Source organism: Stenotrophomonas sp. GD03654, from assembly GCF_029845105.1.
GTDB lineage: Bacteria > Pseudomonadota > Gammaproteobacteria > Xanthomonadales > Xanthomonadaceae > Stenotrophomonas > Stenotrophomonas africana.
In genome coordinates, this window is sequence record NZ_JAOCLC010000042.1 from 1 (window position 1) to 43,726 (window position 43,726).

Genomic DNA, 43,726 nt, shown 5'->3' on the forward strand with positions numbered 1-43,726 from the left:
GTTCATGTTCAACGAGACACCGACGGTGCGCGGTTCGTTGTAGACCGCGGCCATGTAGTTCTCGATCACACCCTTGAGGTTCTTCTCGTTGGTGATGTTGCGCGCGAACAGCGCCACCTCGTAGGCACCGTAGTTGCCCGAGTAGCCGATCTTCAGGCCACCCTCGAAGTCACCCTTGGAGTTGAACTCCTTGCTGTCGTACAGCACGAAGCTGGTGTAACCCTGCTTGTTCCAGTCGGTGGAGACGAACATGGTGCCGGCGTCGCTGACCGGGAAGTCGTAGCGGGCGGCCAGGTTGACGTTGTACTTCGGCGCGTTCGGCAGCGGGTTGCCGTCGATCTGCGCGAAGGTGTTGGCACCGACCTTGATGGTCGGGTCGCCGACGGTGCAGACCACCTGGCCATTGAGGCCGCAGACCTGCGCGTAGACGCGCTTGTCCTTGATCTCGCTGTGCAGCAAGCTCAGGCCGGCGCTCAGCGTCAGGTTCGGGATCGGGCGCAGCTCCATGTCCGCTTCGAAACCGTAGGCCTTGGCCTTGTCGGCGTTGAACAGCACGCCGTTGCCGTCCGAATCGTTGCCGTTGAGCTGGATGTCGTTGACAGTGTAGGTGAACGCGGTGGCGTTCAGGCGCAGGCGGTTGTCCCACAGGCTGCTCTTCACACCCGCTTCCCAGGACAGGATCGTCTCGGAATCGGCGGTGGTGAAATCGGCATTGAACACCGCCGAACGACCTTGGATGGTCGGGCCACGGAAGCCGCGCGCGACCTTGGCGTAGACGCTCACATCCGGCGTGATCTGATACATCGCGCTCAGATCCCAGCTCGGGGTGGTGTCGGACATCTTGACGTCGGTGCGGCCCTTGTAGGTGACCACGCCGGCGGCAGTGTCAGCCGTCTTCAGCAGGCGGGTGTGCTTCTCGTCCTTGGTCTGGCGCAGGCCGGCGGTGACGGTGAACTTGTCGGTGAAGGCGTAGCTCAGCTGGCCGAATCCGGCCCACGAGGTGTTCTTGTTGCGCAGGCGCACCCAGTTGTTCGGGTTGCGGGCCGCGCCCTGCAGGAACCACGCACGCTGGTAGAAGTCGGTGGTGTCGCTGCCGTTGAAGTAGAACGCACCGGCCTGCCACTGCAGGGCGCTGTCGTCATGGCTGGCCAGGCGGAATTCCTGGGTCCACTGGTCCAGATCACGGATGCGGCCCATCGACTGGCCATAGCCGTTCGGCACGCCGTTGACCGGGAAGTTCACCGCGGCACCGCCGTCGGTGTCGCCGCGGCTGTAGCCGGAGGTGGTTTCGTAGGCGGTGATCGAGGTGAAGTCGATCGCGCCGAAGTCGTAACGCGCCTTCACCGAACCGCCGTAGGTCTTGTAGGCCTGCGGATTGTTGTCAGCTTCGTCGTAGGCGACCTGGTCGCGCGGCACGTCGGTCTTGTTCGAGCCATTGGTCAGCGCGCCGCGCAGGAACAGGGTGGAGGTGCCTTCGTAGTCACGGGCGTGGGCCGAGGCCAGGATCGAGAACTGGTCGCTCGGGGTCAGCAGCAGCTGGGCGCGCACGTTGCGGTCATCGAAGCCGCCCATGGCGTTCTTCTTCGGGCTGACCGTGCCGTCGGCGCTCGGGCCGCGGTAGGTGTTGTCAACGTAGTCGTCGCGGTGCTGGTACAGGGCCGACACGCGGAACGAGGCGATGTCGTTGATCGGGCCGCCGAAGCCGCCGTCGATCGACACGCTGTTGTAGGTCGCATAGCTGGCGCTGACGCGGCCGGTGTAGTCCTGGGTCGGCTTCAACGTGTCGAACTTGATGATGCCGGCGGTGGTGTTGCGGCCGAACAGCGAACCCTGCGGGCCGCGCAGCACTTCCACCTGGTCCACGTCATAGACCGGGTTGGACTTCAGCACCACGTGTTCCAGCACCACGTCGTCCTGGATGATCGACACCGGCTGCGAGGCACCCAGGTAGAAGTCGATGTTGCCCAGGCCACGGATGTAGAAGCGCGGGAAGATGCGGCCGGTGGTGGTTTCCGCATACAGGCTCGGTACGCGGCCGGACAGCGCCAGCAGGGTGTCGTCGCCGCCGGCGGTGAAGTCGCGCATGCGCTCGCCCTGCACCACGCCCACCGAGACCGGCACTTCCTGCAGGTTCTGCTCGCGGTGTTCGGCGGTCACGGTGATCGTGTCCAGCCCGGTCGGGGTCGGCGCGCTGTCCTGCGCGGCGGCACCGAAGCTGCCGACCAGAGCCAGGCCGGCACAGGCCAGGGCCAGCGGATGGCGGCGGAAGGAAACGAAGGAAGACGACATACCCGACAGACGGCGGGAATCGGAATGGGAGGGCATGAAATGCTCTGAGGAGGCGTCCGTGCGGCCTGCGCGAGCCGGGCGGCAAAAGGGAGGAGAACTGCGCAAGCCGCCATTATCCCCCAAATTGTTACGATTTCGTTGCGCGACCTCCAAGCCCGGCGAAACCAGCGGTTTCGGCACAGTCGCCGGGCATTCCGCACGCCCTGAAGGCTTGACTCAGGGCAGCGGCCCCAACGCCACATCGACCATCGCCAGCAGGCGCTCGCGGCTGATGCCGTCGCGGGCCTGCACCGAGATGCCGTGCAGCACCGTGGCGAAGTGATCGCCCAGCGCCTGCACCGCCACATCGTCGGCCAGCTGCCCTTCGGCCTGCGCCTGCTGCAGCCTCGCGATGATCGCGGCCGTGCGCTGGCGACGATGGCTGGCCAACCAGTCCCGCACGCCCTCGCCATCGGGCGAGACGCTGCTGGCCGAGGACACCACCAGGCAGCCGTGCGGCCGCCCACGCCGGGTGTAGGTCAGCACGGCTTCGCGCAGCATGGAGCCGATCGCCTCACGCAGCGTGGCCTGCTCCAGCGCGCGCGGCGCGAAGCCGCCCTCGCCTTCCTCGTACAGCGCGACGGCTTCGCGGAACAACTGCTCCTTGCTGCCGAACGCGGCGTAGATGCGTGCGGAGGCGATGCCCAGTGCTTCGACCAGTGCCGACATCGACGTGCCTTCATAGCCGTGCTGCCAGAACAGCAGCATCGCCTTGCGCAATGCCTGGTCCCTGTCGAATTCGCGCGGTCGCCCTGCCATCTGCCTGCCTGCTCCAGTGAGGCGCGCAGTGTAACGCGGGTGTTGACCATCGCGAGGGTCGCGCCTATTCTTTGTCGATCGACAAATAATTGGAGCAACACATGCAGACCCTCAAGGGCCCCAGCCTGCACCTGGCGCAGTTCGCCGGCGAACAGGCCCCGTTCAACTCACTTGCCGGCATCGCCGAGTGGGCCGCCGGCCACGGTTTCAAGGCACTGCAGATTCCCGCCTGGGATGCACGCCTGTTCGACCTGGCCACTGCCGCCGACAGCCAGGATTACTGCGACGAGATCCGTGGCACGCTCGCCGAACACGGCCTGCAGGTCAGTGAGCTGACAACCCACATCCTTGGCCAGTTGGTGGCCGTACATCCTGCCTACGACGAGCTCTGCAATGGCTTCGCCCCCGAAGCACTGCGCGGCAACCCGAAGGCGCGCAGCGAATGGGCGCAGCAGCAGCTGCACCTGGCCGCCCGCGCGTCACGCCGTCTCGGCCTGCAGGACATGGGCACCTTCTCCGGCTCGTTCGCCTGGCCGTATCTGTTCCCGTTCCCGCAGCGCCCGCCGGGCCTGATCGATGCCGCCTTCGACGAACTGGCACGACGCTGGCGGCCGATCCTCGACACCTGCGAGGACAACGGCATCAATCTCTGCTACGAGATCCATCCCAGCGAAGACCTGCATGACGGCACAAGCTTCGAGCGCTTCTTCGAGCGCGTCGGTCAGCACCAGCGCTGCCGCATCCTGTTCGATCCCAGCCACTTCGTGCTGCAGCAGCTGGACTACCTGGAGTACCTGGACATCTACCACCCGCTGATCCGCATGTTCCACGTCAAGGATGCGGAGTTCCGCCCCAGCGGCCGCCAAGGCATCTATGGCGGGTATGCCGACTGGACCGAACGTGCAGGTCGCTTCCGCTCGCTGGGCGATGGCCAGGTCGACTTCAAGTCGATCTTCTCCAAGCTGGCCCAGTACGACTACCAGGGCTGGGCGACGCTGGAATGGGAGTGCTGCCTGAAGGACCAGGAAGCAGGCGCGCGCGAAGGCGCCGCATTCATCCGCGACCACATCATTCCGGTCACCGACAAGATCTTCGACGACTTCGCCGGTGCACCGATCAGCACCGCGCAGATGCAGCAGATGCTCGGCATTGCCTGAGCCCCAACGGAGCACGCCCCCCATGACCACTTCCCTTTCCGCTGGCGCTGCCGGCGACGCTTCCCTGCGCCACCATTACCTGCGCATCACCTGCGCATCGACGGCCAGCGCGTGCATTGCGTATCCGCCGGCCACGGTGAGCCGGTACTGCTGATTCCCGGTTGGCCGCAGACCTGGTACGCCTGGCGGCACGTGCTGCACGCTCTGGCCCAGGCCGGCTTCGAAGCAATTGCCGTGGATCCGCCGGGCATCGGCGAATCCGATCGCCCCATTCACGGCTACGACACTGGCAGCGCCGCCGCCGTCCTGCACCAGACCATGCAGGCGCTGGGCCACGACCGTTACCAGGTGGTCGGCCATGACATCGGCATGTGGATTGCCTATGCGCTGGCCAGCGACCAGCCGCAGGCCGTGCGCCAGCTGGCCGTCACCGAAGCGGTGATTCCCGGGCTGGCGCCCGAGCCGGGCATCTTCGCCGCACCGGCTGACAACATCTTCCTCTGGCACTTCATGTTCAACCAGGTGGCCGATCTGCCCGAGGCGCTCATCAGCGGTCGCGAGCGCGCCTACCTGGAATTCATGTTCGATCGCTGGTCGTACCGGCGCGATGCAGTGGCCGCCGATACCTACATCGCGGCCTACAGCCGCCCCGGCGCGCTGCGCGCAGGCTTCGCCTGGTACCGCGCGATTCCGGAAACCATCCGCCAGAACAAGCTGCGCGCGCAGCGCCGGCTGCCGATGCCGGTGCTGGCGATCGGCGCCGAACACGCCACCGGCGACGCGCCGATGCTGACCCTGCAGCCACATGCCGATGACGTGCGCGGCAGCATCGTGCCGGGCTGCGGCCACTTCATCATGGAAGAAGCGCCGCAGGCATTTCTTGCACAGCTGCTGCCGTTCCTGCAGGAGGCACACCATGCAGCTTGAACCGGCGCTGCAGCAGTTCGTCGACGTCGTGGCGTCGCAGCCATTGCCCGACGACCTGCGGGAACTGCGTGCGATCAGCGAGGGTGCGCTGCCGACGCTGCAGGGGGCGCCGCAGCCGGTTGCACGCGTGATCGAGCACACGGTGATCGCACGCGACGGGCATGCATTGGAAGTCCGCCTTTACACACCGGAAGGGCTGCCCGATGGACCGGCGCCGGCCCTGCTGTTCGCCCACGGCGGCGGCTGGTTCCAGTGTTCGCTGGCGGTCTACGACGGTCCCTGCCGCGCCTTGGCCAATGCCGGCGGCTGCGTGATTGTCGCCGTGGGCTACCGGCTGGCGCCGGAACACCCGTTCCCGGTTCCACTGCATGACGTAGCCGACGCCTGGCAGTGGCTGCAGGACAACGCCGAGCGCCTTGGCCTGGACCCACAGCGGCTGGCGATCGGTGGCGACAGCGCCGGTGGCAACCTCGCCACCGCCTGCTGCCTGCTGCTGCGCGAACGGGGGCTGCCACAACCATGCCACCAACTGCTGCTGTACCCGGCGCTGGATGCCGGCATGGGCAGCGATTCCTACCGCGAGTACGCCAGTGGCTACTACCTCAGCGCCGAACTGATGCGGCGCTGCTGGAAGGGCTATCTTGGTGATCTGCATCCGCCGCTGGCACTGGCCTCGCCCGCCCACGCAACCGACCTGCGGGGACTGGCGCCGGCCTCCGTGCTCAGCTGTGAGTACGACCCACTGCGTGACGAGGCCGAGCAGTATGCGCGGCGGCTGCAGGCGGCAGGTATCGGCTGCACGCTCGAGCGGTTGCCCGGAATGATCCACGCCTGCATCCATCTGCAGGGAGTGACTGTTTCTACCGGCGTAGCGGTACAGCGCGCGGGGGATCTGCTGCGCCAGGCCCTGACCTGACGCGGCCGGGACGGTGGCAGATCCACGCCAGCCGCCGTCCCGGCCCGGCGCTTGGCAAGGCCGGCAGGCAGCGCTACACTGAAAGCCTGCCGTGGGGCCATAGCTCAGCTGGGAGAGCGCGTCGTTCGCAATGACGAGGTCAGGAGTTCGATCCTCCTTGGCTCCACCACTATCCAGAAGAACCCGTAGATCCCTGCGATCTGCGGGTTTTTCTTTTCAGCGTCCGCAACTCAGGCCGGCTCCTGGTCACCGTCCTTGCGCCGCGGGCTGCGCGAGTGCGCATCGCGCACCTGTTGATCACGCTGCCCGGGCCGCTGCTTGGCCACATCGTCCTGCTTCCTGTCCTGGCGGCTTTCCTGCACGCCTTGCTTCGGGTCCTGATCCTTGTCTCGCTCGTTCATCGAAATCTCCACGCCGGCGGCGGGCCTGCGTTGCCCACCACGCTAGAGGTTGCCGGGTAAGCCGCAGGTCAGTCCCGTGCCAACGCCATGTGCAGGCACTGGCTTGCCGCCGCGGCCCCCGCGCAGCCAGAATCCGAGGCACCACGCCCACCGGTATGCCATGCCCTCTCCTGCCCAGCACGCAGCGCACGCGTTGCCGATGCTCCTCGATGCGACCGACGGCAGCATCCAGCTCGGCAATCTGCCGACGCTGATCGGCCCCACCCTGTCCCGGGATGAAGCGAGCGTCGCCTTCGCCGCGCTGGTGCGAGGGGAGCGCGATGTCGGCACCGGCTATCACTGGCTCAGCCTGCACCGGCTCAGCCTGGGCGGCGCGCCCGCTGGCATCAGCCTGTGCTTCCACAGGCAACAGCTCGACATGGTGGCAATGGGTGTCAGTCTGCCTGGTGCGCCGCTGGAAGACGGCTGGCCGACCCAGGCCGCGATCGATGCCGAAGTCGCTTTCATGCGCCGCATCTTGGCTACGGCACTGGGGCGCAAACTGACCGGCGGCCTCGCCCGCTTCGACTGGGGCGAAGCCTGGGCCCGTTTCGATCCGAAAGGCTTCATGGCCAGCAGCGGCATCCGCTACGCGCCACGCTCGTGAGCCCGCTCAGGTACGGGTGATCGACATCCCGCCCTCCACGCGCATCGCGGTGCCGGTAACGAAACTGCTTTCGTCGCTGGCCAGGAACAGCGCCGCGTTGGCGATCTCCTCTGGCTCGGCCATGCGCTTGAGCGCGTGCAGCGAGCGCACGAAGTCGCGGGCATCGCCGGTCGGTGCCGCCTGCCGGCCCATCTCGGTATCGGTGCCACCAGGCAGCAGCACGTTGCTGCGCACGCCGTGCGCGCCGTATTCGGCAGCGATCACCTGGCTCAGGCCGATCAGCCCGGCCTTGCTTGACGCATAGGCCGCCATGCCCGGGAATCCCACGGTGTGGCCGACGAAGGTGCCGACGAACACCAGCGAGCCGCCACCGCGCGCCAGCAGTGCCGGCAACTGCGCACGTGCGGCATGGAAGGCCGCATCCAGATTGGTCGCCATCACCTCGCGCCAGGCGTCCACCGGGAACTCCGCCGCCGGCACGCCCGGGCCGAGCATGCCGGCATTGTTGAGGGCGATGTCCAGGCCGCCGAATGACCGCTGGGCCAGATCGACCAGCGCCTGCGCCGTGCCCGGATCGGCCACGTCAGCGGCATGCACCACGGCTTCGCCACCGGCGGCGCGAATCCGCTCGGCCAGCGCCTGCAGCGGCTCCGGTCGCCGTGCGTTGAGCACCAGCCTTGCCCCTTCGGCAGCAAAGCGCAGGGCGCTGGCGCGGCCAATGCCAGCGCTGGCACCGGTGATGAGAGCGATCTTGTTGTTCAGGCGCATGGTCGTGGTGCCGGTTGTGAAGTGGCCGCCACGATGCCGCGCCTTCGGCCTGCCAACACTCCGTTTCCGGGCCTGGCCCGTCGGTGCAGGAAACGGAGTTTCCGCAGCACCGGCGCGTGCCAGAATCCGGCCATGGACAGTACCGCCACCACGGCCCTCGATGCACGCGTCGAACGGGTCTGCCGCCACCTGCAGACCAGCCTCGACGAACCCTCACTGCAGGAACTGGCCGACATCGCCGGCTGCAGCCCGACCCGGCTGCACCGCCTGTTCAAACAGGCCACCGGGCTGACCCCGAAGCAATACGCCGCCGCGCTGCGCGCCGACCGCCTGCGCACCGGGCTGGAACAGCAGGAACGCATCACCGACGCCTTCCACGATGCTGGCTTCGGTTCCAGCGGACGCTTCTACGAGAACGCACCGAAGTTGCTGGGCATGACGCCCAAGCAATGGCGTGCAGGTGGTCGCGGCGAAGTCATCCACTTCGCGCTTGCCGAAAGTTCACTGGGCAGCGTGCTGGTGGCCAGCAGCGGGACCGGCGTGGTCGCGATCCTGCTCGGCGACGATCCGGAGACGCTGCTGCAGTCATTGCAGCAACGCTTCCGCCAGGCCGAACTGGTCGGTGCCGACCAGGGCTATGAGCAACTGGTGGCGCAGGTCGTGGGCCTGGTCGAGGATCCTTCGCGGGGCGCCACGCTGCCACTGGACATCCGCGGCACCGCATTCCAGCAACGGGTGTGGCAGGCACTGCAGCAGATTCCGCGCGGGCAGACCGCGTCGTATGCGGATGTCGCCGCGCGTATCGGTGCGCCGCGCTCGAGCCGTGCGGTGGCACGTGCCTGCGCGAGCAATCCGTTGGCGGTAGCAGTCCCCTGCCACCGCGTGGTGCGCCGCGACGGCGACCTGTCCGGCTATGCGTGGGGCGTAGCGCGCAAGCGCGAACTTCTGCGCCGGGAAAAGGCCTCGACTGCCTGAAGTAGGTGCCGACCTTGGTCGGCACGCTCAGCTTCCGGTAGGTGCCGACCTTGGTCGGCGCACCCACCAAGCCCTCAATCCAGCTTCACCACCAGCTTGCCGAAGTTGCGCCCCTGCAACAGCCCGAAGAACGCCTCCGGCGCATTCTCCAGCCCTTCCACCACATCCTCGCGGTACTGGATGCGGCCGTCGCGCAGCCACTGCGGCATCTCGCGCTCGAAGTCCGGCCACAGGTGGATGAAGTCGTGCACGATGAAACCACGCACGGTCAGGCGCTGGCGCAGGATCTGGCTGAACAGTGCGGGCAACCGGTCCGGGCCGGGCTGCTCGACGCCCCGCTCGTTGTAGGTGGCGATGGTGCCGCACACCGGAATGCGGGCGAAGTCGTTGAGCAGCGGCAGCACAGCATCCAGCACATGGCCGCCCACGTTCTCGAAATACACGTCGATACCCGCGGGCACCGCCGCGCGCAGCTGCACGACGAAATCAGCGGCGCGATGATCCAGCGCCACGTCCACCCCCAGTGTCTGCAGATAGGCGCGCTTGGCTTCGCCACCGGCGATGGCGACCACGCGCGCGCCCTGCAGCTTGGCCAGCTGGGCTACGGTCGCGCCCACCGGCCCGGTCGCGGCGGCGACCACCAGCGTCTCGCCCGGCTTCAAACGGGCGATTTCATGCAGGCTGGAATAGGCGGTGAAGCCGGGCATGCCATACACGCCCAGCGCGGTACTCAGCGGCAGTCCGGAGGGGTCCAGGCGGCGCCCCAATGCCTTGGCCGGCAGCACCGCGTGGGTCTGCCAGCCACCCGGCGCCAGCACCAGCTCACCTGCGGCTACGCCCTCGGCGTTGGATTGCAGCACCTCGGCCACGGTCTGCCCTTCCATCACCGCGCCCACCGCCACCGGCGGGGCGTACGACGGGCCCTCGTCCATGCGCCCACGCATGTACGGGTCCAGCGACAGATACCGGTTGCGCAGCAGCACCTCGCCATCGGCCAGTGCCGGCAACGCTGCCTGTTCCAAGCGGAAGTTGGCCGCACTCGGCGCCCCCTGCGGACGCGACGCCAGCACGATACGGGAGGTGGTGGAGGAATCGGACATGGCCAGGTCTCTGCTGTTGCCAGCATCGGGAAAGGACTGCCGACACTACGCTGCGGCGATCCCCGATGGCGGCCACGAAAACAGCGTTCCATTGCCCGGACCCGCGCTTGTCCGGCGCAGCCCTTGCCCCTGCAGCTTTGGCGATTGCGGCGACCTGCTGATTTCCACCGCAGACCATGATCGATTGGCCCCGCCCCACGACGGAGGATCAAGCACTTGCGAGCGCGCAGACGGCAATGTGAAGAAATCTTGGCAAAACGCTTGCCGAAGGCAGCCGACCTCCGTAATATACGCGTCCTTGGCAGCGACCTCGCTGCAACGAAACATGTGGCCGAGTAGCTCAGTTGGTAGAGCAGGGGATTGAAAATCCCCGTGTCGGCGGTTCGATTCCGTCTTCGGCCACCACTTTCGAAGGCCTGCAGAAATGCGGGTCTTTTTTTTCCGGAAACCGGGTTTGATCACGGTTGCCACACAATTTGGCCGAGTAGCTCAGTTGGTAGAGCAGGGGATTGAAAATCCCCGTGTCGGCGGTTCGATTCCGTCTTCGGCCACCATCTTCAGAGACCTGCAGAAATGCAGGTCTTTTTTTGTTCGCGCTCCGCGCAAGCGGCAGCCACACCGCCCGGTTGACGAAACATTTACACCGGCATGCGCGGCGGCACCTACGCTCCAGACTCCTGCCTGGAGCCTGCCGATGCCTCTGCGCCCCGCCCTGCTCGCCTGCCTGCTGCTGGCCGCCCTGCCGGTGATCGCCGCCGAGCCGGTGCGCGCGGTCGATGCGCTGGACATCGATCGCTACGCCGGCCAGTGGCACGAGATCGCGCATCTTCCGGTGTCGTTCCAGAAGCAGTGCGTTGGCGAAATCACCGCCAACTACGGGCTGCGCCGCGATGGCCGCATCAGTGTCACCAACGCCTGCCGCAACGGCGACGGAGAACGTGTGGTTGCTGAAGGCGTAGCACGCCCGGTTGCCGGTCATCCCGGCCAACTGCAGGTGCGCTTCGTGCCGGACTGGCTGAGCTGGGTGCCGCTGGTCTGGGCCGACTACTGGGTGCTGGCACTGGACCCGGACTATCAGTGGGCGTTGATCGGCGAACCCGATCGAAAGTACCTGTGGATTCTTTCGCGCGTGCCGGAAATGGATCGCGCCCGATTCGAACAGCTGAAAGAAAAAGCCGAAGCCATGGGCTACGACCTCAAGCCGTTGCGCCTGATGGCCCCGCTGCGCGACACGCCCGCCAACTGAACCGCCCCGCATCCGGCGCACCACGCGCGCGCCATCCGGCGCCGCGCACGCCCGGCCGCCATCTTCACGCGCTACCCTCTGCGACGGGTCGCCACACGCGATCCAAACGTCCATACGCCGTAGTATGCTTATCCAACGCACCCCTCCAGAGGACCTGCGCCCATGCTCCACCGTTTCCGTATCGCCTTGATCGTCCTGTGCACCCTCGCCCTTGTTGCCTGCAACAACGGCATCGTCAAGCGTGTTTCGGAACCGGCGGCCAGCCTGCAACAGCTGACCGTGCGCGCCGACGGCAACTGGACCGTGGCCCTGCGCCTGCAGAACTTCAGCTCGATGCCGATGACCTTCGATGACGTCGCGCTGGCGCTGACTGTCGGCGACAGCGAAGCCGGCACCCTGCAGGCCAAGCCCGGTATCTCCATCGGCGGCACCTCGGCCGACGTCATCAATGTCGAACTCGTGCCCAGCTCGGCCGCACGCCTGGTGGTGGCCGACGCGCTGGCCGGCAACCGCACCCTGGCCTACGGCCTGAAGGGAACGGTGGCGGCCACGCCGCAGGAAAAGAAGCAGCGCAGCTTCGACATCAGCAGCCGCAGCACCCTCAACCAGGCCCCGGGCCTGCCCGGCGTGCTGCGCTGACCCCTCTTTCCGCGGCGGCGCCCGGCGCCGCTCTCCCCTGCCCTGATCAAATCGAGACGTACCGATGAGCAGCTACACCGCCCCGCTTTCCGACCTCCGTTTCGCCCTGCACGACGTGCTCAAGGTCGAACCCCTGTTCGCCCGCCTGGGCTTCACCGACGCCACCGCCGATGTGGTCGATGCCGTGCTGGAAGAAGCCGGCCGCTTCAGCGCCACCGTGCTGGCCCCGCTCAACAGCGTCGGCGACGAGATCGGCTGCGTGCTCGACCAGGCCACCGGTGAAGTGACCACCCCGCCCGGCTTCAAGCAGGCCTACGACCAGTTCGTCGATGGTGGCTGGACCGGCCTGACCGCCTCGCCAGAGCTGGGCGGCCAGGGCCTGCCGCACACCCTGGGCGTGCCGCTCAACGAAATGATCAACGCCGCCAACCTGGCCTGGGGCAACTTCCCGCTGCTGTCGCACGGCGCCATCGAAGCACTGAAGCAGCACGGCGAGGCCTGGCAGCACGACGCCTTCCTCAAGCCGCTGATCGAAGGCCGCTGGACCGGCACGATGTGCCTGACCGAACCGCACTGCGGCACCGACCTGGGCCTGCTCAAGACCAAGGCCGAGCCGAACGCCGATGGCAGCTACTCGATCACCGGCACCAAGATCTTCATCACCGCCGGCGAGCACGACCTGACCGGCAACATCGTGCACCTGGTGCTGGCCAAGCTGCCCGACGCCCCTGCGGGCGCCAAGGGCATCTCGCTGTTCGTCACCCCCAAGTTCAAGGTCGACCGCGAAGGCAACGTCGGCGAGCGCAACGCACTGCGCTGCGGCTCGATCGAGCACAAGATGGGCATCAAGGGGTCGGTCACCTGCGTGATGAACTTCGATGGCGCGCAGGGTTACCTGGTTGGCCAGCCGCACAAGGGCCTGCAGGCCATGTTCACCATGATGAACACCGCGCGCCTGGGTGTCGGCCTGCAGGGCATTGGCCTCTCCGAGCGTGCCTACCAGAACGCGCTGAAGTACAGCCGTGAGCGCCTGCAGTCGCGCGCCCTCAGCGGCGCCAAGTTCCCGGACAAGCCGGCTGACCCGATTCTGGTCCACCCGGACGTGCGTCGCATGCTGCTGACGGTGAAGTCGCTGGTCGAAGGCAGCCGCCTGCTGGCCCTGCACGCCGCCACCCTGATCGACGTTGCCCATCACGCCGAGGATGCCGCCGAGCGCGAGCGCGCCGACACTCTGGTGAGCTTCCTGACCCCGATCTCCAAGGCCTGCCAGACTGAATGGGGCATCGAGAACACCTACAACGCCCTGCAGTGCTTCGGTGGCCACGGCTATATCCGCGAACACGGCATGGAACAGCTGGCCCGCGACGCGCGCATCACTACGCTGTATGAAGGCACCACCGGCATCCAGGCGCTGGACCTGATCGGCCGCAAGACCGCGTCCAGCCAAGGCGCCGGCCTGAAGCTGATGCTGGCCGAGATCGAAGCCTTCGCCAAGGAACACGAGGGCAACGAAGCGCTGGCCGAGTTCATCGGCCCGCTGCGCGCCAAGGCCGCCGAATGGGGCAAGCTGACCATGGACGTGCTGCAGCGCGCGGCCGGCAATCCGGACGAACTGGGCGCAGCCAGCTACGACTACCTGTTCTATTCGGGCTACGTGGTACTGGCCTACTGGTGGGCCCGCAGCGTGGCCGCCGCCGACGCCAGCGCGCACGGCGCCGCCTTCGCCCAGGGCAAGCGCGAAACCGCTCGCTTCTACTTCGCCCGCGTGCTGCCGCGCACCCTCAGCCATGCCGCCGCCATCCAGGCCGGCGCCGCCCCGCTGATGGCGATGGACGACGAGCGCTTCGGCGCCTGAGCCGGGCTGCCGCCCGGCACCCGCAGAAGCCGAAGCTGGAGCAACAGCAGCAGCAGGCTTCCTGAGGGATGGCAGGGTGGGTCCAATTGCGGGGGACGGCGCAAGTACGTCCCTGTAGCCTCGGTCGCGCCATCCATGGCGCTCACGCCCCCGCAACCGGACCCACCCCGCCCTCGACAGATTTGTGCTGCTGGTAGGTGTCGACCTTGGTCGACACGGCAGATCCACGCCATGCGTGGATGGAAACCCCCGAAATCCCTCTGGAGAAGAGCCCCCTTTTGTTAAAGGGGGCGCGCCGACAGGCGCGGGGATTAGGAGGAATGCGTGGACCTGAATCATTGCGATTTGGCATCGCCCTCGGGGCGATACCCAAATCGCAATGATTCAGGTATAAGCTGTTCTCCCGATGGAGACAGACACTACACGCTTGGGTCTGATCGAAGCCGGAGCTCCGTTTTCTGCTCCGGGCGCCGAAGCATCGCCCAACGCCACGACGCTGCATCGCCCCGGCTCGGTCCGGCTGCTCTCGCTTGATGCCCACGGGCGCGTACTGGACTGGATCACCTGGCAGGACGCGGCGTGCCTCTACGCCCGCGAAGCCGTCGCCTGGACGCTCGGCGATCCCTGCCTGCACATCCACGGCGGCACCAACCGCTTCAGTGGCCTGCAGAGCGGGATGGACCTGCACCCGATCATCGCCGCCCGCGGCCACGCCCGCTCCCGCGCGATCGACCCGACGCCGAACCTGACCAACCCGGCCCTGTTCGCCCGCGACGCCCATCTATGCATGTACTGCGGCCAGCAGTTCAACCGCCCTACGCTCACCCGCGACCACGTCATGCCACTGTCCAAGGGCGGCCTGGACTGCTGGGAAAACGTGGTCACCGCCTGCTTCCACTGCAACTCGCGCAAGAGCGACCGCACCCCGCAGCAGGCCGGAATGCCGCTGCTGGCGGTGCCTTACCGGCCCAGCTGGATCGAACACCTGATCCTGTCCAACCGCAACATTCTGGCCGACCAGATGGCCTTCCTGAAGGCGCAATTGCCGAAGCGTTCAAAACTGAGCACCTGAATCGCTGAAAATGCAACCCTCACCGTCCTGTCACGGGCGGCGGCGTTTGCTTGCCCCACCCCCGTTTGAGGGCGAAAATGGGCGTTCAGAACAAGTGCGAACATGATGATCGACTCTGCCCGCTATCCCCGCCTCGCGCGCATCCAGACACCGGATGACCTGCGCACGTTCGACGAATCCGAATTGAGGGCGGTCGCCGACGAACTGCGCGCCTACCTCATCGAATCGGTGGGCAAGAGCGGCGGCCACTTCGCCGCCGGCCTGGGCGTGATCGAACTCACCGTGGCCCTGCACTACCTGTACCAGACCCCGCAGGACCAGCTGGTCTGGGACGTCGGTCACCAGACCTACCCGCACAAGATCCTGACCGGTCGCCGCGACGAGATCCACACCGTCAAGCAGAAGGACGGCGTAGCGCCGTTCCCGAAGCGTGAAGAGAGCGAGTACGACACCTTCGGCGTCGGCCATTCGTCGACCTCGATCTCGGCCGCACTCGGCATGGCCATCGCCCGCCAGTCCGAAGGCGACAACCGCCAGGTCGTTGCGGTGATCGGTGACGGTGCAATGACCGCCGGCATGGCCTTCGAAGCGCTGATGCACGCCGGCGGCATGGAACCCGAGCCGAACCTGCTGGTGATCCTCAACGACAACAACATGTCGATCTCCGAGGCGGTCGGCGGCCTGACCAAGATGCTCGGCCGTGCCACCGGCAGCCGCACGCTCAATGCACTGCGCGAAGGCGGCAAGAAGATCCTCGGCGACAAGAAGAACAACCCCGCGCGCTTCGTGAAGCGCTGGGAAGAACACTGGAAGGGCATGTTCGTGCCCTCCACCATGTTCGAGGAAATGGGCTTCCACTACACCGGCCCGATCGACGGCCACGACATGCCCGCCCTGCTGTCCACGCTGAAGACGCTGCGCGCCTCCAAGGGCCCGAAGCTGCTGCACGTGATGACCACCAAGGGCAAGGGCTATGAGCCGGCCGAGGGCGACCAGATCGGTTACCACGCCGTCGGTCCGTTCGATCCGGACAAGGGCCTGGTGGCCAAGGCCGGTGCCAAGAAGCCAACCTACACCGATGTGTTCAGCGACTGGCTGTGCGATGCCGCCGCCGCCGAGCCGCGCCTGTACGGCATCACCCCGGCGATGCGCGAAGGCTCCGGCCTGGTGCGTTTCAGCAAGGAATACCCGCAGCGCTATTTCGACGTAGCGATCGCCGAGCAGCACGCGGTCACCCTCGCCGCCGGCATGGCGACCCAGGGTGGCAAGCCAGTGGTGGCGATCTACTCCACCTTCCTGCAGCGCGCGTACGACCAGTTGGTGCACGACGTGGCCATCCAGGACCTGGACGTGCTGTTCGCCATCGACCGCGCCGGTGTGGTCGGCCCGGACGGTGCGACCCACGCCGGCAACCTCGACCTGAGTTTCCTGCGCTGCGTGCCGAACATGGTGGTGATGGCGCCATCCAATGAAGCCGAGTGCCGCCAGATGCTCAGCACCGGCCTGCAGCACCCGGGCCCGGCCGCCGTGCGCTATCCGCGCGGCACCGGCACCGGCGTGGCTGCCGGCACCGATCTGTCCACCCTGCCGATCGGCAAGGGCGAGCTGCGTCTGCAGGGCAGTCGCATCGCCCTGCTCGCCTTCGGCAGCACCGTGGCCGCCGCCGAACAGGTCGGCCGCGAACTGGGCCTGAGCGTGGTCAACATGCGTTTCATCAAGCCGCTGGACCGCGAGCTGGTGCTGGCTGTCGCCGCCCAGCACGAGGGGCTGGTGACGATCGAAGACAACGTGGTGGCCGGTGGCGCCGGCTCCGGCGTCGGTGAGCTGCTCAATGCCGAAGGCGTGCTGCGCCCGATCCTGCACCTGGGCCTGCCCGACAGCTACCAGCACCACGCCAGCCGCGAGGACCTGCTGGCCGAAGCCGGCATCGACGCCGCAGGCATCCGCGCGGCGGTACTCAAGCGCTGGCCACAGCTGGGCGCAGGAACCCCACCGCTCAGCGCGGCAGGCTGAGGCCGATCACTAGATCACTACCCAGTGGATCCAGCATGGCGTGGATCCACTGCGGAACAGGGGTCGATCCACGCCATGCGTGGATAACGAGCTCCGGAAGCCCCAACCCTCAGCCGTAGCTGACCGCTTCCACGAACGCGCCGCTGGCCTCCACCCGCACCGCAGCGCGCTGCCCGGTGTCGACAAAGTGGAGGCGTGCAAGGGTTTCAGCGAAATCGTACGCCCGGGCACCATCGCGGAACTCGATCGGTTCCGGCCGGTCCGGGTGCAGCACGCGCCATTGGCGTTGCTCGCATTGCAGGCGGATCAACATGCAGCTCACTCCTTGAGGCAGCGTATCGACGGTAGCGGGACGGGCGTGCCGGTTACGGCAGACTTCATCACGAGGGATCAGGGGCACGCAGAGGTGCCCTGATCGCAGAAGATACGACGTTCAAAATGTGAGCTGTATCAGATTATTCTGATTTTCGAGTGGCGTACTCAATTCACCTGGAATTGCGCCCGGCAGCCGTCGCTGACCCAGATGCCACGACGGTCCCAGCCCCAGGTCTGGCCCTCGATGCAGGCGCTGCGTGAATCCTGGCGGACCAGGCGCACGCCACGACGGATGCGGGCATCGCAGTACTCCTGGCGGTGGCCATTGGAATGACAAGTGATCACCTCACCACCGCCCCAACCGTTTCCGTTTCCGTTGCCGTTGCCCCAGCCGCCTCCGTTGCCCCAGCCACCGCCACGACGATACTCGCCAACGAACTCGGCGCGACAGCCCTGGGTCACCCAGACGCCGTAGCGCGACTGGCCCCACGTCTCACCTTCCACGCAGGGTGAACCGGACAACTGGCGGATCATCCGCGCCCGGCCTTCAAGACGGCACTCGTTGCTGCGGTTCTTGATCGATTCGCAGCGCACGATGCCGCTGCCTTCGCGGCCGCCGTAGCGGTCATCGTCATAGCCGTAGCCATAGCTCTGCGCCTGGGCGCCACCCGCCGCCGCCAGCATTGGCAGCAGGGTGCAGGCCAGGGTGCGCCAGGTGAGTGCCTTGCCCATCGAGATCTCCAGATGAATACGATGGCGCAAGCATCCGGGATTCGCGGCACGGCGCACAGGGGGGCGCGTGACGGCGGTTTTTCCCCATTCAAACAACGCAACCGTAGCTGACTGCACCACGGCGGTCGGCGTCAGTCTCCGACGTGAAGGGCATCCACCGTGCTGCCGAGCGCCTCGACCCGCACCGTGCTGCGCTGGCCGGTGCGACGGTGGTGCTCGAGGGCCCGCGCCGCGGCGACATCGAAAGCCTCGGCGCCCCGCGCATAACGGGTGGCGTCATGCGCATGCGGATCCAGCACGGACCAGTGCCGGGCGTTGCATTGAACGGTAATGACCATGAGGGGCTCCTGCGGTTGGAAGGATGCGACGGCAGGCGGACGGGCCACGTACCGATACACCTTCAGGCTAGCGATCACCTCAGGGATGGCCCATCAGATTTGTACGAAAATGCCGCGCCCTCTGGTCAGCCCTTCCCTGCCCTCACATCCCTGAGCCCGTTTAGCCTGTTCTTTCCGTGATCCTTGTCACGGAGTCAGCAGAGCTTCACACTATCGTCACCAACAGGGGCCCCTTCCACATGCGCACCTTCTTCTCCCAGCAGCGTTGGACGCTGCTGAAGTTCTACTTCGTCGCCAGCTACCTCGTCCTGATCGAGGAACTGATCCGCGCCGCCCTGCACTGAGCACTTGCTGCCGTTTTTCCTGCGGCCGACACTGTTGCTTTAGGCACGGAGCTTCGCCGATGAAATCCCTTCTTCTGATTCCAGCCCTGCTGGTCCTGGCCGCCTGTGCCAGCCCGGACAAGGCGCCCACGCACGCCGAAGCGGCAGCCACGTCGCCAGCCACGCCGGTGGTCGGCGGTGATCGCGATGCGCATGGCTGCATCGGTTCGGCCGGCTACCAGTGGTGCGAGCACAGCCAGCGTTGTGAGCGCCCGTGGGAACTGGCGCAGGCGCAGGGCCTGGCGAATACCGCCGAAGCCATCGACGCCTATTGCGCAAAGCCGGCCAGCCCGGCGCGCAAGTGAGTCGCTTCCACCATGGCTGAGCTGAGCCCGCTACCAACGCTGGCCCCGGGCCGCTACCGCCACTTCAAGGGCGGCGAGTACGAAGTACTCGAGATCGTCCGCAGCAGTGAGACCCTGCAACCGATGGTGCTGTACCGCGCGCTGTATGGCGAAGGTGGTCTGTGGGTACGCCCCTATGCCATGTTCGTCGAGCAGGTGCCGGGCGAGCACGGACCGCAACCGCGTTTCGCCCGCATCGACGCATGACGGTTCCGCTGCCGGTCCAGGCCGGCAGCGCGGTAACGCAGCGGGCCTGCGCTACAATCGTACCGTCCAGTCGGTTTCTTCCTGCCATGTCCGCATCCCCTTCCCGTTCGCGCCGCAAGGCGCCCGACAGCGTGCGCCAGTCACTGCTGCAGGCCACCATTGAAGTGATCGGCGGTCATGGCCTGGCCGCGCTGACCGTGCAGGACGTCGCGCAGGCCGCCGGTGTCAGCAAGGGTGCGTTGTTTCATCATTTCAGCAGCAAGCAGGCACTGGTGGATGAAGCCATCGGAGCGCTCATCGGCGAGTTCGAAGCGCGGGTACGTGCCCTGCTGCAGGAAAACCCCGAAGGCCATGGCCGTTTCAGCCGCGCTTATGTGCAGGCCAATTTCGAGCATCTGCTGCAGCAGGAACAGGACAACGACATCGGCCTGACCCTGGGCAACCTGATGGAGCCGGCCCTGCTGGCGCACTGGCGCGACTGGAAGCGCGCGATGCTGGCCGAGTTTCCCGGCGAGGCCACCGACCCTCGCCTGTACGCTGCGCGCTGTGCGGCGGATGGTTACTGGGCCACCGCTTACGGCCGGCCACTGAACGAAGAAGAGCGCATCAATGCACTGGCGATGGCCGAGCAGGCCCTGAAGCTGTGCGATCCTCTGTAAGCCGGAGCCCGCGATGAATCCCTACGCCTATCTCGCCGCCGCGATCGTGCTGGAAGTGATCGCCACGTCGCTGCTGAAGGCCTCCGACGGTATGAGTCGACTGGCGCCGACACTGGGCGCGCTGGTCGGCTACGGACTGTGCTTCTACCTGCTGTCGGTGACCATGAAGTCGATCCCGACCGGCATCGCCTACGCCATCTGGTCCGGCGTCGGCATCGTGCTGATCTCGCTGATCGGGCTGATGGTGTTCAAGCAGCGCCTGGATGCACCGGCGTTGATCGGCATCGGCCTGATCTGCGCCGGCGTACTGGTAATCAACCTGTTCTCGCGCAGCAACGCACACTGAGCACGCTGCTGCGCGACACACGCTAGCTGACCTTCTTCGCTACGGTCATGCCGAGCAGGAACAGCACCACCGCGATGATGATGCCGGCCCAGAACAGGAACTTGGCGATGCCGACCGCAGCGCCGGCAATGCCGCCAAAGCCGAGCACGCCGGCAATGACGCCGATGATGGCGAAGATGATGGCCCATTTGATCATGTCAAACCTTTCCCCGCAGGGACTGCGTACTGGATGATCAGGCTAGGCCGTAGCCGATGCCGCAGTCGTGAACAGGCCGCGTGCGCGGCGTGAATCAACGCGGACGGAAGCGCAGCAGCGCGACGGCAAACGCCAGGAACACGCTGCCCACCAGCCGCTCGAACCAGCGTCGTGCGAACGGCTTGGCCAGCCAACGGCGCAGGCCATGGCCACCGGCTGCATACATTACGTACCAGAACAGTTCGCAGGCGGCGAAGGTGGTCACCAGCACGCTGTACTGCAGCGCCTGGCCACGGGACGGATCGACGAACTGCGGCAGGAACGCCGCCGCGAACAGCAGCAGCTTGGGATTGCTCAGACCCACCAGAAGGCCACCACGGAACACCTTCCACGCGCCCAGCGACGCCGCAACCGGCAGCGCGGCATCGACCGTCACCGGTGGTGCTGGCCGGCAACTGTCACGCCATGCCTTCAGGCCCAGCCAGGCCAGATAGGCCACGCCCAGATAACGCAGCATCTCGAACAGCATCGGCGAGGAATGCAGCAACGCACTCAGGCCCGCTGCGGAGGCCGCCAGCACCAGCAGCATCGCCAGCAGGCAGCCGGCCATCGCCGGCACGCTGCCGCGGAAGCCGAGCCCGACGCTGCGGCCGAGGATATGCAGCATGTTCGGCCCCGGCGTGCCACACAGAACGAACACCGTGGCGAGGAACCACCACCAGGTATGCAGGGCCATAGCGCACATCCACTTCAGAAGACCCAACCAGCATAGAGTGTGCCTGCAGCGCGCGGCACATACACCACAACATGGATATGGTGGTTACAGATCGCCGGCGTCGGCAACCGGGCACCATCTGTGCTGCAATGAGGGTTCCTGGCTTGGAGCTGCGCATGAAAACCCTCGGCCTGATCGGCGGCATGAGCTGGGAAAGCTCGGCCCAGTACTACCGGCTCATCAACGAGGACGTGCGGCAGCGCCTCGGTGGCGCACATTCGGCACAACTGCTGCTGTGGTCGGTGGATTTCGCCGGCATCAAGCAGCTGCAGCATGACGGCGACTGGGCTGCACTGGGCGACCACATGGTTGACGCCGCACGGCGCCTGCAGGCCGGTGGCGCCGATCTGCTGCTGGTCTGCACCAATACCATGCACAAGCTGGCTGACCGCATCGAGGCAGCCTGCCCACTGCCGCTGCTGCATATCGCCGACCCCACCGCCCAGGCCATCGTGCAGGCAGGCGCACGCAAGGTGGGCCTGCTTGGCACCGCCTTCACCATGGAGCAGGACTTCTACCGCGGCCGGCTGCAGGATCGCTTCGGCCTGGAGGTGCTGGTGCCCGGTGCCGATGACCGGTGCAGCGTGCACGACATCATCTACCAGGAGCTGATTGCCGGCGTGGTCAGCGAACAGTCACGACAGATCTATGCCGGCGTGATCGCGCGACTGGTGGCGCGCGGTGCCGAAGCGATCATTCTTGGCTGCACCGAGATCATGCTGCTGGTACGCCCGGAGGACAGTGCAGTGCCGCTGTTCGATACCACTGCCCTGCATGCGCGGGCTGCGGTGGACGCAGCACTGGCTTGAATCGCTGCGCGCCGGAGCGCGGAATCAGTCCGCGCCCTGCACTTCCAGCGCGGTGATCAGCCACTCGACCACCGCCTGTGAATCGCACAGGAAGAAGATGGCGTCACCGGAGCGCGCTTCGGTAAGCAGCCGATAGACCGTGATCGCCACCGCCGACTGGTTGGCGATGAACACTTCCGGGCTGCGCGGCCCTTCACTGTGCCCGGCAACGGCATGCAATGCCTTGCGCGCAGCCACGGTGGCAGCCGGGTCCGCGCTACGGGTCAGTTCCGGCCCGCGCAGGCCCCAGGCGATGAACACATGCTTGCCCTTGAACGTAGTGTCCAGGACCCGCACCTCGGCGCCACCTGCGTCGGCCGAGCGATGAATGACGGTACTGCTGATCAACGCAACCCCCTGTGGTCGTCGTGGTCCGCGCATCCTCCCCCACAGGCCGCCCGCACACCAGTGACGGCAGCCACAGGCTGCGCCGACCGACGTGGGAGACATGTAAGAAGGTGTAAACCGATGCGATCGGATGTGCAGCGATGATACGGGATGTAAGCCTCTGCATGGGCCCGTGCGCACTACTAAATCCCTACTGAGCCAGTTCCGGAACGATGCGTTCCGACGGTCCCGTGCTGGGTCATTCTTGCCGCCCGAATCCCCGCTCGAGGCTCCCCATGACCCTTCGCCCGCTGCTGCCGATCACCGGCGCCGCCCTTGCCCTGCTGCTGGCCGCCACCGCCGTGGCCGCCCAGGACTACGACACTGATCACATTCCAGTGCTGCGCTGCGAATCCCAGTTCAACAAGACCGAGCAATGCCCCATCGAGGGTCCGATGCGTCTGGCCAGGCAGCTGTCGGTGACCCGTTGCGTGGAAGACCAGAACTGGGGCCAGAGCCGGCGCATGCTGTGGGTGACCGACGGCTGCCGCGCCGAGTTCGTCGCCGACGAACATGGCCGCTGGCCGCGTCGTGGCCGCGGCCGTGATCGCGACAACGAGGGTGAACGCCTGGTCTGCGAGTCCTACGAGAACAAGGACAAGGAGTGCCGGATTCGCGTGCGCCACGAGGTCCGGCTGGTCAAGCAGAAATCGGTGACGACCTGCATCGAGGACCGTAACTGGGGCTGGGACCGCCGCGGCGTGTGGGTCAGCGACGGCTGCCGTGCCGAGTTTCGTGTGTATTGACTGCCGACCACACGCTGGCTGTGGCGGATGCGCAGATACGGCCGACGTGACCGATAGACTGGGCGCACCCAGCCCTGGAGCCTTCGATGCTGCCGCCCGCCCCCTCCTCGACCATGCTGTATATCCGCGAGGCGATGCCCGACGACGTTCCCGCGCTGATCGCGCTCGACAGCGTTGCGGCCCACGACCCGCGACGGGCACGGCAGATCCCCGACTGGCTGGCCGGCGGTGGCGTGCATGTGGGCGAACGGGCCGGCCAGCTGGCCGGTTACCTGGTCATCCACCATCACTTCTTCGGCGAAGCCTTCGTCGAGATGCTGATGGTGGCGCGCGAACAACGCAGCCAGGGCGTGGGTGCCGCCCTGCTGCGCCATGCCATCGCGCTGCAGGGCCAAGGCAAGCTGTTCACTTCGACCAATGCCTCCAATACCGGTATGCAGCGCCTGCTCGCCGCTTCGGGTTTCATCGACAGCGGCATCGTGCATGGACTGGACGAAGGAGATCCGGAGCTGATCTACCGCTTTGCCGGCAGCTGACCGAGATATGCGGCCACCTTGGCCTCCAGCAGGTCCATCAACAACGGATCCATGCAGCGATAGTCGTCGGCGATGTCCAGGCAATGCAGCCGCTTGTGTTCCAGCAGGCGCGCGTATGCGGCCTGCAGGCGATGCTGGTGCTTGGCTTCCATCACGAGGATGACATCGGCCCAGCGGATATCCGCCGGACCGATGGGGCGTCGTGCATGCGGGCTGGTGCCGGCCGACAGCGCGGCGAAGCCGGGCCGCCGTCGCCACATGGCTTCGGCGGTCGGGCTGCGCAGCTGGTTACGGCTGCAGACGAACAGCAGGTTGATCATTCCTGTTCCTGCAGTTGGCGGGCACTGAGGACCGGATAGGTGAAACCCAGCTGGCGTGCACGCGCGAGCTTGGCATCGCGCGTATACAGCAGCTTCCAGTTCTTCTCGGGCTTGTAGCTGTACGCGGTCGTGGCGCGGTCGCCACCGCGGTTGCGGGCCTGGCTGCGGCGCCAGGCACGGTTTCTTGCAGATTCCATGATGTGTTCTCGTGAGTACCGGGTTCAGCAGCCGCGGTAGTACGAGTGGCGCGCAGCATACACCGCACGCACAAAAAAGCCCACGCATCGCTGCGCGGGCTTCTTGATTCATCACAGTGGTCGGGACGGCCGGATTCGAACCGACGACCCTCTGCCCCCCAGGCAGATGCGCTACCAGGCTGCGCTACGCCCCGACTGATGCTGCGATGTGCCCGCCAGTGCGGCGGGCCGTGAAGTATAGCGGATTACGATGGAAATGGGATCAGCGGCGCAACAACTGCAGCACTTCTTCCAGCTCCATGCGTACCTGCTTGATGATCTGGTTGCTCAGCGCCGATTCCTCGCGGGCATCGGGGCCGTCCAGACGCAGGCGTGCACCACCGATGGTGTAGCCCTGTTCGTACAGCAGGCTGCGGATCTGCCGCACCATCAGCACGTCATGGCGCTGGTAGTAGCGGCGGTTGCCTCGGCGCTTGGCCGGCTCAAGGCTGGGAAACTCGGTCTCCCAGTAGCGCAGGACGTGCGGCTTGACGTCGCACAGCTCGCTGACTTCACCGATGGTGAAGTAGCGCTTGGCCGGGATCGGCGGTAGTTCGCGGTTACTGCCCGGATCCAGCATAAGCTTCCACCCTCTCCTTGAGCTTCTGGCCCGGACGGAAGGTGACCACCGTACGGGCGGAAATCGGAATTTCCTCGCCGGTCTTGGGGTTACGGCCCGGGCGCTGGTTCTTGCGCCGCAGATCGAAATTACCGAAGCCCGACAGCTTCACCTGACGTCCCTGTTCCAATGCTTCACGCAGCACATCGAAAAACGCGTCGACGAATTCCTTGGCTTCCCGCTTGTTCAGACCGACTTCGTCGAACAGCTTCTCCGCCATCTCCGCCTTGGTCAATGCCATTGCCTGCTACCCCCGAGTGCTGCCCGCTCAGCCGCGGATCCGGGCGTGATGTTCACGCTCGATGGCAGTGACCGCCTCGGCCACCACCGCATCCACGTCGCGGTCCGTCAGAGTGCGCGACTTGTCCTGCAAAATCAAGCCCATAGCGAGACTCTTGAACCCCGGCTCGACACCCTGACCGACGTAGCGGTCGAACAGGTTCAGGTCGCGCAGCAGCGGACCGGCGGCCTGGCGGACGGTGGCGGCCAAGTCGGCCCAGGCCACCTGTTCAGGCACCAGGAATGCCAGGTCGCGACGCACCGCCGGGAAGCGCGACAGCTCGCCGGCACGCGGCAGGCGACGGGCGGTCAGCGGCTCCAGGTCCAGCTCGAAGGCGTAGACGTCGGCTTCGATGTCCATTGCCTTGGCCAAGCGCGGGTGAATCTGACCGATCCAGCCGATCGCCACGCCATCGCGGAATACTTCGGCTGAACGCACCGGGTGGCCATAGGGTCGGGCCGACGGGCGGAACGCCAACTGCGCGCCACTGGCGGCCGCCAGCGATTCCAGGTCGCCCTTCAGGTCATGGAAGTCGACCTTGCGGGTCGGCAGGCCCCACTGCACCGCCTGCGCCTCGCCGCAGACCGCAGCGGCCACACGCGGGGTTTCCAGCGGTGCCGGTTGGCCGTCTCCGGCCTGCTGGGCGAACACGCGGCCGAGCTCGAACAGGCGCACGCGGCCCAACTGGCGGGCGGCGTTGCGGCCCAACGTGGCGACCAGGCCCGGCAGCAGCGACGGGCGCATCACTGCCAGTTCGGCCGACAGCGGGTTGGCCAGCGGGACCAGGCCGTCGCGCAGCTTCCACTGGGTCAGCAGCGCGTCGTCGACGAAGGCGAAATTTACGGTTTCCTGCTGGTCACGGGCGATCAGCTGGCGGCGCACGCTCAGCGCGTCCAGCTGCGTCTCGCTCGGCATCGCCACGCGCGAGGCACCGCCCGGCAGCGTGGTCGGGATCTGCTCGTAACCGTGGATGCGCGCGAGTTCCTCGATCAGGTCCTCTTCGATGGCGATGTCGAAGCGGCGGCTCGGCGCGACCACCTGCCAGCCGTCGGCGGTGGCGACCACGTCCATGCCCAGCGCGCGCAGGATGCGCTCGACTTCAGCATCGTCGATGGTGATGCCGAGCACGCGGGTGATGCGGGCGCGGCGCAGCAGGATCGTCGCCGGCTTCGGCAGGTCGTCGGCGCGCACGGCCTCGGTGACCGGCGCCGGGGTACCACCGGCCAGTTCCAGCACCAGGCGGGTGGCGTATTCGATGGCGGTGCGCGGCAGCGCCGGGTCGACGCCGCGCTCGAAGCGGTGGCCTGCATCGGTGTGCAGGCCCAGTTTGCGGCCACGGCCCATGATCGCGGCCGGCGCAAAGTGCGCGGCTTCCAGGAACACGGCGGTGGTGGCGTCGGTGACACGGGTGTCGAAGCCGCCCATCAGGCCGGCCAGGCCAACCGCACGGTCAGCATCGGTCACCACCAGGAAGCTGTCATCCAGCGTGGCATCACGGCCATCCAGCAGCTTCAGCGTCTCGCCCGCGCGCGAACGACGCACGGCGATGCTGCCCTGCAGGGTGCCGAGGTCGTAGGCGTGCATCGGCTGGCCCAGCTCCAGCATCACGTACTGGGTGATGTCGACCAGCAGCGAGACCGGACGCACGCCGCTGCGGCGCAGGCGCTCGGCCATCCACAGCGGGGTGCTGGCGGCGGCGTTGACGCCTTCGATGACGCGGCCCAGGTAACGCGGCGCTTCAGCGCCAGCGTCGAGCTGGATGGCCAGCTCACGGCTGCCGACCGCCGGAATGGCGTCGGCCGCGAAGTCCAGCACTTCGCTGCGGGTGGCGGCGGCGACGTCGTAGGCGATGCCGCGCAGGCTGAAGCAGTCGGCGCGGTTCGGGGTCAGCTTGATCTCGATGCTGGCGTCCGGCAGGCCGAGGTACTCGACCAGGGTCTGGCCCACCGGTGCGTCGTCCGGCAGTTCCAGCAGGCCGGAGGCATCATTGTCCAGGCCCAGCTCCTTGGCCGAGCAGAGCATGCCGTTGGACTCGACGCCGCGCAGTTTGGCTGGCTTGATCTTCAGTTCACCGATCTGCGCCCCGACCATCGCCAGCGGCGCGACCAGGCCCGGGCGCGCGTTCGGCGCACCGCAGACGATCTGCAGCAGCTCGCCCTGCCCGGCATCGACCCTGCACACCTGCAGGCGGTCGGCTTCCGGATGGCGTACTGCGTCGACGATGCGTGCCACGACCACGTGATCGAGGCCTTCGCCCAGCGCAGTCACCTCTTCCACTTCCAGACCGATGGCGGTCAGCACCGCGCTCAGTTCATCGCGCGAGGCGGAGGTCGGGACGTGGCTGCGCAGCCAGTTTTCGGAGAATTTCATGGTGTCACCCTGGTGGGCCCGGCGCATGCGCCTGGGCCTGCGAATTTAGGAGCAGCCGAGCATGGCTCGGCTCTACATGGTTGCGGCTTATGCGAACTGCTTCAGGAACCGCACGTCGTTCTCGAAGAACGCGCGCAGATCGTTGACGCCGTAGCGCAGCATCGCGAAACGCTCCACGCCCATGCCGAAGGCAAACCCGGTGTAGCGCTCCGGATCGATGCCGACATTGCGCAGCACGTTCGGATGCACCATGCCGCAGCCAAGCACTTCCAGCCAGCGGGTGCTGCCATCGGGCTGCTGCCAGGCGATGTCCACTTCCGCACCCGGTTCGACGAACGGGAAGTAGCTGGGGCGGAAGCGCATTTCGAAGTCGCGCTCGAAGAACGCGCGCACGAACTCGGCCAGCGTGCCCTTCAGGTCGGCGAAGGTCGAATGCTCGTCCACCAGCAGGCCTTCCACCTGGTGGAACATCGGCGAATGGGTCTGGTCGCTGTCGCTGCGGTACACCTTGCCGGCGGCGATCATGCGCAGCGGCGGCGCGTGGTCGCCCATGTAGCGCACCTGCACACCGGAGGTATGCGTGCGCAGCAGGCGGCCGTCGCCGAAGTAGAAGGTGTCGTGCATGGCGCGCGCCGGGTGGTGCGGCGGGAAGTTCAGCGCCTCGAAGTTGTGCCAGTCATCCTCGATCTCCGGCCCTTCCGACAGCTCGTAGCCCAGCCGGCCGAAGATGCCGGTGATGCGCTCGAGGGTGCGGGTGATCGGATGCAGGCCAGCACGGTCGCCGTTGCGGCCCGGCAGAGTGATGTCGATGGCTTCGGCGGCCAGGCGCGCATCCAGTGCCGCGTCTTCCAGCAGCGCCTTGCGCTCGCCCAGCGCGCGGGTCAGCGCGTCGCGGGCCTGGTTGATCGCTTCACCGGCGGCCTTGCGCTCGTCGGCCGGCAGGGCGCCGAGCTGCTTGAGCTGCGAGGTGATGCTGCCACTCTTGCCAAGCAGGGCCACGCGCAGCTGTTCCAGCACGTCGGGGCTCTGTGCGGCGGCCACATCGGCCAGCGCCTGGGTGGTGAGGGATTGGATGTCGCTCATGGGGGGCCGGAACTCCAGTCGATCTGCCATCGCGATGCGCGAAGGGCCGACCCCTGTCGCCACCGCCGTCCCCGCGCTGCCGCCATGGCCTCGCCGGGACCCAAAAAAGAATGGGGAAGGACTTGCGCCCTTCCCCATGCATTGCCTTGACCTGACACCGTTCCGAGTGAACGGTTACGGCATCGGGAAGGACTTATGCCGCCAGCGCGCCCTTGGCCTTTTCGGCCAGCGCGGCAAAACCGGCTGCGTCGTGCACGGCGATGTCAGCCAGGACCTTGCGATCCAGGGTGATGCCGGCCTTCAGCAGACCGTTCATGAAGCGGCTGTAGCTCAGGCCGTTGATGCGGGCAGCCGCATTGATACGGGTGATCCACAGCGAACGGAAGTTGCGCTTCTTCTGCTTACGGCCGATGTAGGCGTACTGCTGTGCCTTGATGACCGCCTGCTTGGCGACGCGGAAGACCTTGCGACGGGCGTTGTAATAGCCCTTGGCGAGATCCAGAATCTTCTTGTGGCGGCGACGCGCCTGTACGCCACGCTTAACTCGTGCCATTTTTCAGTTCCTCAGAGGTAAGGGAGCATGCGGTCCAGACGGCCTGCGTCTTCTGCACGGACATGGCCCGTCTGACGCAGATTACGCTTACGCTTGGTCGCTTTCTTCGTGAGGATGTGGCTACGGTTGGCGTGGCCGCACTTGTACTTGCCCGAGGCGGTCTTGCGGAAACGCTTGGCCGCTGCCCGGTTGGTCTTGATCTTGGGCATTGCAATGTCCTTGATGGGATATGACCCTGGTTTCTGACTGATCTGGCGGCGGCCTGGGCCGCTCTTTCCGTCCTGCCATGATCGGCGTACGACCCGTCCTGGGTGGGTCGAGCCGGGCATGATACAGGCAAAACCGCCCTGCCACCAGCCCCTGCAACCCTTTCGCCGGCAATTCACCGGCCTGCCGCAAAAGCAAAGGGACGCCAATGGCGCCCCTTTGCCCTGAACCATTCAGCCAGGCGCCCCGGAAGGCGGCCCGTCAGGCCTCAGGTCTTCTTCTTCGGCGCGATCATCATGACCATCTGACGCCCTTCCAGGCGCGGACGGGATTCAATGACGATGTCCTCGCCCAGATCGGTCTCGATCCGGTTGGCCATTTCGCGACCCAGTTCCTGGTGGCTCATTTCACGGCCACGGAAACGGATGTTGACCTTGATCTTGTCGCCTTCTTCAAGGAACCCGCGCATCTTGCGCAGCTTGATCTGGTAGTCGCCCTCGTCCGTGACCGGACGGAACTTCACTTCCTTGATCTCGACCTGCTTGGTCTTCTTCTTGGCCTCGCTGGCCTTCTTCTGCGCTTCGAACTTGAACTTGCCGAAGTCCATGATCTTGCAGACCGGCGGATCGGCCTGCGGCTGGATTTCGACCAGGTCCAGGCCTTCATCTTCGGCCATGGACAGCGCTTCGTCGCGCGACAACACGCCGATCATTTCACCGTCACTGCCGATCACGCGGACGCGCGGCACACGGATTTCCTGATTCTTGCGGTTCTGTTTGTTGTCAGGGGTGCTGATATTACGTTCTCCCAAGGGTATCGAACCGGTCCGGGTGCCTGTGCCCCCGGACCGGACCTTTGCTTACGCGCCCTCGGCCTGGAGCCGCTCGATGAAGGCCTGCAGGCTCATGCTGCCCAGGTCTTCGCCAGAACGCGTACGCACCGCCACAGCCCCATTCTCCTTCTCGCGGTCACCAATGACCAGCAGGTAGGGCACGCGCTGCAACGTATGCTCACGGATTTTATAGCCGATCTTCTCGTTACGCAAATCCGAGCTGACGCGGAAGCCTTGCTCCGCAAGGGTTTTGGTCACGCCCGAGACGTAGTCGGCCTGGGCGTCGGTGATGTTGGCCACCACCACCTGGGTCGGCGCCAGCCAGGCCGGGAACTGGCCGGCATGGTGCTCGATCAGGATGCCCAGGAAGCGCTCCATCGAGCCGACGATGGCGCGGTGCAGCATGACCGGATGCTTCTTCTGGCTGTTTTCGTCCACGTACTCGGCGCCAAGGCGGCCCGGCATCATGAAGTCGACCTGCATGGTGCCCAGCTGCCAGGTACGGCCGATGGCATCCTTCAGGTGGTACTCGATCTTCGGGCCGTAGAAGGCACCCTCGCCCGGCAGCTCCTGCCATTCCACGCCACAGGCGGACAGTGCCGAACGCAGTGCGCCCTCGGCCTTGTCCCAGGTGGCATCGTCGCCCAGACGCGATTCCGGACGCAGCGCGATCTTGATCTGGATCTCATCGAAACCGAAGTGCTGGTAGACCGCCAGCGCCTGCTGGTGGAAGGCAGTCACTTCCGACTCGATCTGGCTCTCGGTGCAGAACACGTGGCCGTCGTCCTGGGTGAAACCACGCACGCGCAGGATGCCGTGCAGCGCGCCGGACGGCTCGTTGCGGTGGCAGGAACCGAACTCACCGTAGCGGATCGGCAGGTCGCGGTAGCTGTGCAGGCCCTGGTTGAACACCTGGATGTGGCCCGGGCAGTTCATCGGCTTGACCGCGTAGGTGCGCTTCTCCGACTCGGTGAAGAACATGTTGTCCTGGTAGTTGTCCCAATGGCCGGACTTCTTCCACAGGCTCACGTCCAGGATCTGCGGGCAGCGCACTTCGCCGTAGCCGCTGTTGCGGTAGACCTTGCGCATGTACTGCTCGACCACCTGCCACAACGCCCAGCCCTTCGGGTGCCAGAACACCAGGCCCGGCGCTTCTTCCTGCAGGTGGAACAGGTCCTGCTGCTTGCCGATGCGGCGGTGGTCGCGCATCTCGGCTTCCTCGATGCGCTTGATGTACGCCTCGAGCTGCTTCTTGTCGGCCCAGGCGGTGCCGTAGATGCGCTGCAGCTGTTCGTTCTGCGCGTCACCGCGCCAGTAGGCGCCGGAGATGCGGGTCAGCTTGAAGGCCTTCAGGAAGCGCGTGTTCGGCACGTGCGGGCCGCGGCACATGTCCACGTATTCCTGGTGGTAGTACATGCCCATCGCCTGGATGTCGTCGGACATGTCCTCGATCAGGCGCAGCTTGTAGTCCTCGCCACGGGCCTTGAAGATCTCGATCACTTCGGCGCGCGGCGTCACCTTCTTGATGACGTCGTAGTCCTGGGCGATCAGCTCGCCCATGCGCTTCTCGATCGCCGCCATGTCGTCCGGGGTGAACGGGCGCTCGGAGTAGATGTCGTAGTAGAAGCCCTCGGCGATCACCGGGCCGATCACCATCTTCACGTCCGGGTGCAGCTGCTTGACGGCGTGGCCGACCAGGTGGGCGCAGGAGTGGCGGATGATCTCCACACCCTCCTCGTCCTTGGCGGTAATGATGCGCAGGCTCGCATCGTGGTCGATGACGTCGCTGGCATCGACCAGCACGCCATCCACGGCACCGGCGATGGTGGCCTTGGCCAGTCCGGCGCCGATCGACTGGGCGACCTGCATGACGCTGACGGGGTTTTCGAATTCGCGGCGGCTGCCGTCGGGAAGAGTAATGTTGATCATCGCAGTGGCTTCGTGCGGGGCCCGCTGAGCGGGCTGGAAAGCGTTCCCGGGGCTGCGCCCGGGCAATAAAAAAGCGCCGCGAGGGCGCCTGGAACACAGGGCCTTCGGGGGCAGGTCAACAGTGGGCGGTGGTAGTGCTCATGTCGCACGCTCGGCCGGCGCTGGGCGCGGGCCACCTTGTTCCAGTCAGGGTTCTGCGATGATCTTAAACCAGTGCACGGGAAAGCCCAAGGCCCACCGTACGGTCCCCTGAATGGGTCTCGCTGGCGGCGTGAAATGGCAATGATTACCATGTCGGCGCAGGCGCCTCGTGCCAGCCTGCCCGCTTTCCCCAGGACCCCGTGATGCGCCACCCGCTCCGACCGGCTCCCGCCGGCCCCGCCCGTGTCCCGCGTTCGCAGGCCCGCTGCCACGCTGGCCGCCCGCGATGATCACCGTCGGCCTTTCCACGCTCGGCTTCTGCAGCCTGGGCATGCTGGCAGCGATGTTCTCGGCGCTGGCCTTCTATGCCGCCTCGCCGCACTGCCGCTGGCCACGCCTGCGCCGCGCCGGCCGCCTCGGCCACCAGATCGGCCTGGTCGCCGCGGCTGCCGCGCTGTGGCTGTGGATGGCCGAGCTCGGCTTTGCCGCCGGCCTGGTGGCCATGCTGTGCACCTGGATGCTGGCGGCGATGCTGCTGCCGGCGCTGGCCGCCTGGCACCGCCCCGGCACGGAGTCACCCTGATGTGGCCGCGTGCCCTTGCCGGCATCATCGCCGGCTTCTTTCTGGCCGCAGCCGCCACCGGCCTGCTGGCGTGGCTGCCGCCCGGCCCGTGGCAGCGGGCGCTGGTGCCGACCCTGATCGCCTTCATCCCGCTGTGGATGCTGGCCGCCCTGTGGGCGTTCAGTTTCCGCAGTGCGCTGCGCGCCTGGCTGGTGCTGGCCGGCAGCGCGGCCACCGGTTTTGCCGTGCTCGGGCTGCTGCGCCTGACCGGCGCGGTGCAATGAGACCCCTCCCATGAAGTTCAGTTCGCAGACCCTGCGCACGTTTACCACCCTGCACACCTGGGTCGGCCTGGTCGCCGGCTTCGGCCTGTTCGTGGCCTTCTACGCGGGTGCGCTGACCCTGTTCCATCACGACCTGCCGCTGTGGCAGACCCCGGGCGCAGCCACCGCGCTGCCGGCGGGCCTGGACGACGCGCAGTATCTGCTGGAAGACGTACTGGCGGCACACCCGGAAGCCCGCCGCCACGTCGGCATGACCTTCCCCGGCGCCGAACATCCGCAGCCACTTGCGTACTGGCAGGCCGATGATGGCAGCTGGCGCTATGCCTGGCCCGGCCAGATCGCCGGCAGCACCACACCACCACAGACCGGACTGGCCGAGCTGGTCAACGAGCTGCATTACAGCCTCGGCCTGCCGGTGGCCGGCATCTACGTGATGGGCATCGTCAGCCTGCTGTATGGCATGGCGCTGCTGAGCGGCCTGGTGATCCACCTGCCGAAGCTGTTCAGTGATCTGTTCGCGCTGCGTCCGGGCCGCAACCTGAAGCAGCTGTGGCAGGACGCGCACAACGTGGTCGGCGTGCTCAGCCTGCCTTTCCACCTGATGTTTGCGGTGACCGGCGCCCTGCTCTGCCTGGTGTTCGTGCAGATGGCCCTGCTCAACCCGTTGATCTACGACGGCAAGGCCCTGCAGGCGGTGCCGACGGCGATGGACACCGCGCCCGTGCGCGAGGCCAGTGGCATTCCGGCGCCGCCGGGCAGCCTGCGCGTGCTGCATGCACGTGCGCTTGAAGTCGCCCGCGCACAGGGCGTGGCCAACTTCGAGCCGGCCTACCTGAAGCTGGCCAATGCCGGCGATGCCAATGCCACCATCGAGATCACCGGTGAATCCACCGGCACGCTCGGCCCGCTTGGCGCGGTGGCGCTGGACGTGACCACCGGCAACGTTCTGGCCTCGCAGCTACCGGGCCAGCGCGACGCCAACCATGCCACGCTCAGCGCAGCCTACGCGCTGCACTTCGGCGAATTCGGCAATGGCGTGGTGGTCTGGCTGTACTTCCTGCTCGGCCTCGGCGGTGCCTTCCTGTTCTACTCCGGCAACCTGTTGTGGATCGAATCGCGGCGCAGGCGCCGCCAGCCGCAGCAGCCGCGTGCCGGGGTGAACATGGCGCGGGCGACGGTCGGTGTGTGCATCGGCCTGTGCGTGGCGATCTCGGTCGCCTTCGTCACCGCACTGGTGCTGGAGCGGCTGGCGCCGACGGCGGTCGACCACGGCATCCGCTGGGCCTGCTTCGGCAGCTGGGCGGCCTGTGCGCTATGGGCCGCGCTGCGACGCCCGGCGCAGGCCGCACGCGAACTGCTGTGGGCGGCAGCGATCAGTACCGCGCTGGTGCCGGTGCTGCACGGCGCACTCAATGGCGACTGGCTGTGGCGTGCTGCGGGGCGTGGTCACTGGCCGCTGTTCTGGGTCGATGCCATCGCGCTGGCCATGGCCTTCGGCTTCGCCCGCCTGGCCGTCGCCAGCCAGCGCCGCGCCCGCAACGGCGACCCCAACAGCGTCTGGGCCAACTGAGCCTCCGCCGGGCATGGCCCGGCGCTACCTACCGTTGCGCGCAACGCCCCCTGTAGCGTCGAGCTTGCTCGACAGCTGTTGATTTCGCGCCAATGTAGAGTCGAGCTTGCTCGACGCTACCCAAGCAGGATCATGCCTCGCCGGGGTAACGACTCACTTCGATCAGGTTGCCATCCGGGTCGCGGAAATACACCGATTCGATCGGTCCCAGCGCGCCGGTGCGTGCGACCGGCCCCTCCTCCACCGCAACGGTCTGCGCCTGCAGGTGGGCCAGCACATCGACTGTCGCCGTACGCGTGACCAGGCACAGGTCGGCACTGCCCGGCGTGGGTCGCCGCGCATGCGGCTGCAGCGGTGCACTGGCCGGATGCAGATTGATCTTCTGCTGGCCGAACTGCAGCGCGGTACGGCCCGCACCGAAGCGCACGACCTGCATGCCGAGCACGCGCTGGTAGAAAGCACAGCTGCGTTCGATGTCGGCGACGGTGAGGACCAGGTGGTCCAAGCGTTCAAGATGGATCATGCCCACAGCGTAACGCTGCGGGCATGGACATGCTGTGCGGGGTTGGGTCGTTGACGTTGCGGCATTGCGCCGGACATCGCCTGATGCAGCTCAGTCGCCGATGCGCGCCTTCTGCCACGGGCCCAGCATGGCATTGAGCAGGCTGGCCTGTTCGTCGTCGCCGGTCAGCTCCCACATGAACACCCCGGCCAGGCCCTGCTCACGGGCGAACTGCGCACGCAGGCCGATCGAGCGCGGGTCTTCATAGCTGATGAAGATCTTCTGCCCGGCGTTGTACAGCCATGGGCTCTGCGCCTGCGGCTGCCAGTGCTTCGTCCAACCCGGCTGGTCGAGATAGCGTGCCTTGATCACCCGCCAGTCGCCGGCATCGGCCGGCGCACTGTAGGACTGGTACAGCCCATCCGGGGCATCGCCGGTGACCTTGAAGCCGCGCCCGTAGAACGGTACGCCCAGCACCAGCTTCTCGGCCGGCACGCCGTGCTCGCGGTAGTACTGCACCGCGCCGGCGACGTTGTTCCAGCGCCGCAGTTCCGGCGCCAGCGGATCAGCCGGCACTTCATGCAAGGGCGCGTTGAACGTCGACACTGCCGAGAAGCCGGTGCCCATGTCGTAGCTCATCAGGTTGATGAAATCGAACACCTTGGCCAGCGCCGGCAGGTCATAGCTCGCTGCTGGATCGTACGGGCCATCGGTCTGCAGGCGACCGGCGGCCAGCGCAGCGGTCAGCAGCATCGGCTGCCCCGCCTTGCGGCCGTGCGCGTCGAGTGCCACGCGAAACGCCTGCGCGAGCCGGGTCAGATTGGCACGGTCCTGCGGGCGATGCGCCAGCTCTTTCGGCCCGCCACTGACCGGGAATTCCCAGTCGATGTCCACGCCGTCGAAACTGCCGGGATGACGATCGAAGAACAGCGCCATGCACGAGTCCACCAGGCGCTTGCGGCTGGCCTCGGTCAGCGCTGCATCGGAGAACCCACCTGCGCCCCAACCACCGATCGAGATCAGCGTGCGCAGGTGCGGGTGCGCCTTCTTGAGTTCAGCCAGCGCGGCGAAGTTCTTCGGCGCCTCCGCACCGACCGTGCAGCGGCCGTCCTCAATGGTGGAGAACGCATAGAACAGATGGGTCAGGCGCTCGGCGGGAATGCTCGACACCGGGTAGCGCTCGGCCGAACCACCGGGGTAGTAGGCGCCGAAGATCGGCGCTTGCGCGGGCGCGGCGAGCGCGGCGATGGGCAAGGCACCGGCAATCAGCACGGCAAGAACGGCCACGGTCTGGCGGAACATGGGAACTCCCGGTTCGAAGGCGCCGCCACGTTAGCAAACCGATGGGGCCGCGGGACGGTTGTCGCGGCATGTCGTCCAGTGGACAGCAACGATCAGCCAGAGGGCGACAACGAGGCAGTCATGCCACTGCCATCACGCATTGCAGCAGGACACGCGCCGACGCAACGCACCCGCCCCCCTGCTTCGGCGAACGTGGCCGCGGATCTTCAACCGCACATGGATATGAACACCGACACCCCGACCTACGGCAACCTGCTGGACGATGCGTCCCTCGACGAACACCAGATACTGGAAGCGCGCGCCTACGATGCGTTCCACGAAGGCGATCTGGCGAAGGCGGTGGAGCTGTTCGGCGGACTGATCGCCATGGCCATCCGTGGGTCAACTGGGCGTTATAGCTGCAGGGGTCGAACACCGGAGCCTTGTGGCACAAGGCCTTCAGAATTCTTCAGGCCGGCTTCCAGCACTTCAGACGCAGCGCAGGCTCAATCGGGTTCCCTTTCGATGGAGTCCGACGATGCGTTCGATCCTGTCTGTCCTCACCCTGCTCTGCGCCATCTGTGGCGCGCCCCTCGCCGCCCGCGCCACGCCCCCGGACCCGACCCGGCTGGCGGCGCTGGAGCGTGCCATCGCCAGCGACGAGCTCAAGCAGATCCGCAGCGTGCTGCTGCAGGTCGATGGCGCCGTGGTCTATGAGGGCTACTTCAACGGTGCAGATGCCGAGACCCTGCATGACGTGCGGTCGGCCAGCAAGAGCGTGACCGCGCTGCTGGTCGGCGCCGCCATCGGCGAGGGCACGCTGCCCGGCGTGCAGGCCCCGGTCTATGACTACTTCCCCGCCTTCACTGACCGGCACACGGTCGACCCGCGCCTGCGCGCCACCCGCGTACAGGACCTGCTGACCATGAGCAGCCTGTGGGAGTGCGATGACGAGAACCCATTCTCGGCCGGCCACGAGGAACGCATGTACGTAACCGAGAAATGGCTGGACTTTGCACTGAGCTTGCCGGTGAAGGGCTTCGCGCCGTGGATGCAGCGGCCGCAGGACAGCCCGCATGGGCGCGCATTCGCCTACTGCACTGCAAACCCGTTCGTACTGGGCGCGGTGCTTGAACAGGCCAGTGGGCAGCCGTTGGCCGATTACGCCGCGCGGGTGCTGGAGCGTCCGCTGGGGATCACCCACAGCCAATGGAACCGTTCGCCAGAAGGGATTGGCATGGGCGGCGGCGGCACCCGCTACCGCACGCGTGATCTGGCCCGCTTCGGTCAGCTCGTGCTCGATGGTGGCCGCTGGCAGGGCCGGCAGCTGATTCCGAAGGACTATGTCGAGACGATGGTACGGGCGCAGGCAACCGCCCCCGACGGCAGCGACTACGGCTATCAGTGGTGGGGCCTGAAGCTGGATGTGCACGGTTCACCGCGCACGGTATGGGCGATGTCCGGCAATGGCGGCAACTATGTGTTCGTAGTGCCCGAACAGCGCGTGGTGGCGGTGGTCACCAGCCAGGCGTTCAACCGCAGCTTCGCCCATCCGCAGTCGCGACGGATCCTCACCGAGTTCCTGTTGCCGGCGCTGCACTGAGCGAGGCCAGGTCGTCGGGGCGCCAGGCTGAGGCCAGCACCTGGGCGCGCTGCCGGCCGATATCGGTATCGAGGCGATCCAGCAGTGCCGCCCAGCCCGGGGTGTCGCGCAGTGGGGCGAACAGTGGCGTAGCACGCAGCCACGCCACATCGCGGAATCCGTCATCAACGGCCCGGTGCAGTGTTGCCACCGCGTCATTGCTGCGCCCAGCGGCCTGCAGCAACAACGCGCGCTCCAGGGCTGCATCGGGCCAGCCGTCGCCGTCGCTGTCGCCGAGCCTCCGCAGACGCTGATCGATCCACCCCTGATCCGCCGGCTGCGGTCCATGCAACGCCGCCAGGGCCTGCCCCAGCGACTGTTGGGGCCGCAGCTGGCGGCCACGCTCGAAGGCTTCGGCAGCGGCCGTGCGGTCACCGGCCAGCAACGCCAGTTCGCCCTGCAGGCGCAGCAGCTGCGGATGCGGCGTGCCGCGCGCCAGCGCCTCGTCCAGCGCCTGCCGGGCCTGCTGCGGCGCGCCGGCCAGGTACAGGCTGCGCGGCCAGGCGATGTTGGAAAAGACGTTGTCCGGGTACAGCTGGAAATTGCGCGCGTGGCGAACCGCGGCCGCCTGGGTGAAGCCCAGCAGTTCCAGCTCGCGCGCGACCTGCACATCACGGAAGCGGATGCGCTCGGGAGCCTTCAAGGTCAGGTTGGCCTGCAGCGCTGTGGCGAGCTGGCCGCGCTCCTGCTGCAGGTAGGCCAGCGATGCGCGGCTGCGCTCGTCTCCCGGGTCCAGTTCAATGGCACGCGCATATCCCTGGATTGCCTTGCGCATGTTGCCCTGGCAGTCCTGCGCGTAGCCCCACAGCGCATGGGTGGCCGCGTCGCGCGGCGCACGCTGGCGCTCCAGTTCGGCCAGGGACAGCGCTTCGCTCAGCTGCGCGGGCGTACCGTTGAACAGGCACCCCTGCGCCGACAGGGCGCGAGACAGGCCACGCCGCGCGCCAGCAGACTCTGGGTCGGCCTGCAATGCCTGCCGATACAGGCTGATGGCCCGTTCGTTGTTGCTGGCCTGGCCGATGCCGGCGTAGTAGTCGGCGCGCTGCAGCAACGCCTGTGCGCCGCTTTGCGATGCCGACCGCGACCACGGCAACAGTGCGGCCACCCCGCACAGTACCGCCACGGCGGCTACGCCCCAACCGAATCGGCGACGCCAGCGTGATCGCTCGGGCGGTACGGCCGCAGGCAGCGGCGGCACACACAGCTGGTAGCCGCGACCGCGCACCGAACGGATGTAGCGCGGGCGTCGGCTGTCGTCACCCAGGGCCTGGCGCAGCAGTTTGACCCGCTGGCTGACCGCATCTTCACCGACCACCGCCGGCGCCCAGACCTGCGCGGCAAGCGTGTCGAAATCCACGACGTCGGTGCCGTGCGCGAGAAGCACATCGAGCAGGGTCCAGCTGAGGCCGCTGACCGGCAATGCCTCGCCGTTGCGACTGACGCGCCGCGCCGGGCGATCGATGTCCAGGTCGAGCAGGCGCAGGGTGTCCATGGCCGAAGCATAGCGGCTGCAGCGCGCTGGATGACAGGCAAAGAAAAAGCGGGCCGAAGCCCGCTTTTTCATTTCAGCGATTCCAGAAGCGTGTCAACCAAGGTTGACATCTACCGTAATCGACCGGAGGTCGATTACTCGGCGCTGACGGCGTCGCCTTCTTCCACGGCCTTCATCGACAGGCGGATACGGCCCTGCTTGTCGACTTCCAGCACCTTGACCTTGACCACATCGCCTTCCTTCAGCACGTCGCCGACCTTCTCGACGCGATCGCTGGAGATCTGCGACACGTGGACCAGACCGTCCTTGCCCGGCAGGATCGTGACGAACGCACCGAAGTCCATGATCTTGGCGACCTTGCCTTCGTAGATGCGGCCCGGCTCGACATCCGAGGTGATCTGCTCGATGCGGGCCTTGGCAGCCTGCGCAGCGATGGCATTGACCGAAGCGATGACGATGGTGCCGTCATCCTGGATGTCGATCTGGGTGCCGGTTTCCTTGGTGATGGCCTGGATGGTCGAGCCACCCTTGCCGATCACTTCGCGGATCTTGTCCGGGTGGATCTTGATGGTCAGCAGGCGCGGCGCGTAGTCCGACAGCTCTTCGCGCGGAGCGGTCAGGCCGTGGGCCATTTCGCCCAGGATGTGCAGACGACCAGCCTTGGCCTGCTGCAGCGCCTGCTTCATGATCTCTTCGGTGATGCCTTCGATCTTGATGTCCATCTGCAGGGCGGAGATGCCCTCAGCGGTACCGGCCACCTTGAAGTCCATGTCGCCCAGGTGATCTTCGTCACCCAGGATGTCGGACAGGACGACGAAGCGCTCGCCTTCCTTGACCAGACCCATGGCGATACCGGCAACCGGCGCCTTCACCGGCACGCCGGCGTCCATCAGGGCCAGCGAGGAACCGCAGACCGAGGCCATCGACGAGGAACCGTTCGACTCGGTGATTTCCGAGACGACGCGGATGGTGTACGGGAAGGCTTCCAGCGACGGCATGACAGCCAGCACGCCGCGCTTGGCCAGGCGACCGTGGCCGATTTCGCGGCGCTTCGGGCCCATCATGCGGCCGCACTCACCCACCGAGAACGGAGGGAAGTTGTAGTGGAACAGGAAGTTTTCCTTGTACTCACCGGCGACGGCATCGATGACCTGGCCGTCCCGGGCGGTGCCCAGGGTGATGGTCACGATGGCCTGGGTTTCGCCGCGGGTGAACAGCGAGGAACCGTGGGTACGCGGCAGCACACCGGTCTTCACGGCGATCGGGCGGACGGTATCCAGCGCACGGCCGTCGATACGGACCTTGGTGTCCAGCACCGAGTCACGCATGGTGCGGTATTCCAGCTCGCCGAATTCCTTCGACAGCTCGGCCGGGTTCCAGCCTTCAGCGGCCACGCGGCCAGCCAGGGCTTCGAACACGTCCTTCTTGATCGCCGAGATGGCGTCGCGGCGCTGCAGCTTGTCGCGCACCTGGAAGGCTTCGCCCAGGCGCGGGCCGATGGCTTCCTTCAGGGCGGAGATCAGCACGTCATTCTTCGCCGGGGCTTCCCAGGTCGACGGCTTGGTGCCGGCTTCGACGGTCAGCTCGTTGATCGCGTTGATGACCTTCTGCATCTCGCGGTGACCGAAGGTCACGGCGCCCAGCATCACTTCTTCGGACAGCAGCGCGGCTTCGGATTCAACCATCAGCACGGCGTTGGAGGTACCGGCGACGACCAGCTCCAGCTGCGAGTCAGCCAGTTCGCTGACGGTCGGGTTCAGGATGTACTCGCCGTTCTTGTAACCGACCTTGGCAGCGCCGATCGGGCCCATGAACGGGGTGCCGGCCAGCGACAGGGCAGCCGAGGCACCGATCAGGGCAGCAATGTCGCCGTCCACGTCCGGGTTCAACGACATGACCGTGGCGATGATCTGCACTTCGTTCTTGTAGTCTTCCGGGAACAGCGGACGGATCGGACGGTCGATCAGACGCGAGATCAGGGTTTCCTTCTCGGTCGCACGGCCTTCACGCTTGAAGAAACCACCCGGGATACGGCCGCCGGCGTAGAACTTTTCCTGATAATCGACGGTCAGCGGGAAGAAGTCCTGGCCTTCACGCGCGCTCTTGGCGGCGACGGCGGTGACCAGCAGTACGGTGTCGTCCATCTTGACGATGACGGCACCGCTGGCCTGACGGGCGACTTCGCCGGTCTCGAGCGTGACGGTGTGCTTGCCGTACTGGAAGGTTTTGGTGATTTTTGCCACGGAGGGTGTCCTTGGGGATGCTGTCTGCGAATTTGGACCGTCGGCGACCCTTGCCGCCAGCGGGTGGCCGGATCGTTCCGGCCTGAATCGGGGATTGCGGTGCTACAAAACAAAACCGCGGCGCATCGCTGCGCCGCGGGGGATTCGTTGCTTAGCGACGCAGGCCAAGCTTTTCAATCAGAGCCTTGTAACGCTCGACGTCCTTCTTCTTCAGGTAGTCGAGCAGGCTGCGACGGCGGTTGACCATCTGCAGCAGGCCGCGGCGGCTGTGGTGGTCCTTCTTGTGGGTCTTGAAGTGGCCGGTCAGCAGTTCGATGCGGGCGGTCAGCAGGGCAACCTGGACTTCCGGGGAGCCGGTGTCAGCCGAGCTGCGCTTGTTGTCTTCAATGACCTTCTGGGTGTCGATCGACATTTTCTTTTTTTCTCTGTGATGCGTGGCCGGCAGGAACGCGCTTCGCGCACCGCCAGGCTCGCCGTGGACTACAAGGATGAAACCCGCGCGAGGCAGGCTGCCGGAAAACGGCCGCGAAATTGTAACGGGCGGGGGCTTCCGGGACAAGGACCGGGGCTGAACCGGCAGGCCAGGTCAGAGGTTGAAACGACGCTGCGGGGCCAGCAGGCCACTGTCATCGACCTGGCCCAACCCCTGGACAGCGTCGTCCGGACCGAACACGGCCACCAGGCCATGGGGCCAGGACGGGTCGCGCTGGCGCTGGCCGACGCAGAAGCGGTGGGTCTGATCGGCATCGAGGTCGATCCGCGGATACTCAGCCAGGCCGGCCGCCAATGGCAGCAGCAACGCGTCCATGCCCGTCTCGTCACCCGCCTCGACCATCGCCCGCAGCTGATCCAGGGTGACCATCGCCGGTTCACGGAATGGCTCGACCCAGAGGCGGCGCAGCGCGCTGATGTGGGCACCACAGCCCAGCGCCTCGCCCAGGTCGCGGGCCAGGCTGCGGATGTAGGTGCCGGAGCCGCAGGTCACCCGCAGGCGCAGCCGTTCCGGCTGCTGCTCCAGCACCTCGATGGCATGCACGTGGACCTCGCGTTCCGGGGCCTCGATGACATCGCCACGGCGGGCCTTCACATACAGCGGTTCCCCACCCTGCTTCAGCGCCGAATAGATCGGGGCGCGTTGGCGGATGCTGCCGGTCAGCGGCACCAGCGCCGCCTGCAGGGCCTCGGCGCTGATCGAAGGCACCGGGCGCTGCAGCAGCACCTGGCCTTCGGCGTCATCGGTATCGGTGGTCTGGCCGAGCATGATCTCGGCGTCGTAGGCCTTGGCCGAGCCGAGCAGCAGGCCGGCGATCTTGGTTGCCTCGCCGAAGCACAGCGGCAACAGGCCGGTGGCCAGCGGATCAAGGCTGCCGGTATGGCCGCCCTTCTCGGCACGGAACAGGCGACGGGCCACCTGCAAGGCGGCGTTGGAGCTCATGCCGGTCGACTTGTCGAGCAGCAGGATGCCATCCAGGCGGCGGAACTGAATTCGGGTCATGACAGAATTTCGTAGAGTCGAGCCATGCTCGACTGCCGCAGCGGGGTCTGCATCAGACATCGCGCAGCCGGAATGCAACAACGCCGGGCATGCCCGGCGTCGCGCGCTTATTCTTCGTCGCTCTCGCGACGCTTCTCCGCGGCCAGCGTATCGGGCAGGTCGCGCAGGATGTTGTCGATGTGCTCACCACGGTCGACCGAGTCGTCGTAGTGGAAGTGCAGTTCCGGCACGTGGCGCAGCTTCATCGCGCGGGCCAGGTCCATGCGCAGGCGATAGCCCAGCTCCTTCAGGCCGGCCACGGCTTCAGCCGAACGTTCGGGCATCAGCGCGGTGACGAACACCTTGGCATGGGCCATGTCGCGGGTGATTTCCACGTCGGACACGCTCACCGAGGGCAACCCGTGCTCACGCACGGCGTTGTGCACCAGGGTGCCGAGTTCACGGCGCAGCTGGGCGGAGACACGGTCGGTT

General features: G+C 66.5%; 49 protein-coding genes and 4 tRNA genes. 24 read left to right on the top strand and 29 right to left on the bottom strand.

Annotation, left to right across the window (positions count from 1 at the left end):
• Both N5J73_RS15400 and N5J73_RS15405 read right to left on the bottom strand, forming a co-directional pair.
• Positions 1-2,325, bottom strand: a 2,325-nt coding sequence (locus N5J73_RS15400) for a TonB-dependent receptor (RefSeq protein WP_279941185.1), incomplete at its 3' end; no start/stop codon positions are given.
• Positions 2,326-2,505: 180 nt separating this feature from the next.
• The gene (locus N5J73_RS15405; protein ID WP_049447625.1) at positions 2,506-3,087 is read right to left on the bottom strand and encodes a TetR/AcrR family transcriptional regulator; all 582 of its coding nucleotides are present in this window, start codon (positions 3,085-3,087) and stop codon (positions 2,506-2,508) included.
• A gap of 101 nt (positions 3,088-3,188) precedes the next feature.
• Between N5J73_RS15405 and N5J73_RS15410 the strand changes: the two genes are divergently transcribed.
• From N5J73_RS15410 to N5J73_RS15425, 4 genes are all read left to right on the top strand, one after another.
• Positions 3,189-4,244, top strand: a complete 1,056-nt coding sequence (locus tag N5J73_RS15410; protein WP_049447626.1) for a sugar phosphate isomerase/epimerase family protein — start codon at positions 3,189-3,191, stop codon at positions 4,242-4,244.
• Between the two features lie 111 nt (positions 4,245-4,355).
• Positions 4,356-5,171 (top strand): alpha/beta hydrolase, encoded by an 816-nt coding sequence (locus tag N5J73_RS15415; RefSeq protein ID WP_239508877.1) that lies wholly within the window; start codon positions 4,356-4,358, stop codon positions 5,169-5,171.
• On the top strand, positions 5,161-6,087 hold the full coding sequence (locus tag N5J73_RS15420) for an alpha/beta hydrolase (RefSeq protein WP_049447628.1): 927 nt from the start codon (positions 5,161-5,163) through the stop codon (positions 6,085-6,087). Before N5J73_RS15415 ends, N5J73_RS15420 begins: the two co-directional genes overlap by 11 nt.
• Before the next feature lie 93 nt (positions 6,088-6,180).
• A tRNA-Ala gene (locus N5J73_RS15425) sits at positions 6,181-6,256 on the top strand.
• A 61-nt stretch (positions 6,257-6,317) separates the two neighbouring features.
• Here N5J73_RS15425 and N5J73_RS15430 read toward each other — a convergent pair.
• The gene (locus N5J73_RS15430) at positions 6,318-6,488 is read right to left on the bottom strand and encodes a hypothetical protein (RefSeq protein ID WP_162838401.1); all 171 of its coding nucleotides are present in this window, start codon (positions 6,486-6,488) and stop codon (positions 6,318-6,320) included.
• A 160-nt stretch (positions 6,489-6,648) separates the two neighbouring features.
• On the opposite strand from N5J73_RS15430, the gene N5J73_RS15435 reads away from it, so the two are divergent.
• Positions 6,649-7,134: a hypothetical protein gene (locus N5J73_RS15435; RefSeq protein ID WP_099588924.1), complete on the top strand. Its 486-nt coding sequence runs from the start codon at positions 6,649-6,651 to the stop codon at positions 7,132-7,134.
• Positions 7,135-7,140: 6 nt separating this feature from the next.
• Here the strand turns inward: N5J73_RS15435 and N5J73_RS15440 are convergent, their stop codons facing one another.
• A complete protein-coding gene (locus tag N5J73_RS15440; RefSeq protein ID WP_164078637.1) occupies positions 7,141-7,902 on the bottom strand; it encodes an SDR family oxidoreductase in 762 nt (253 codons plus the stop codon).
• A 132-nt stretch (positions 7,903-8,034) separates the two neighbouring features.
• Between N5J73_RS15440 and N5J73_RS15445 the strand changes: the two genes are divergently transcribed.
• Entirely contained in the window at positions 8,035-8,877 is an 843-nt protein-coding gene (locus tag N5J73_RS15445; protein WP_046985297.1) for a methylated-DNA--[protein]-cysteine S-methyltransferase, read from the top strand.
• A 74-nt stretch (positions 8,878-8,951) separates the two neighbouring features.
• Here N5J73_RS15445 and N5J73_RS15450 read toward each other — a convergent pair whose 3' ends face one another.
• Positions 8,952-9,977: an NADP-dependent oxidoreductase gene (locus tag N5J73_RS15450; RefSeq protein ID WP_049447631.1), complete on the bottom strand. Its 1,026-nt coding sequence runs from the start codon at positions 9,975-9,977 to the stop codon at positions 8,952-8,954.
• A 329-nt stretch (positions 9,978-10,306) separates the two neighbouring features.
• On the opposite strand from N5J73_RS15450, the gene N5J73_RS15455 reads away from it, so the two are divergent.
• The 7 genes from N5J73_RS15455 to dxs all read left to right on the top strand — a co-directional run bounded on the left by N5J73_RS15455 (position 10,307) and on the right by dxs (position 16,802).
• Positions 10,307-10,382: transfer RNA gene (locus N5J73_RS15455), tRNA-Phe, on the top strand.
• 73 nt (positions 10,383-10,455) lie between these two features.
• Positions 10,456-10,531: transfer RNA gene (locus N5J73_RS15460), tRNA-Phe, on the top strand.
• Between the two features lie 140 nt (positions 10,532-10,671).
• Positions 10,672-11,223, top strand: a complete 552-nt coding sequence (locus N5J73_RS15465; protein WP_049445800.1) for a lipocalin family protein — start codon at positions 10,672-10,674, stop codon at positions 11,221-11,223.
• Positions 11,224-11,385: 162 nt separating this feature from the next.
• Positions 11,386-11,862, top strand: coding sequence for an LEA type 2 family protein (locus N5J73_RS15470; RefSeq protein ID WP_049445798.1), 477 nt, complete (start codon positions 11,386-11,388; stop codon positions 11,860-11,862).
• 64 nt (positions 11,863-11,926) lie between these two features.
• Complete coding sequence (locus N5J73_RS15475; protein WP_049445796.1) at positions 11,927-13,717, top strand: acyl-CoA dehydrogenase C-terminal domain-containing protein; 1,791 nt, start codon at positions 11,927-11,929, stop codon at positions 13,715-13,717.
• Positions 13,718-14,123: 406 nt separating this feature from the next.
• Positions 14,124-14,789, top strand: a complete 666-nt coding sequence (locus tag N5J73_RS15480) for an HNH endonuclease (RefSeq protein WP_019336875.1) — start codon at positions 14,124-14,126, stop codon at positions 14,787-14,789.
• 105 nt (positions 14,790-14,894) lie between these two features.
• Positions 14,895-16,802 carry a 1-deoxy-D-xylulose-5-phosphate synthase gene (dxs, locus tag N5J73_RS15485; protein ID WP_049445810.1) on the top strand — a complete coding sequence of 636 codons (1,908 nt, stop codon included), beginning with the start codon at positions 14,895-14,897 and terminating at the stop codon, positions 16,800-16,802.
• 109 nt (positions 16,803-16,911) lie between these two features.
• Here dxs and N5J73_RS15490 read toward each other — a convergent pair whose 3' ends face one another.
• The 3 genes from N5J73_RS15490 to N5J73_RS15500 all read right to left on the bottom strand — a co-directional run bounded on the left by N5J73_RS15490 (position 16,912) and on the right by N5J73_RS15500 (position 18,187).
• Entirely contained in the window at positions 16,912-17,115 is a 204-nt protein-coding gene (locus N5J73_RS15490; protein WP_005417823.1) for a hypothetical protein, read from the bottom strand.
• A gap of 167 nt (positions 17,116-17,282) precedes the next feature.
• Positions 17,283-17,849, bottom strand: a complete 567-nt coding sequence (locus N5J73_RS15495; protein ID WP_005414052.1) for a DUF3011 domain-containing protein — start codon at positions 17,847-17,849, stop codon at positions 17,283-17,285.
• A gap of 131 nt (positions 17,850-17,980) precedes the next feature.
• Positions 17,981-18,187, bottom strand: coding sequence for a hypothetical protein (locus N5J73_RS15500; protein ID WP_049445794.1), 207 nt, complete (start codon positions 18,185-18,187; stop codon positions 17,981-17,983).
• Positions 18,188-18,590: 403 nt separating this feature from the next.
• On the opposite strand from N5J73_RS15500, the gene N5J73_RS15505 reads away from it, so the two are divergent.
• The 4 genes from N5J73_RS15505 (at position 18,591) to N5J73_RS15520 (ending at position 20,126) form a co-directional block, all read left to right on the top strand.
• Positions 18,591-18,875, top strand: a complete 285-nt coding sequence (locus N5J73_RS15505) for a hypothetical protein (RefSeq protein ID WP_049445791.1) — start codon at positions 18,591-18,593, stop codon at positions 18,873-18,875.
• A gap of 12 nt (positions 18,876-18,887) precedes the next feature.
• A complete protein-coding gene (locus N5J73_RS15510) occupies positions 18,888-19,121 on the top strand; it encodes a DUF1653 domain-containing protein (protein ID WP_049445789.1) in 234 nt (77 codons plus the stop codon).
• Positions 19,122-19,207: 86 nt separating this feature from the next.
• Positions 19,208-19,780 (top strand): TetR/AcrR family transcriptional regulator, encoded by a 573-nt coding sequence (locus N5J73_RS15515; RefSeq protein ID WP_049445787.1) that lies wholly within the window; start codon positions 19,208-19,210, stop codon positions 19,778-19,780.
• Positions 19,781-19,793: 13 nt separating this feature from the next.
• Entirely contained in the window at positions 19,794-20,126 is a 333-nt protein-coding gene (locus tag N5J73_RS15520; protein WP_049445782.1) for an SMR family transporter, read from the top strand.
• Between the two features lie 22 nt (positions 20,127-20,148).
• Here the strand turns inward: N5J73_RS15520 and N5J73_RS15525 are convergent, their stop codons facing one another.
• Complete coding sequence (locus tag N5J73_RS15525) at positions 20,149-20,322, bottom strand: DUF1328 domain-containing protein (protein WP_006380555.1); 174 nt, start codon at positions 20,320-20,322, stop codon at positions 20,149-20,151.
• 94 nt (positions 20,323-20,416) lie between these two features.
• On the bottom strand, positions 20,417-21,058 hold the full coding sequence (locus N5J73_RS15530; protein WP_049445780.1) for a LysE family translocator: 642 nt from the start codon (positions 21,056-21,058) through the stop codon (positions 20,417-20,419).
• A gap of 155 nt (positions 21,059-21,213) precedes the next feature.
• Here N5J73_RS15530 and N5J73_RS15535 point away from each other — a divergent pair, with 155 nt between their 5' ends.
• A complete protein-coding gene (locus N5J73_RS15535) occupies positions 21,214-21,906 on the top strand; it encodes an aspartate/glutamate racemase family protein (protein ID WP_049445808.1) in 693 nt (230 codons plus the stop codon).
• A 24-nt stretch (positions 21,907-21,930) separates the two neighbouring features.
• On the opposite strand, the gene N5J73_RS15540 is transcribed toward N5J73_RS15535, so the two are convergent.
• Positions 21,931-22,326 carry a hypothetical protein gene (locus N5J73_RS15540; RefSeq protein WP_012511691.1) on the bottom strand — a complete coding sequence of 132 codons (396 nt, stop codon included), beginning with the start codon at positions 22,324-22,326 and terminating at the stop codon, positions 21,931-21,933.
• 242 nt (positions 22,327-22,568) lie between these two features.
• Between N5J73_RS15540 and N5J73_RS15545 the strand changes: the two genes are divergently transcribed.
• Together N5J73_RS15545 and N5J73_RS15550 are read left to right on the top strand one after the other, a co-directional pair.
• Complete coding sequence (locus N5J73_RS15545) at positions 22,569-23,078, top strand: DUF3011 domain-containing protein (protein WP_049445778.1); 510 nt, start codon at positions 22,569-22,571, stop codon at positions 23,076-23,078.
• An 86-nt stretch (positions 23,079-23,164) separates the two neighbouring features.
• On the top strand, positions 23,165-23,614 hold the full coding sequence (locus tag N5J73_RS15550; RefSeq protein ID WP_049445775.1) for a GNAT family N-acetyltransferase: 450 nt from the start codon (positions 23,165-23,167) through the stop codon (positions 23,612-23,614).
• On the opposite strand, the gene N5J73_RS15555 is transcribed toward N5J73_RS15550, so the two are convergent.
• The 11 genes from N5J73_RS15555 to thrS all read right to left on the bottom strand — a co-directional run bounded on the left by N5J73_RS15555 (position 23,593) and on the right by thrS (position 32,043).
• Positions 23,593-23,934, bottom strand: a complete 342-nt coding sequence (locus N5J73_RS15555; protein WP_049445773.1) for a phosphotyrosine protein phosphatase — start codon at positions 23,932-23,934, stop codon at positions 23,593-23,595. The genes N5J73_RS15550 and N5J73_RS15555 overlap by 22 nt on opposite strands.
• Positions 23,931-24,131 (bottom strand): hypothetical protein, encoded by a 201-nt coding sequence (locus N5J73_RS15560; protein WP_014037933.1) that lies wholly within the window; start codon positions 24,129-24,131, stop codon positions 23,931-23,933. The genes N5J73_RS15555 and N5J73_RS15560 overlap by 4 nt, the downstream gene beginning before the upstream one ends.
• Positions 24,132-24,248: 117 nt before the next feature.
• Positions 24,249-24,325 (bottom strand) — tRNA-Pro (locus N5J73_RS15565).
• Between the two features lie 68 nt (positions 24,326-24,393).
• A complete protein-coding gene (locus tag N5J73_RS15570; protein ID WP_005410431.1) occupies positions 24,394-24,750 on the bottom strand; it encodes a MerR family transcriptional regulator in 357 nt (118 codons plus the stop codon).
• Positions 24,731-25,030, bottom strand: a complete 300-nt coding sequence (locus tag N5J73_RS15575) for an integration host factor subunit alpha (protein WP_005410432.1) — start codon at positions 25,028-25,030, stop codon at positions 24,731-24,733. Before N5J73_RS15575 ends, N5J73_RS15570 begins: the two co-directional genes overlap by 20 nt.
• 27 nt (positions 25,031-25,057) lie before the next feature.
• A complete protein-coding gene (pheT, locus tag N5J73_RS15580) occupies positions 25,058-27,439 on the bottom strand; it encodes a phenylalanine--tRNA ligase subunit beta (protein WP_049445806.1) in 2,382 nt (793 codons plus the stop codon).
• A gap of 87 nt (positions 27,440-27,526) precedes the next feature.
• Positions 27,527-28,522, bottom strand: a complete 996-nt coding sequence (locus N5J73_RS15585) for a phenylalanine--tRNA ligase subunit alpha (protein ID WP_005417865.1) — start codon at positions 28,520-28,522, stop codon at positions 27,527-27,529.
• Positions 28,523-28,715: 193 nt separating this feature from the next.
• Positions 28,716-29,075 carry a 50S ribosomal protein L20 gene (gene rplT / locus N5J73_RS15590; protein WP_005410435.1) on the bottom strand — a complete coding sequence of 120 codons (360 nt, stop codon included), beginning with the start codon at positions 29,073-29,075 and terminating at the stop codon, positions 28,716-28,718.
• An 11-nt stretch (positions 29,076-29,086) separates the two neighbouring features.
• Positions 29,087-29,284, bottom strand: coding sequence for a 50S ribosomal protein L35 (rpmI, locus tag N5J73_RS15595; RefSeq protein WP_005410436.1), 198 nt, complete (start codon positions 29,282-29,284; stop codon positions 29,087-29,089).
• 266 nt (positions 29,285-29,550) lie between these two features.
• Positions 29,551-30,078: a translation initiation factor IF-3 gene (gene infC, locus N5J73_RS15600; RefSeq protein WP_075076340.1), complete on the bottom strand. Its 528-nt coding sequence runs from the start codon at positions 30,076-30,078 to the stop codon at positions 29,551-29,553.
• 63 nt (positions 30,079-30,141) lie between these two features.
• Complete coding sequence (thrS, locus tag N5J73_RS15605) at positions 30,142-32,043, bottom strand: threonine--tRNA ligase (protein ID WP_049445772.1); 1,902 nt, start codon at positions 32,041-32,043, stop codon at positions 30,142-30,144.
• A gap of 427 nt (positions 32,044-32,470) precedes the next feature.
• Between thrS and N5J73_RS15610 the strand changes: the two genes are divergently transcribed.
• From N5J73_RS15610 to N5J73_RS15620, 3 genes are read left to right on the top strand one after another with little or no spacing between them, the layout of a single operon-like run.
• On the top strand, positions 32,471-32,767 hold the full coding sequence (locus N5J73_RS15610) for a hypothetical protein (protein ID WP_049445770.1): 297 nt from the start codon (positions 32,471-32,473) through the stop codon (positions 32,765-32,767).
• Positions 32,767-33,030, top strand: a complete 264-nt coding sequence (locus tag N5J73_RS15615) for a hypothetical protein (RefSeq protein ID WP_049445768.1) — start codon at positions 32,767-32,769, stop codon at positions 33,028-33,030. Before N5J73_RS15610 ends, N5J73_RS15615 begins: the two co-directional genes overlap by 1 nt.
• Before the next feature lie 10 nt (positions 33,031-33,040).
• The gene (locus tag N5J73_RS15620; protein ID WP_049445766.1) at positions 33,041-34,600 is read left to right on the top strand and encodes a PepSY-associated TM helix domain-containing protein; all 1,560 of its coding nucleotides are present in this window, start codon (positions 33,041-33,043) and stop codon (positions 34,598-34,600) included.
• A 130-nt stretch (positions 34,601-34,730) separates the two neighbouring features.
• On the opposite strand, the gene N5J73_RS15625 is transcribed toward N5J73_RS15620, so the two are convergent.
• Together N5J73_RS15625 and N5J73_RS15630 are read right to left on the bottom strand one after the other, a co-directional pair.
• A complete protein-coding gene (locus N5J73_RS15625; protein WP_049445764.1) occupies positions 34,731-35,123 on the bottom strand; it encodes a VOC family protein in 393 nt (130 codons plus the stop codon).
• Between the two features lie 90 nt (positions 35,124-35,213).
• Complete coding sequence (locus N5J73_RS15630) at positions 35,214-36,404, bottom strand: glycoside hydrolase family 18 protein (RefSeq protein ID WP_049445762.1); 1,191 nt, start codon at positions 36,402-36,404, stop codon at positions 35,214-35,216.
• 517 nt (positions 36,405-36,921) lie between these two features.
• Between N5J73_RS15630 and N5J73_RS15635 the strand changes: the two genes are divergently transcribed.
• Positions 36,922-37,986 carry a serine hydrolase gene (locus tag N5J73_RS15635; protein ID WP_080354828.1) on the top strand — a complete coding sequence of 355 codons (1,065 nt, stop codon included), beginning with the start codon at positions 36,922-36,924 and terminating at the stop codon, positions 37,984-37,986.
• Here N5J73_RS15635 and N5J73_RS15640 read toward each other — a convergent pair.
• The 5 genes from N5J73_RS15640 to rbfA all read right to left on the bottom strand — a co-directional run.
• Positions 37,955-39,517: a winged helix-turn-helix transcriptional regulator gene (locus tag N5J73_RS15640; RefSeq protein ID WP_049445802.1), complete on the bottom strand. Its 1,563-nt coding sequence runs from the start codon at positions 39,515-39,517 to the stop codon at positions 37,955-37,957. The two genes, N5J73_RS15635 and N5J73_RS15640, sit on opposite strands and share 32 nt — an antisense overlap.
• 134 nt (positions 39,518-39,651) lie before the next feature.
• Entirely contained in the window at positions 39,652-41,760 is a 2,109-nt protein-coding gene (pnp, locus tag N5J73_RS15645; protein ID WP_049445760.1) for a polyribonucleotide nucleotidyltransferase, read from the bottom strand.
• Between the two features lie 151 nt (positions 41,761-41,911).
• Entirely contained in the window at positions 41,912-42,172 is a 261-nt protein-coding gene (rpsO, locus tag N5J73_RS15650) for a 30S ribosomal protein S15 (RefSeq protein WP_005410445.1), read from the bottom strand.
• Positions 42,173-42,346: 174 nt separating this feature from the next.
• Positions 42,347-43,255: a tRNA pseudouridine(55) synthase TruB gene (truB, locus tag N5J73_RS15655; protein ID WP_049445758.1), complete on the bottom strand. Its 909-nt coding sequence runs from the start codon at positions 43,253-43,255 to the stop codon at positions 42,347-42,349.
• Positions 43,256-43,362: 107 nt separating this feature from the next.
• On the bottom strand, positions 43,363-43,726 hold a 364-nt coding region (gene rbfA / locus N5J73_RS15660; protein WP_279935310.1), incomplete at its 5' end, for a 30S ribosome-binding factor RbfA.

Coding starts and splice junctions, on each gene's coding strand:
- rpmI (WP_005410436.1), bottom strand. CDS start 29,284: ATGCCCAAGATCAAGACCAACCGGGCAGCGGCCAAGCGTTTCCGCAAG.
- N5J73_RS15495 (WP_005414052.1), bottom strand. CDS start 17,849: ATGGGCAAGGCACTCACCTGGCGCACCCTGGCCTGCACCCTGCTGCCA.
- N5J73_RS15410 (WP_049447626.1), top strand. CDS start 3,189: ATGCAGACCCTCAAGGGCCCCAGCCTGCACCTGGCGCAGTTCGCCGGC.
- N5J73_RS15545 (WP_049445778.1), top strand. CDS start 22,569: ATGACCCTTCGCCCGCTGCTGCCGATCACCGGCGCCGCCCTTGCCCTG.
- N5J73_RS15550 (WP_049445775.1), top strand. CDS start 23,165: ATGCTGCCGCCCGCCCCCTCCTCGACCATGCTGTATATCCGCGAGGCG.
- N5J73_RS15480 (WP_019336875.1), top strand. CDS start 14,124: ATGGAGACAGACACTACACGCTTGGGTCTGATCGAAGCCGGAGCTCCG.
- N5J73_RS15540 (WP_012511691.1), bottom strand. CDS start 22,326: ATGCGCGGACCACGACGACCACAGGGGGTTGCGTTGATCAGCAGTACC.
- N5J73_RS15535 (WP_049445808.1), top strand. CDS start 21,214: ATGAAAACCCTCGGCCTGATCGGCGGCATGAGCTGGGAAAGCTCGGCC.
- N5J73_RS15610 (WP_049445770.1), top strand. CDS start 32,471: ATGATCACCGTCGGCCTTTCCACGCTCGGCTTCTGCAGCCTGGGCATG.
- N5J73_RS15630 (WP_049445762.1), bottom strand. CDS start 36,404: ATGTTCCGCCAGACCGTGGCCGTTCTTGCCGTGCTGATTGCCGGTGCC.
- N5J73_RS15575 (WP_005410432.1), bottom strand. CDS start 25,030: ATGGCATTGACCAAGGCGGAGATGGCGGAGAAGCTGTTCGACGAAGTC.
- N5J73_RS15615 (WP_049445768.1), top strand. CDS start 32,767: ATGTGGCCGCGTGCCCTTGCCGGCATCATCGCCGGCTTCTTTCTGGCC.
- rpsO (WP_005410445.1), bottom strand. CDS start 42,172: ATGTCGATCGACACCCAGAAGGTCATTGAAGACAACAAGCGCAGCTCG.
- N5J73_RS15555 (WP_049445773.1), bottom strand. CDS start 23,934: ATGATCAACCTGCTGTTCGTCTGCAGCCGTAACCAGCTGCGCAGCCCG.
- N5J73_RS15570 (WP_005410431.1), bottom strand. CDS start 24,750: ATGCTGGATCCGGGCAGTAACCGCGAACTACCGCCGATCCCGGCCAAG.
- N5J73_RS15440 (WP_164078637.1), bottom strand. CDS start 7,902: ATGCGCCTGAACAACAAGATCGCTCTCATCACCGGTGCCAGCGCTGGC.
- N5J73_RS15530 (WP_049445780.1), bottom strand. CDS start 21,058: ATGGCCCTGCATACCTGGTGGTGGTTCCTCGCCACGGTGTTCGTTCTG.
- N5J73_RS15620 (WP_049445766.1), top strand. CDS start 33,041: ATGAAGTTCAGTTCGCAGACCCTGCGCACGTTTACCACCCTGCACACC.
- N5J73_RS15490 (WP_005417823.1), bottom strand. CDS start 17,115: ATGTTGATCCGCCTGCAATGCGAGCAACGCCAATGGCGCGTGCTGCAC.
- N5J73_RS15525 (WP_006380555.1), bottom strand. CDS start 20,322: ATGATCAAATGGGCCATCATCTTCGCCATCATCGGCGTCATTGCCGGC.
- N5J73_RS15465 (WP_049445800.1), top strand. CDS start 10,672: ATGCCTCTGCGCCCCGCCCTGCTCGCCTGCCTGCTGCTGGCCGCCCTG.
- N5J73_RS15640 (WP_049445802.1), bottom strand. CDS start 39,517: ATGGACACCCTGCGCCTGCTCGACCTGGACATCGATCGCCCGGCGCGG.
- N5J73_RS15635 (WP_080354828.1), top strand. CDS start 36,922: ATGCGTTCGATCCTGTCTGTCCTCACCCTGCTCTGCGCCATCTGTGGC.
- N5J73_RS15625 (WP_049445764.1), bottom strand. CDS start 35,123: ATGATCCATCTTGAACGCTTGGACCACCTGGTCCTCACCGTCGCCGAC.
- N5J73_RS15515 (WP_049445787.1), top strand. CDS start 19,208: ATGTCCGCATCCCCTTCCCGTTCGCGCCGCAAGGCGCCCGACAGCGTG.
- truB (WP_049445758.1), bottom strand. CDS start 43,255: ATGACCCGAATTCAGTTCCGCCGCCTGGATGGCATCCTGCTGCTCGAC.
- N5J73_RS15435 (WP_099588924.1), top strand. CDS start 6,649: ATGCCCTCTCCTGCCCAGCACGCAGCGCACGCGTTGCCGATGCTCCTC.
- N5J73_RS15420 (WP_049447628.1), top strand. CDS start 5,161: ATGCAGCTTGAACCGGCGCTGCAGCAGTTCGTCGACGTCGTGGCGTCG.
- N5J73_RS15505 (WP_049445791.1), top strand. CDS start 18,591: ATGAAATCCCTTCTTCTGATTCCAGCCCTGCTGGTCCTGGCCGCCTGT.
- N5J73_RS15585 (WP_005417865.1), bottom strand. CDS start 28,522: ATGAGCGACATCCAATCCCTCACCACCCAGGCGCTGGCCGATGTGGCC.
- pheT (WP_049445806.1), bottom strand. CDS start 27,439: ATGAAATTCTCCGAAAACTGGCTGCGCAGCCACGTCCCGACCTCCGCC.
- thrS (WP_049445772.1), bottom strand. CDS start 32,043: ATGATCAACATTACTCTTCCCGACGGCAGCCGCCGCGAATTCGAAAAC.
- N5J73_RS15470 (WP_049445798.1), top strand. CDS start 11,386: ATGCTCCACCGTTTCCGTATCGCCTTGATCGTCCTGTGCACCCTCGCC.
- N5J73_RS15510 (WP_049445789.1), top strand. CDS start 18,888: ATGGCTGAGCTGAGCCCGCTACCAACGCTGGCCCCGGGCCGCTACCGC.
- N5J73_RS15560 (WP_014037933.1), bottom strand. CDS start 24,131: ATGGAATCTGCAAGAAACCGTGCCTGGCGCCGCAGCCAGGCCCGCAAC.
- N5J73_RS15405 (WP_049447625.1), bottom strand. CDS start 3,087: ATGGCAGGGCGACCGCGCGAATTCGACAGGGACCAGGCATTGCGCAAG.
- dxs (WP_049445810.1), top strand. CDS start 14,895: ATGATCGACTCTGCCCGCTATCCCCGCCTCGCGCGCATCCAGACACCG.
- N5J73_RS15500 (WP_049445794.1), bottom strand. CDS start 18,187: ATGGTCATTACCGTTCAATGCAACGCCCGGCACTGGTCCGTGCTGGAT.
- N5J73_RS15475 (WP_049445796.1), top strand. CDS start 11,927: ATGAGCAGCTACACCGCCCCGCTTTCCGACCTCCGTTTCGCCCTGCAC.
- N5J73_RS15430 (WP_162838401.1), bottom strand. CDS start 6,488: ATGAACGAGCGAGACAAGGATCAGGACCCGAAGCAAGGCGTGCAGGAA.
- N5J73_RS15450 (WP_049447631.1), bottom strand. CDS start 9,977: ATGTCCGATTCCTCCACCACCTCCCGTATCGTGCTGGCGTCGCGTCCG.
- N5J73_RS15445 (WP_046985297.1), top strand. CDS start 8,035: ATGGACAGTACCGCCACCACGGCCCTCGATGCACGCGTCGAACGGGTC.
- rplT (WP_005410435.1), bottom strand. CDS start 29,075: ATGGCACGAGTTAAGCGTGGCGTACAGGCGCGTCGCCGCCACAAGAAG.
- N5J73_RS15520 (WP_049445782.1), top strand. CDS start 19,794: ATGAATCCCTACGCCTATCTCGCCGCCGCGATCGTGCTGGAAGTGATC.